Genomic DNA, 57,671 nt, shown 5'->3' with positions numbered 1-57,671 from the left:
GGCGCAGCAGGGTCTTGAGGTGGCCGGCGCCGCTGCGTTCGGCGACGAAGCGGATCAGGTCGTTGGTGACCCGGGTGATGTCGAGGTGCCGGCCGAGGGCCTCGCCGAGCGGCCGGGTGCCGATCCGGTCCAGCTCGACCGGGGCGTCGGCGGAGAGGCCGGTGACGTCGAGCCATTCCTCGACGAGTTCGGGGCAGTTGACCGGCCACACGCCGAGCGCGTCCCCGGCCTGGTAGTCGAGCAGTCCCCCGGTGTCGAAGGTGAACCGTCGCACCTCCTTGGCCGACCCGGGCAGGCTGAGCAGCCGGTTGCCGACGAGCGCGGCGGTGAGCGGCGCGGCCTTGGTAGCCACCGGCCCGGCGACCGGCGAGCCTTCGGTGCCGGGCGCGGAAACAGGGCCGGTGGCGAAAACGGGGCCCGGCGCGGAAACAGGGCCCGGCGCGGAATAGGCAATAGGGGTGGCGGCCGCGGCCGTCGCGGCGATCGTGGCCTGAGCGGTCCGCACGGCCGGCGCCGGCCCCACCGCGGCGGGAGCGGGCGTGGTCAGTGCGGTCAGGACCGAGTCGAGCCAGCCGTCGGCGGTCTCCTCGAAGTCGGGTTCGCAGTCGGCACGCGGCGTCAGCCGCACCGCGCCCAGCTCGGCCAGCCGCTCGTCGAGCCGCCGCCCGTGGCCGCAGAAGTCGTCGTAGTTGGAGTCTCCGAAGGCGAGGACCGCGTACCGTTGCCCGTCCAGCCGGGGCGCGCCGTCGCCGGTGAGCGAGTCCCAGAACGTGGTCCCGTTGTCGGGCGCGTCGCCGTCGCCGAAGGTGCTGGTCACGACGAGCAGGTCGGCTCCGGGATCGAGCAGGTCGGCGGCGGGCCCGTCCATGCCGAGGACGGTCACCTCCCGGCCGGTTCCGGCGAGGCGTTCGGCGACGGTCCGGGCGAAGTCCTCGGCGTTGCCGGTCTGCGAGGCCCACAGCACCTGGAGGCGGTCCGCCGCCGGCTCCGCGGCGGGATACAAACCCGGCGATGGTACGGGTGAGAGCACTCCGGCGAGCAGTCCGTTGACCCACATGGCGGTGGCGTGGTCGAACGGCGCACCGGCGGGCAGCACCGCCGGCCCGGGCCGGCTGGAGGCCCCGGCCAGGAATCCGGCGAGGTAGCGCCGCTGGTCCTCGGTCAGCGCCGGCGGCACCGTGTCGATGCCGAGCGCCTGCCCGAGCCCGCCGGACAGGGCCCCACCGAGGACGGTCGAGCCCGGAGCTGGGAGGACGGAGGCCGCGGTGGGGGCGGAGGCGACCCGGGTGAGGGACACCGCGCACACCTTCAGCTCCGGCTGGAAGGAGATCGGGTCGACGGCGTCGCTGGTCACCGCGTTGACGCTGACGTATTCGCCGAAGAGGTCGTTCCAGTGCATCGGGGCGAAGCAACTGCCGGGCAGCACCCGGTCGGTGACCACGGCGGGCAGGACGGCCCGGCCGCGCCGGGAGGCGATCTCGACGAGGTCGCCGGCCGCGATCTCGAACCATTCGGCGTCCACCGGGTTGATCTCCAGGAACGGCGCCGGGTTGAGCCGGTTCAGTTTGGCGATCTTGCCGGTCTTGGTCATGGTGTGCCACTGGTGCTGGAGGCGGCCGGTGTTGAGCACGAACGGGTAGTCGTCGTCGGGCATCTCGGCCGGATCGACGTGCGGCCGGGCGTGGAAGACCGCTTTCCCACTGGGCGTGGCGAACCGCAGGCCACCGTCGGCGGTGCGGTACCGGATCGGGTTGCGGGCGGGGCCGCCGGGCGCCGCCGGCCACTGGACCGGTCCCTCGCCGAGGCGCGCGTAGGTCACCCCGCTCAGGTCGTACCCGGTCTGGGGGTTCTTGAAGGTCTTGATCTCCTCGAGGATCTCCTCGGCGCTCGCGTAGGTGAAGGCACTCGCGTAACCCATCTCGGCCGCGACGCGGGCGATGATCCGCCAGTCGGGCAGGGCCTCGCCGGGCGCCGGGACGACCGGGTGGACCAGGGTGAGGTTGCGCTCGGAGTTGATCATGATACCGTCCGCCTCGGACCACATGGCGGCGGGCAGGGCGATGTCGGCGTACGCGTTGGTCTCGGTCTCGGCGAAGGCGTCCTGGGTGATCACCAGCTCGGCGGCCTCCAGGCCGGCGATGACCGTCCGCCGGTTGCCGACCGAGGCGACCGGGTTGGTGCAGATCACCCAGCAGGCCTTGATCTTCCCGGCCGCCATCTGCTCGAACATGTCGACGGTGCCCCGGCCGACCTCGGTACGCAGTGTCCCGGCCGGCACGCCCCACACCGTCTCGGTGAACTCGCGGTCGGCGGGCACCAGCACCGACCGCTGACCTGGCAGCCCGGGGCCCATGTAGCCCATCTCGCGGCCGCCCATCGCGTTCGGCTGGCCGGTGAGCGAGAACGGGCCGCTGCCGGTACGGCAGATCGCGCCGGTCGCCAGATGCAGGTTGACCAGCGCGTTGGTGTTCCAGGTGCCGTGGGTGCTCTGGTTGAGGCCCATGGTCCAGAGGCTGACCCAGTTCCCGGCCGCGCCGATCCACTCGGCGGCGGTCCGGATGTCGGCCTCCGGGATGCCGGTCAGCTCAGCGACCCGGTTCGGGGTGTAGTCGGCCAGGAACGAGGGCATCGCCTCCCAGCCCTCGGTGTTCGCCGCGATGAAGTCCGCGTCGACGTGCCCGTTCTCCGACAACAGATGCAGCAGGCCGTTGAGCAGCGCGAGGTCGGCGCCGGGCCGGATCTGGAGGAAGAGGCCGGCCTTCTCGGCGGTGGTGGTGCGCCGCGGGTCGACGACGATCAGCTTCGCGCCGGCCTTGACCCGCTCCATCATCCGCAGGAAGAGGATCGGGTGGCAGTCGGCCATGTTGGAGCCGATCACCAGGAAGACGTCGGCGTGGTCCAGGTCGTCGTAGGACCCGGGCGGCCCGTCCGCGCCCAGCGACAGCTTGTAGCCGGTGCCCGCGCTGGCCATGCACAACCGCGAGTTGGACTCGATGTTGTTGGTCCCGATGTAGCCCTTGACCAGCTTGTTCGCCAGGTACTGCGCCTCCAGGGTCATCTGGCCGGAGACGTACATGGCGAAGGCGTCCGGCCCGTGCTCGTCGATGATCGCGCGCAGCCGGCGCGCGGTCTCGCTGATCGCGTCGTCGGCGCTCATCGGCGCGGGCGCGGCGCCCCGGTCGGCGCGGATCAGCGCGGTGTCCAGCCGGCCGCCCGCGGCGAGCAGGTCGGCGCTGGTCGAACCCTTGGTGCACAGCCGGCCCGCGTTGGCCGGGTGGTCCCGGTCCCCGCTCGCCTTGATCACCCGCAACGGACCGTCATCCTGGCGCGCGACGTCGAGCACCATCCCACAGCCGACGCCGCAATACCCGCACACGGTTCGTACCCTGGTGACATCGGCAGCCACAGGCACCCCTTTCGGTTCGCCCCAAAAGTAGAAACCCCCGGTTTCCGCCTGGTCACTTGAAAGCGCATCCAGCATTACCCGCACGTCACAGTCGTCCGGGAAGCGGTTGTGAGTGGCCGCCGCCACAGAAGCGGACGAGCCGTATCTCGGGCTGAAAGGCCCGGGATACGGCTCGTTCGTCGTACGGGTGGTGTCAGCTCTTCTCAGCGGAAGCGGTCGCCTCCGCCTCGTCGCCGGCCTCGTCGCCCGACTTGGCGGCGTGCCGCGGCGCGCCGGACCACTGGGCCGGGACGCCGTTGGCGGCGGCCGACTTCGGGCCACGGAGCATCAGCAGGGCACCGAGCACGGCCAGGATGAGGCCGAGCACGCCCAGGCCGATCGGGCCCCAGACGCCCACCAGGTTGAGCTTGGACTGGTTCGCCTTGGCGGTGTCGGCGGACTTCGTCACGGTGGCGTCGGAGTAGACGAAGGTCGCGTCCAGCAGCACCTTGGAGCTGCCGTCGTTGCCGAGCAGCGTCTTCTTCTGCTGCTCCTGGACCTTGATGTACGCACCGGTGACCGGGTCGACCCACACGGTACGGACGTTGCCGTACTGCACGGAGCCGGAGGTCGCGGTCGGCAGCAGCTGGCCCAGCAGGAGCTGAACGCGGTCGGCCGGGAGAACCTGGGTCTCGTTCTCCAGCGTCTGGGTGAACTGGTAGGTCTCGACGCCCTGGATGGTCTCGGTCTTGACGAACTTGGCCGGCTTCGCGGTCAGGATGTCCCGGTCGAAGATGTCGTACGTCTTCTGCTCGGTCCCGAACGGGAACTTGTAGATCTGGCCCTTGTAGTCGACGGCCTCACGCTGACCGCCGGTGTCCAGCCACTGGCCGTCCCACTTCACGGCCGCGCCGGTCTCGCGGTCCACCGCGAGCGAGGTGCTGTACGCGCTGACCAGCTCGCCCTCGCTGTTCTCGACCTGCTGGCCGGCGACCCACACCAGGGCGGTGCCGTCCAGGTCGCCGGTGAGCTTGGCGGTCTCGTCCGAGTCGGGCTGCACGGTGACGGTCGAACGCAGATCGCCGGTCTCGATGGTGGCCTTGCCGTCAGCGATCTGCATGTACGTCGCGTTCGGCGCCTCGGCGATCGACTGGGTCATCTCCATGTCGTACGGCAGCTGCTTGACGGTCGGTGCCACGACGAAGGCGAGGCCGCCGGCGAACACCAACGCCAAGACGCCGAAACCGAACAGCACGGTGCCGATGACGCGGGACTTCATATGTCCTCCACGAGGTGGAAACGGAATAGCGGCAGGAATGATGTATGCCGAGCTTGCAGGAGGTTACTAGAGAGTCACATCAGGAAGCGAGACCCCCGCCACATCTTCCTGAACGGTTGTTGAAACGGACTCGCCCTCGCGCCGCAGCACGACGGTGAAATTCCATGTGAGGAACTCCCGCAGCACCGGCACCGAGGCGACCCACTGGGCCCACCAGGGGTGATACCTCGGGATCACATCGACCACCGTGACGGCTCCGGCACGGCGGGCGGCCCGGGTCCAGCGCATCATCCGTGCGGCGCTGACCGGGAAAAGCGTCTCCATGAACCGGTTCTTCGGCTCGTGACCGTGAACCCGCAGGTAGCGGCGCCGGGCCCGGTCGCCGCCGAACCAGTGCCGGAACGGTCCGGTCTCGTGACCGCCGTGCGGAGACCACCACGGCGTGAAGGACACGAAGACGGTGCCGCCCGGCCGGGTCACCCGGACCATCTCGTCGAGCATCGCCTCCGGGTCGTCGACGTGCTCCAGCACGTTCGACGAGTAGCAGACGTCCAGGGAGCCGGTCCGGATCGGCAGGGCGGTGCCGCTGCCACGGACCATCCCGCTCACCTTGGCGCCGGCCGCCGCGAAGTCGCCGACCGCCGGGTCGAGGCCGAAGTACGCCGCCCCGGCCCGCTCGAACTCGGCGTTGAAGTAGCCGGGGCCACCGCCGACGTCCAGCACCGTGGCGCCGTTCAGGTCGGCGTAGGCGCCGAGCTGGCGTACCGAGTCCTCGGCCAGCAGCGAGTAGAACCGGTCCGGGTCGGACTGCTCGACCAGGAACGTCCGGAACAGGCGGACCGACCGGCCGAGCGTCGCCCGGTGTGGGTCGGTTTCCACGTCGTGCACTGAGATCTCCTGTTCCCGGTGTCCGGCCGACGGCGCGGCCGCCGCCGCCACCGCACAGACCGCCGCCAGCATCGCCAACTGCACGCCGAGGTCGTACGCCCACTCCTGGCCGTGCCCGAGCAGACGCCCGGAGACCGCCACCCCGATGGCCGTGGCGACACTCGCGAAAGCGAGCCCGGGCAGTATCCCGGGCCGCAGTTGCCGCACGATGAGCGCCGCCAGCAGCAGCGTCGCTCCGGCCACGCCACCGAGCACGACCACCAGCGCCATCAGCGGCACGAGCATCCACCAGCCCCCACCGGGGACCGCCGTGAACACCCGAGCCTGCGGACGGGCCACCGCAACGGCACGCCGGCGCACCGGTAGCAGCGCGAGCAGCACGACCAGCAGGACGCAGCCGGCTCCGGCCGCGAGACCGGTACGGTACGGCTCGTCCGGGGTGAACCGCAAGATCACCGTGCCGCCGGATCCCTCCGGGAGCACGAACGCCTGCTGCCAGCCGTCGACCCGGAGCGGGCGCAGCTTCTCGCCGTTCAGCACGGCGGTCCAGCCGGCGTTGTGGTTCTCGGTCACCACCAGCAGCGACGCCGCGCCGGCCGCGACCGTGAGGGTGCGCCGGGTGGGCTGCCAGGACTCGATGGTCACGGCCCGCGGAGTGACCGCCGGAACGGCGATCGTGGTCCCGTCCGGCACCAGCGTCGCCGAGTCGATCACGAAGGCCGCCGACGGGGTGGTACGCAGGTGCTGGTCGCCCTTGGCGAGCTGGACCGACTCGGTGGCGAAGTCGTCGCAGACCGCCACGCTCATCGGGCGGCCGGCGCGGACGTCGCCGAGCGTGCCGGACACCGCGGTCGGATAGGCGCGGCCGCCGATCTCCACGGCCGGCCCGGTGCCGCACGGCGCCTTGAGCGGGGTCCGGTCGGTGGCCGCGGTGAGCAGCCCGGCCAGCGCGGGCACCTCGATCTCGGCGATCCCGGCGGGCGCCGCCCAGCCCTGGCCGCGCGGGTCGGCGATCACCTTGCGCGTGCCGGTGACCACGACCTCGACCCGGTTCGTGGTGACCGGCGGGAACGTGACCAGGCCGTCGGCGCCGACCTCGGCGGCCGTCTCCTTGCCGCCCGCCCGGATCAGCACCTGGGTGGGCACGGCGGCGGCCGGCGCCTCGGGGACGGCCAGCCGGATCCGGTCCAGGCGGCGCGCGCCGGTCCAGGACAGGGCCAGCGTGGGGTTCTCGTCGGTCGGCTCGGCCAGCCAGGCGGTGGCCGGGTCGCCGTCGATCGCGGCGTGCGCGCCGGCCGTGACGTCGCCGGTCAGTACCGTCGACGCGGTGGCGGTGACCGGCAGGGCCAGCGGGACGTTCGCTCCCGGCCGCACCACGGCGGTCATCCGCAGGTCGTAGGCGGCGTCCACCGGCGTGGTGAAGTACCGGTCGATGCCGAGCGGCTCCTCGCCCTGCCGGGCCAGGAACTGGTCACAGTGGATCGCGCCACCCGCCTCGGTGGAGGCCGGGAAGCAGGCGCCGCGCTGCTGGATGGCCCGTTCGAAGGAGTAGGCCGGCGGGACGGCCGACACGATGTCGGCGGGCGTCTGCAGGCCCCGCTCCGCGGCCAGGCCGGGGATGCCCAGCTCACGCAGGGCGACGCCGCCCTCGTAGCCCTGGCGCAGAGCGAGCACGGTGACGCGTACGCCGGTGGTGAGGCCGGGCAGCGTGGAGAGGGTGTGCGGGCCCGGGGTGGCCGGCACCGGCCGGTCCACGATGCCCTGGTCGGTGGTGAGCCGGACCAGGGCGACCGGGGCCGAGATCCGCAGGTCGTCGGAGAAGTCGACGGTGACGGCGGTGACCCGTTTCGCGGTGCCCAGTTCGACGTCGATCCACTGTCCGGCGCCCAACTGGTACGGGTCGGACCGCCACACCGTCGCCGGATCCCCGTCGAGGGCCGCGAACGGCAGCCCGGACGGGTCGGTGGCGCCGATCGAGTCGGCGAAGCTCGCGCTGCTGGACGCCTGGACCGAACGGATGCCCTGGTAGGCGGCGACCGTCTGGTGGCCCTTCGCGGCGAACGGCAGCAGGTCGCTGCGGACCCGGCCCTGCCGGGTCTTCTCGTCCTCGGTGAGGGTCTGGCTGACGTTGTCGCGCATCCGGCCGATGTTCAGCTCGCGGCGGCGCAGCCCGTCGGTGACGATCGGCCGGGCCTTCGACTCGCCCTCGGCCAGGCCCAGGTCGCCGTCCGCCTCGCCGGCCAGCACGGTCGGCTGGGCGCCGTCGATCAGGCCCTGTTCCAGGATGCCGAGCAGCGACTCGGGGCCGCCGCTGACCACCGGCACGTCGGTGATCGCGGTGGCGGACACCTGCGAGACCGTCCGGTCCACCTCGTAGATCTCGATGGCCGGCACCGACACCCCGGTGTCGACCGGGCTGGGGCTCGCGCCGCCCGCGCCCACCAGCGGGCCGAACTGGGCGACCGGCTTCAGGCCGGCCGACCCGGCCAGCGCCCGGCGGATCACCGCGATCGGCGGGGCGCCCGCGGCGGACCGGTCCAGGTCGTGCCGGACCAGCAGGTAGCGGTAGCCGGAGCGGGCCAGGAAGGGGGCCAGCGCCGCCGAGCCGCGGCCCTGTTCGAGGACCGACTCGACGACGTCCATCACCCGGATGTTGCCCTCCGAGCCGAGTGGGATCTGGTGCCGGGTCGACCAGGGCGCCCCGGCCAGCGGCTGGATCGGCTCGTCGACGGTCCGGCCCCAGGTGTGCTGGGCGAAGCCGGAACCCGGCAGGAGCAGGGTGCGGGCCTGGTCGTCCTGGTCGCTGAGCCAGGTGGTGGCGTTGCGCCAGTACGACGGGATCTCGGACCAGCCCGGCCCGGGGCGCAGCAGCAGCGTCCAGGCGGGCAGCGCGGCGACTGCCAGGAGCACGGCGACGACCGGGGCGGCCGGCATCCGCAGCCGCCAGGACCGACGCAGTCGCAGGGCCTGGCTCGCGGCGTACGCCAGCCCGAGCGCCAGCGGCAGCCGCAGGTTGGGTTCGAACTTGTGCACGTTGCGCAGCGGGGCGAGCGGGCCGTCCAGCAGCTCACGCATCATCGGCGCGAGCGGGCTGTCCAGGGTGCCGACGTAGCCCATGGTGAGCAGGGTGAGGCCGGTCAGCGCGCCGAGCACCAGGAACCGCCGCTCGGGCAGCCCGCGCAGCGCCAGGCCGGTCAGCGCGACCGCCGCGACCAGCGCCGTGACGGCCATCAGCACCGGGTTGTCGACGAGCGTCCAGCCGGCCGGCCACCACGGCTCGCCCTGGACGATGTAGCCGCTCCACTGGTTGGTGCCGCGGGTCGCCTGGAACAGCGAGGTGATCGCGGTGGTGGTGGCGGACGACTCGATGTAGTCCAGGAACGGCAGGCTGTACTGGCCGAACAGCAGCAGCGGGATGATCCACCACAGGGTGGCGCCCAGCACCGCCACGCTCCACCAGGCGATCAGCTTGAGCAGGCGCCGGTCCCAGCGCCGGGTGATCAGGTAGAGGCCGGGCAGCACCAGGGCCATCACCACGGCGGCCGCGTTGATGCCGCCCATGCAGAGCACGGCCAGGCCGGAGAGCGCGGCGGCCCGGCGGGGCGACCCGATCCGGCCCACCCGCACCAGCGGCAGCAGCACCCAGGGCACCATGACCACGGGCAGCATCTCGGAGGAGAGCGGGCCGATCTCGGTGAGCATCCGGGGCGCCAGCGCGTAGGCCAGGGCGCCCAGCACCCGGCCGGTGTCGGAGCCGATGCGCATGGCCCGGGCCAGCAGCAGGGTCCCGAGGTAGGCGGCGCAGAGCAGCAGAGCGCACCAGAGCCGCTGGGTGAGCCACGGCGGCAGGCCCAGCAGGTCGCCGGCCGCGAAGAACGGGCCCATCGGGAACAGGTAGCCGTACGCCTGCTGCTGGAGCTCGCCGGAGGTGGCCCACGGGTTCCACAGATGCAGGGCACGGGACATGAAGCCGATCGGGTTCTCGGCCAGGTCCAGCTTGGTGTCGAAGGTGGTCCGGCCCGGCCGCTGCAGGAACGCCAGCGCGATGAGCAGCAGGGTGCCGCCGATCGCCAGCAGGTGACGGCGCGGACCGATCGTCGGTGGGGTGGACACGGGGGTGCTCCGCTCCCGGAGAACGGCGGTCATCGGCGGCACTCCGGGGGCAGGCAGCTGAATTCGGCGAGCGCAGTGTAGAAGATCTGCCGGATTCCGGAAGGCTTGTCGGTGAGGGCGACCTGCCCGCCGGTGGCCTTCGCGATCTGGTTCAGCTCACTCTTGTCGATCTCCGGGCCGACGCCGATGAACAGGATCGGCAGCGGTCGCTTCCGGTCCACCAGTTCGCCCAGCTCACGGAGCAGTTCGGCGCGCTTGACGCCGCTGGCGTTGTCGTCGCGGCCGTCGGTCAGGATCAGCACCATGTTGATCCGGCCGGCCGTCCAGTTACGGGTGGCGTCGCGGTAGGCGGCCAAGGCGGTGTCGTACAGGCCGGTGTGACCGCCCTCCTCGACCTCCATCTTGCCGACCTTGCGGATGATCTCGTCGCGGCGCGGCCCGATCGGCCCGACCGGCACCAGCTCGCGGTAGTCGCGCTTGCCGTCCAGGTCGGTGGAGAACTCCCAGACGCCCAGCTCGGTGGTGGGCAGCAGTAGCTGCACGCCGTCCTGGGCGGCCTTCACGGTGGCCTGCATCCGGGTCTCGGTGGAGCCGGGCACCACCTCGGCCATCGAGCCGGAGATGTCGAAGACGGCCAGCATGCGGGCGCTGATGTGCACCCCGCCCCAGGTGTTGAGCAGGGTCTCGGCGTCACCCTCGGCGGGCAGCGCGGCCGGCGGGTAGCCGGTGGAGCGGACCTTGGTGGCGGCCGGGATGCCCTCCGGGGCGGCGCCGTCCGGGGTGCGCAGGCCGTGCCCGGTGACGGCGGCGGCGCCGTCCGCGGCGAGCAGGGCGCGCAGCAGGGCGGTGGCCGACTCGCGGGCCTGTTCGGCGGCGGTGAGCACGGCGTACGGGTAGTCCGGGCCGGGCACCGCGGCGGCCGGGTAGACGGCCACCTGCCGTCTGCCGCCCGCGTCCGCGAACAGCACCTGCTGCTCGGTGCTGACCACCGCGGTCTCCTTCGCTCCGGGCCCGACCGGGTCGGGGGCGGCCTCACCGGCGGTCGGCACGGTGTAACGCGCCAGCCGCCGCATGATCGCGACCGTGGTGGGTGCGTGGTTCTTGGCGACGGCCTTGACACCGACCAGGGCGCCGAAGCCGAGCGGGCTGGTCGCCGGGTCGGGCAGCGCCACCGGGACCGGCAGCCGCGCGGCGCCGACCAGGCGCTGCCAGGCCAGGCCGCCCTTGCGGTTCTGGAGCCGGGTCGCGGTCTTCTCGTCGAGGGACAGCACCACCGGGGTGGTGGCCACCGACACCCCCTCGGCGGGGACCTGGAAGGCGCCGATCGCACGGGCCCGGCGCAGCCAGAGGGTCGACTCGGGCACCCAGACGTCGGGCGCCTCGGCCACGGCCGCGGCGGCGGCGCTCGCGGAGGCCGACGGCGAGGCGGCGAGCGGGTCCACGATGTCCGGAGCGGTCCGGGCGACGGCCCGCAGCACCTCGGCCGACTCACGTTCCTCGACCACCAGGTCCAGGCAGCGGTCACGGGCGGAGAGCCGCGCCGCGATCTGGCGAACCGGCGGCGCGATGCTCGGCGCCGCCGCGACCCGTAGCGAGGTCCGCTCGGCGCAGTCCGGATCGCTTCTGGTTCGATCGAGATATGTAAATCCGGACCACCCGGCCAGAACCGCGATCAACGTGATGCTCAGCATCATGACCGGCCAGAACTCCGGTCGCGCGCGGAGGCTTCCCTCGCTCACGCGCCTCCTCCCGTTGTGGTGCGACCGTTGCGGTGGCTCCCTGAGCTGCCCTACTGTGACGCGACCGCGAATCGTACTCGCTAGTAGGGGTGGCAGAGTAGACCATGACGGAGCTCAGCGGCGGTCACGTCCTGTTCCTCAACTGGCGTGACACCAAGCACCCCGAGGGGGGCGGCTCGGAGCTGTTCCTCGACCGGGTGGCCGCGGAATTCGTCCGCGGGGGTTACCTGGTGACCCTGCTCTGCCAGGCGCACGGCAACGCTCCGGCGGAGGAGACTACTCCAGACGGAGTGCGGATAATCCGCCGAGGTGGACGACACACGGTCTACCTGCTCGCCGCGATCACCTACCTGATCGGCCTGCTCGGCATCGGCCCACTGGCCCGCCGCCGGCTCGGCCGACCGGACCTGATCATCGACGTGGGCAACGGCATCCCGTTCCTCAGCCGCCTGTACGCGCGGGTCCCGGTGATCGCCCTGGTCCACCACGTGCACCGGGAACAGTGGCCGGTCGTCTTCGGCCCGCGGCTGGCCCGGGTCGGCTGGTGGATCGAGTCCCGGCTGGCCGTCCGGGTCTACCGCGACTGTCAGTACGTGACGGTCTCCGAGTCGACCCGCGAAGAGCTCGTCGGCCTGGGCGTCGACCGGCACCGGATCGCGGTCGTGCACAACGGCACCCCCGAGGTCACCGAGCCGCCGGCTCCGCGTACCCCGCATCCGAGCCTCATGGTGCTGGGCCGCCTGGTGCCGCACAAGCGGGTCGAGTTCGCCCTGCGGGCGACCGCCCTGCTGGCTCTGGAGCTGCCGGGGGTCGAGCTGGTGGTGGCCGGGCAGGGCTGGTGGGACGAGCCGCTGCGGCAGCTCACCGAGGACCTGGGCATCGAGGAGCGGGTGCGGTTCACCGGCTTCGTCTCCGAACAGGAGAAGCACGAGCTGCTCTGCGGCTCCTGGCTGCTGCTGGCGCCCTCGCTCAAGGAGGGCTGGGGCCTGACGATCGTCGAGGCCGGGGTCCGGGGCACGCCGTCGGTGGCGTTCCGGTCGGCCGGCGGGGTCGCCGACGCCATGGTGGACGGGGAGACCGGCGTGCTCGTCGAGAACGAGTACGACTTCTTCCTCCAGGTCCGGGCGCTGCTGCTGGACGCCGTCCGGCGCGGCGGGATGGGCGCCGCCGCGGCCGTGCACGCCAAGCAGTTCACCTGGGAGAACGCGGGCGAGACCTTCGGCAAGGTGGTGGCCCGGCAGCTGTCCGGTGAGGAGCCCGCCCCGGTGGACCAGCGGGTGGCCTGAGAAACCCCCGGCACACGAGAAAGCCGGCCGGTTCCCGAGGGAACCGGCCGGCTTTCCGTTTGCCGTTCAGCGAACGCCGTAGACCGCGTCACCCTGCTTCGGGTCTTTGTTGCTGCTGACGCTGGCGACGGTGTCGGCCGACGGGTTCGCGGCACCGACCGCCGCGACGACGCCGACGATGCCGAGGATGCCCCCGGCAAACGTCGCGATGACGAACGTGGCCAGTTTGGCCATGATCTTTCCTCCCCGGAGTCGTGGGTGCGCGGACCGTATCACGATCTACTGCCCAGTAGCACTAGGGAGAGCGGTTGATCGGCTTCTTCTCCGCAGTAGAACAATCGCGCCGACCAGCACCATCGCGGCCAGCAGGTGGGCGGCCAGGGCCGCGGCCCGCCGGCCCGGATCGGCCGACCGGACAACGGCCGGAGTCGATGGGTTCTCCCAGAGTTGGAGATACCGGCCGTCGTACACCAGCCGGAGCCCGGCGAGCACGCTCGCGTCCGGCTCGCCGCTTCCCCGCCGGACCAGGACCCAGTGGGTGCCGATCTCGGCGGCCGGGCGGCCGGCGGCCAGGACCGCGGCTGCCGCGGCGGCCCGGGGGCTCTCCCCGTCGACCAGGACCGGGCCGACCCGCAGCGCGTCGTTGATCAGCACCGGCACGTCCAGGTAGCGGGGCGCCGGGTCGCGCACCACGACACCGTCGGTCCAGGCGTACCGCTGGTAGCCCTCGAACGGCAGCGACAGCACCTCGCCGGGGGCGGCCTCCACCCGGGCCCGCACGGCCGCCCAGTCGGCCGGGTAGCGCACCGGGCGCAGTGCCCCGCCGACGCCCCAGGCCAGGTCGGGCAGTGCCACCAGGGGCAGCAGCAGGGCGGCGGCCAGCAGGATCCGGCCGGCGGTGGGCTCGAAGCGGGCCGCCAGGCGGTCGGCGAGCCGTTCCACGCCGAGGGCGAAGCACAGGGCCAGCGCCAGGGCGTACGGGATCAGGAACTTCTGGCCGTCGCGCAGCAGCCCGGCGCCGGGCACGTGCACGACCAGCCACTCCAGCAGGGTGACGCCCGGGCCCACCACCCCGGCCACGGCCAGCAGGAACCCGCCGGCGGCCAGGATCAGCAGCCGCCCGGCGACGTCCGGCAGCCGGCGCCGCAGCTCGCCCACACCGGCGGCGGCGGCGATCAGGATCAGCAGGGTGACCAGCGGGGCCAGCACGGTCGCCCGGCTGGCCGGGACGGTCTGGCCGTTCCAGATGCCGCCGGTCCCGAGCAGTGCCACCACCGGGCCGGCCCAGTTCTCCGCGCGGGCCGCGAACTGCGCCACGCCCTCCGGGTCACTGGCCCCGCCGGCCGCGCTGACCACGGAGGAGACCAGCCAGGGCGCGTTCAGGGCGGCCACCGCCGCGAGGGCGGCCATCGTGCGCCGGCTCCGCAGCGGGAGCAGCACCGCCACGGTGACCAGCGCGATCAGGCCGCCGGTCGGGGTCACCGCGGCGGGCGCGGCCGCGAGCACCAGCCGGGGCAGCGCGTTCGGGCGCCCGGCGCGCACGTCGCGCGCCGTCTTCACCAGCCAGGGCATCATCGCGTACGCGAGAAGCAGCGCCCACTGGCCCAGGAGCAGACGTTCGGCCAGGAACGGCGTCCAGGCGTACCCGACAGCGGCCACCACCCGGGGCAGTGTCCGTTCGGAGGGCAGCAGCCGGGCGGCGCCGAGCGCGGCCAGGTAGATCACCGCGACCAGCGCGACCCGCTGCAACAGCCAGCCGGGCACGGCCAGGTTGGCCAGCGCCACCACGGCGTCCAGCGGGACGGCCCGGGGCAGGGCGTCGGCCGGGGCGATCATCTCCCAGCTCAGCGCCTGCCGTGGGACGAACACCATGTCGTAGCGCAGCGCGTACCCGGGCATGGCCAGCGGCGCGAGGACCACCGCGGTGACCGCCGCCGCGACCGCGTGCGGGACGAGGCGGGGCCGCACGCTCATCCCACCGGCTGCGGCACCAGCGCGCCGATGTCGATCTCGTCGGTGCACAGGTTGGCCGCCGGATCGTCGACCTTCAGCTCGGCCTCGTCGCCCTCGACCAGCATCAGCAGGAACATCGCGTTGAGGCCGCGGTGGATGTCGAAGGTGCGCGGCACGTGCCGGCCGACCTGGATGCTGGCGCTGGTGTCCCGGTCGCTGAGGTAGCTGATCCGCACCACCTGCCAGTAGTCCTGCACCGGGCCGTCCAGCTCGATCGTGACCGGCTTGCCACCGGTGGCCCGGTAGCCGCAGCCGGCGACCGGGCCCGGCTTCGCGGAGACCCCGTCCACCCAGGCCGGGCGGACGTGCCCGGCCTCGTCGAAGATCGACAGCCGGCGGGCCTCGGTGACGAAGATCGGCGGCTTCTCCAGCGGGCCGAAGAACTTCGACTGCATGTTCCACGGGTACGACATGCTCGGCACCACCGCCTCCGGAACCGGCTGGTCCATGAAGACCGTGCCGGCCTCGGCGGCGGCCAGGTCGGCCTCCGCGGTGCTCAGGTAGTCGCGGCCGATCTTGTGCCGCCACTCGGCGTCGAAGCCCACGCCGCTGTAGACGCTGCTGGCGATCAGCACGACCAGGGCCACGAACCACAGCTGGCCGGATTTCCGGTCCGGTGGCTCCGGGGTGTCGTCGACGGCCCGCAGGCCGCACACCGCGACGCCGACGCAGAGGGCGGCCAGCGGCAGGACGTCACCGAGGTAGCGGGGCACCAGACCGGCCACGCCGCTGAGCGCCGAGCCGAGCCGAGTGGCCGCGATCAGGCCGCCGGCCAGGGCGGTGAAGACGACGAGCAGGCTCCACGCCCGGACCGCGACCCACCGGCGCCACCAGACGGTGCCGACCACCAGGATCGCGGTCAGCGCCCAGGACACCCAGACGGCGGCCGGTTGCGGGGCGACCACCGGCGTGCCGTCGCCGGCGCCCAGCCAGGTCCACGGGCCGCCGAACAGGGCAGGGGCCAGGGACTCGCCGAAGAACTGGGCGAAGAAGGCGCCCACCTCGGCCGCCGACGACGGGCGGCGCAGCGTCGAGCCGGAGGTCGACATGCCCAGGTAAGCGGCGAGGTAGACCAGGGCGACCGCGGTCAGCACGGCCCACGACTTCCACCAGCGGCGGATCGTGGTGAACACGGCGCGCAGCGGGCCGCCCGGCGCGTACAGGAACAGGGTCACCAGGAAGACCATCGGGATGGCGAACAGCGCCTTCTCGAAGAAGAACATCCCGAACAGCACGGCGGCTCCGAGCGCCACGAGGTGCCGGTTCTCGCCGGTGCGCACGTAGCGGACCTGGGCGCCGATCGCCAGGATCATGGCCAGCTGCATGGGCAGCAGGTTGACCCCGACCGCCCACCAGGCGGTGACCTCGAGGGTCAGCGGGTTGAAGAGGAAGAGCGTCAGCGGTACGAGCAGCGCCCACCCGGCCGGCAGCATGAGCCGCAGCAGACGGTAGAAGGTGATGCCGACGGCCAGTTGGCCGATCATCATCAGGGCGGCGTACGGCCAGTACTCGTACCCGGTCATCCGCTCGGCGATCCACACGATGAGCCGGCCGCCCGGCATCAGGTGGTTGTTGTAGAGCGAGAGCAGGTGGCCCGGGGTGAGCCCGGACGCGTCGGCCTGCGACAGGATCGGGAAGTCGTCGATCGTCAGGTAGCCACGCCGGGTGATCAGCGCCCGCCACGCCACGCTCGCGGCGATCAGCACCGCGGCGACGGCGTGGACCGGGTCGATCCGCCAGGCCCGGGTCGCGGGCACGGCGGCCGTGGTCACTCCGGCTCCGGGCGGAAGAGCAGCATGTTGACGTAGCGCGGCTCGGGCCGGATGACCCGCCGCACGAAGCTCTGGTCGATCCGGGCGAGCGCGCCCTTCTGGTGGGTGAGCAGGTCGAAGCTCTCCAGCGGCAGCCACTCGCGGCCCGGCATCACGAAGGCCCGGTAACCCCAGCCGGCGAGCAGGTCGAGCACCGGCTGGATCGGCTGGATCCGCTCCTCCAGCTCGACGATCAGCAACGGCCGGTCCCGCTTGATCGTCTGCTCGGCGCCGAGCAGGGCCGGCATCTCGTGGCCCTCGACGTCCAGCTTCATGAATCCGACACCGGTCAGCTCGAGCGAGTCGATGGTGATCCGCTGGACCGTCGCGGTCGGGCCGTCACCGTGCTCGACCGACGAGGTTCCCGCCCCGGGGCCGCCGGTCGGCAGGAACAATTGGGCCGTGCCGGGATGGTCCGAGGCCACCGCCTCGATCACCCGAACGTCCGGGAAGGCGCCGGCCACATGGCGGGCCAGCTCCGGCACCGGTTCGACGGAAACCACCCGGTCGGCGATCCTGCGCAGCCCGCGGGTCCACGGGCCGTACCAGGCCCCGACGTCGACCGCGGTGGCGCAGTGCGGCGCGTAGGACGCTAGCCGGGCGAGCTCCGGCTCGACCCTCGGATAAGCGGTGCGCACCGCGGCCGCGACGGCGCGGGCGGGGAGCAGCGCGGCGATCCGCGAGCTCAGTGTGGTGGTCGGCGTGCCTGCCATGGTGACGAACGATAGCCCCTTCGCTACGCATGGGTAGACCCGAGGTTGACTCACGAGTAACCTGCCTCTACGCCAGAGCCTGGCGGGGATTGTGAGGCGAAATGACCGAGGTAGATGAGGCCCTCGGCGTGGACGTCTGCGTGGTCGGCGGGTGTGGCCGGGTGGGCCTCCCGCTGGGTATCGCACTCGCCGCGCGGGGTCTCTCCGTGGTGCTGTACGACATCGACGAGACCGCTGTCGCGCGGGTGAACTCCGGTGACATGCCGTTCGCCGAGGAGGGCGCCGCCGGGCCGCTGGCCGAGGCGCTCGCCGCCGGCCGGTTGCGGGCCAGCACCTCACCCGCGAGCGTCGGGCTGGCCGACGCCCTGGTCGTGGTCGTGGGCACCCCGGTCGACGAGCACCTCAACCCGGACCTCGGCGCGGTTCCGCGGGCCATCGAGCGCTGCGTGGAGCACCTGCACGACGGTCAGCTCATCGTCCTGCGCAGCACGGTCTACCCGGGCGTGACGGCGCTGACCGAGAAGCTGCTGAACAGCCGCGGGCTCCAGGTGGACGTGGCCTTCTGCCCCGAGCGGATCGCCGAGGGCCGGGCCATGACCGAGCTCTTCACGCTGCCGCAGATCGTCGCCGCGCGTACCCCTGAGGCTCTGGACCGTGCGGAGCGGTTGTTCCGCAACCTGACCGACTCGATCGTCCGGCTGGAGCCGGAGGAGGCCGAGCTCGCCAAGCTGTTCACCAACACCTGGCGCTACCTCAAGTTCGCGGCGGCCAACCAGTTCTGGATGATGGCCAACGACTTCGGCCTCGACTTCGCCCGGATCCGGCACGCCGTGTCGTTCGACTACCCGCGCGCGGCCGACCTGCCGATGCCGGGCTTCGCGGCCGGGCCGTGCCTGCTCAAGGACACCATGCAGCTGGCCGCGTTCAACCGGAACAACTTCGTGCTCGGCCACTCGGCGATGCTGATCAACGAGGGTCTGCCGCTGTACCTGGTGTCCCGGCTGGAGGACCGCTTCGACCTCGGTGAGCTGAGCGTCGGCATCCTGGGCATGGCGTTCAAGGGCGGCAGCGACGACTCGCGGGACAGCCTGGCGTACAAGCTGCGGAAGATCCTGACGCTGAAGGCGCGGGAGACCCTCTGCACCGACCCGTACGTCCAGGACGACCGGTTCCTTCCGCTCGACGACGTCCTCAAACGGGCCGATCTCCTGGTCATCGCCTCACCCCACCCCGACTATGCCGATCTCGACACCGACAAACCGGTGATCGACATGTGGGGCCTGACCGGAACGGGGGTGCGGGTGTGACGCCACGGATCTCGGTGGTCATCCCGGTCTACAACGAGGGGCCGGAGGTGGTCCGCCACCTGGAGCGGATCCTGCGCGAGGTGCTGCTGCCCGCGGAGGTGCTGGTCGTGCACGACATGCCCGAGGACACCACGGTGCCGTTCGTGCACGAGCTGGCCCGGACCGATCCGCGGGTGCGGGCCGTGCTGAACACGTACGGCCGGGGCCCGGCCAACGCCATCCGGTTCGGCATCGACGCGGCGCGCGCCCCGGTGGCGGTCGTGACGATGGCCGACGGCTGCGACGACCCGCGGCAGATCGACGACCTGGCCCGGCTGGTGGACCGCGGCGTGGTGGTCGCGGCGGCGTCCCGCTACATGCCCGGCGGGCAGCAGGTGGGCGGGCCGCGGTTCAAGCGGATGGCGTCGCGGTGGGCCGGGAAGACGCTGAGCATGTTCGCCCGGGTCGGCACCCGGGACGCCACGAACAGCTTCAAGGCGTACGACACCGACTTCGTCCGCGAGGTCGGCATCGAGTCGAACACCGGTTTCGAGATCGGCATCGAGCTGACCGCGAAGGCGACCCGCCTGCGCCGCCCGGTGGCCGAGCTCCCCACGATCTGGCTCGACCGGCAGCTCGGGGAGTCGCACTTCGACGTGGGCCGGTTCATGCCGAGTTACCTGCGCTGGTACTTTTTCGCGTTCGGCCGGCGCATGTCGGACGAGCAGATGGCCGCCCGCTGGGCGGACAAGAGGCCCGTTCCCGCTCCGGCGGACTTTGACAGGGAGGACACGCCCGCATGAAGGTGCTGGTCACCGGCTCGGCCGGGTTCATCGGCGGATATCTGGTCGAGGAGCTGCTGGGCCGCGGGCACGAGGTCGTCGGGCTCGACAACTTCTCGAAGTACGGGCCGGTGTCGCACAGCTACGACGACCACCCCAACTACCGGTTCACCGAGGGCGACGCCCGGGACACCGAGCTGGTCACGAAGCTGCTGGAGGGCTGCGACCACTTCGTCGCCGGCGCCGCCATGATCGGCGGGATCTCCTACTTCCACGCGTACGCGTACGACCTGCTCGCCACCAACGAGCGGATCATGGCGGCCTCCTGCGACGCGGCGATCAAGGCGCACCAGGCCGGGACGCTGAAGAAGATGACGTACGTGTCGTCGTCGATGGTCTTCGAGTCCACCGACCGCTGGCCCAGCCGCGAGGGCGACCAGCACGAGGTGCCGCCGCCCAGGTCGTCCTACGGTTTCCAGAAGCTGGCCGTGGAGTACTACGCCCGCGCCGCCTGGGACCAGTACCGGCTGCCGTACACGATCGTCCGGCCGTTCAACTGCGTCGGCATCGGCGAGGGCCGGGCGCTCGGCTCCACCGAGGTGATGTCCGGCAACGTCAAGCTGGCCATGTCGCACGTCGTCCCGGACCTGGTGCAGAAGGTGCTGAAGGGTCAGGACCCGCTGCACATCCTGGGCGCCGGCGACCAGGTGCGGCACTACACCTACGGCGGGGACCTGGCCCGCGGCATCGCCACCGCGATCGAGCACGAGGCCGCCCTCAACGAGGACTTCAACCTCTCGACCGCCGAGTCGACCACCGTGCTCCAGCTGGCCGAGGTGATCTGGCGCAAGATCAAAGGCCCGGACACCCCTTTCCGGTACGTCAGTGACGAGCCGTTCGCACACGACGTCGCGATGCGCGTGCCGGACGTCGCGAAGTCCCGCGAGGTGCTCGGCTTCAGCGCCGACACCGGCCTCGACACGATGCTGGACGAGGTGATCCCATGGATCAGGCAGGCGGTCGAGGACGGACGGCTGTAGCGGCTCCGGCCGGCGGCACGGCCCGGCGGATCGGCGCCGGGGCGGCCGCGGTCGCGATCGCCAGCGCGGTCGCCAGCGCTCTGGGCTACCTCGTCCCGGTGCTCGGCGCCCGTACCCTCGAAGCCTCTGACCTCGGCGCGCTCGCGACCGTGCTGGCCATCGCCGGCATCGCGGCCGTGCCCAGCATGGGCCTGCAGATCGCGGTGGCCGTGCACCGGGCCCGGCAGCCCGGCGCCGGAGCGCAGCGGGCCGGATGGCTCACCGCGGCCGCGTGCACCGCCCTGGTCGCCCTGCTCGCCCCGGTGGCCGGCCCGCTGCTCGACGTGCCGGCCACGGTGATCCTGCTGCTGGCCGTCTACACCGGCGCGATCGTGGCGGCCGGCCGCTGGCTCGGTGAGCTCCAGGGCGACGAGCGGTTCCTGCTCCTCGCCGTGGGCATGGCCGTGCAGGCCGTCGGCCGGTACGGCGGTCTGAGCGCCGGGCTGCTGCTGGGCGCCGGGCTGACCGGGTCGATGCTGATCGGCACCGCCACCGCCCTGCTGATCCCGGTCGCGCTGATCCTGCTGACCCGCTCCTCCGCGGGCACGTCCACCGGGCTCGGCATCACCGCGAGGCAGGTGTTCACCGCCTGTTCGGCCACCCTCGCGATGCTCGTGGTCTCCTACGCCGACCTGCTGCTGGCCCGCGCGCTGCTGCCGGCCGCCGCCTCGGGCGCGTACGCGGTCGGCACGGTTCTCACCAAGGGCGCGATCTGGGCGCCCCAGGTGGTCACCGTGCTCGCGCTCCCCCGGCTCGCGCACGGCAGCAGGCGCGCCCTGCTCGTCGCGGTCGGGCTGGTCACCGCGTCCGGCGCGGTCCTGGTGACCGCGTCCGCGCTGGCCGGTGGGCTGGCGTTCGGGGCGGCCGGCGGCCCGGACTACGCCGGACTGGGCCGGTACGCGCCGGTCTTCGCCGCCACCGGCGCCCTCTACGCGCTGGTGTTCGTGCTGGTCAACGCACAGGTGGCGGCCGGAACACGATGGCCGGCGGCGCCCATGTGGGCGGGCTGCGTGGTGCTGGTCGCGGCCACTGCCGTGGTGCCGCACACATTCACCGCGATCATGTGGTGTGCCACCGGAACCGCCCTCCTGGTGCTCGTGGCGACCGCGTTGATGCCCAACGTCGCGGGGCGGCACGGGTTGCGGCCGTCTCCCCCGTCCGGCGCAAAGGCTCCCGAGTCGGATTAAGCCGTCCAGTCGGTATTAGTCGTGCGGTGTCCTTTCACGTCGCAATCGACCCGTGTGCGTGGCTACCTTCCTGGCACCTCGGCAGAAGGAGCACACATGGCTGACAGCAACATCGACCGGCGCACCCTGCTCGCCGGCACCGCAGCGGGCGCGGTCGCGGCGACCGTGGGCACCACCGGCGTCGCGGCGACGGCCGCGGCCGCCGCGCCGGGCGCTCCCGGCGCGCCGAACGACTGGAAACACGCGAGCGCCGGCACCCGGGGCAGCGAGATCGCGGTCAAGGCCGGCCGCGACAAAGAGGGCCGCTTCGGCATCATGTTCAAGAACACCGAGGCGTACGCTCCGCCGGAGGACCTGCTGCGGAGCCTCGCCGCGCAGATGGGCGAGCCCACCACACCGAACCCGACCGACCTGGACAACCCGCGCATCCCCGCCGGGTTCACGTTCCTCGGCCAGTTCATCGACCACGACATGACGCTGGACCGGACCCCGCTGGCGGAGGCGCAGGCGGACCCGCTGGCGCTGACCAACTTCGACACCCCGGTGTTCGACCTCGGCTCGCTCTACGGTCGGGGCCCGGCCCAGGACCCCGATCTGTACGAGGCCGACGGTCTCCGGATGAAGATCGTCCGCAACGCCAACGGCGTCGACGACCTGCCCCGCCGGGCCGACGGCAGCGCCATCCTCGGCGACGCCCGCAACGACGAGAACCTGATCGTCGCGCAGCTCCACCTGGCCTTCGCCAAGTTCCACAACCGAGTGCTGTCCGAGGGACTGGCGACCAGCCTGGCCGAGGCGCAGCGGATCACCCGCTGGCACTTCCAGTGGGTCATCATCCACGACTTCCTCGACAAGGTCGCCGGCTCCGAGGTGGTCGGCCGCTACCTCAACAACAAGGGCCAGGTAAAGCGGGAGTTCTACAAGCCGAAGAACCCCAACCGGCCGATGATGCCGATCGAGTACTCGGTCGCGGCCTACCGCTTCGGGCACAGCATGATCCGGGCCGGGTACCTGCTCAACACGCGTACCACCCCGCCCGGCGCGGCCGCCATCTTCGGCCAGGAGGGCGCCGACCTGCGCGGCAACCGGCCGCTGCCGGCCCGACTCGAGATCGACTGGTGGCACTTCTTCGACGTGCCCGGCCGGCCCGCCGCGCCCCGCAACGCCGCCCGCCGGATCGACGGCAAGCTCTCCCTGCCGCTGTTCAACATGCCCGCCACGGTGGTCAACGACGGCACCCCGTCGCTGGCCGAGCGCAACCTGATCCGCGGTGTCCGGCTGGGCCTGCCCGCCGGCCAGGACGTCGCGAGCCGGATGGGCGTCACCCCGCTCACCAACGCCCAGCTCGGCCTGCCCGACCCGGACAACGCCGGCTGGCAGGGCAAGGCCCCGCTCTGGTTCTACATCCTCAAGGAGGCCGAGCTCACCCACGCGGGCGAGCGGCTCGGCCCGGTAGGCGGCCGGATCGTCACCGAGGTCATCCTCGGCATCCTGGAGGCCGACAAGGAGGGCTTCCTCAAGCGGAAGCCGGACTTCCGGCCGACCACGCCGATCGCCCCGGCCACCGGCCAGTTCAAGGCCGGCGACTTCCTCAAGTTCGCACTGAACCTCTGACCCTCCCCCACGGGACCGCACGCCTCGGCGCGCGGTCCCGTGCGCCGGGTCCCTAGGGTGATCACATGGGACCCGGTTTGAATTCCAGGAAGGCGCGAGGCGCGCTGCGCACATCGGCGAGCATCTCACTCCAGATGCTGCTGGTCCTGCTCGCCACCTGGGTGACGCTCTGGCTGCTCGGCAAGGCCTGGCCGGTGATCTGGCCGGTGGTCATCGCCCTGCTGCTCACCACGCTGACCTGGCCCCCGGTCCGCTTCCTGCGCCGGCACAGGTGGCCGCCCGCGCTCGCCGCCACCCTGGTCATGCTGCTCTTCCTGGTCGTCGCGATCGGCACGCTGGTCGGCATCGCGGTGCCGGTCGGCGCCAAGTCCGGCGAGCTGGCCGACCAGGTGGTCGCCGGCATCGCCGAACTGCGCGACTGGGCCGCCGGGCCACCGCTGAACATCAGCGACGACCAGGCCAACGAGTACCTGAACACCGCGGTCGACAAGCTCCAGGCGAGCGTCGGCAGCATCGCCACGGCCACCCTGAACGGCGTCGGCTCGTTCTTCAACGGCCTGGTCAACACGATCATCGCGCTGTTCCTGATGTTCTTCTTCCTCAAGGACGGGCCGCGCTTCCTGCCCTGGCTCAGCCGCCAACTGCCGGGCCGGCTCGCCACCGACGTACCCGCGGTCGCCGGCCGCAGCTGGGACGCCCTCGGCTCGTTCGTCCGCTCGCAGGCCCTGGTCGGCATGATCGACGCGGTGCTGATCGGCATCGGACTGTTCGTGCTCGGGGTGGACCTGTGGCTGCCCCTGGCCGTGCTCACCTTCGTGACCGCGTTCGTGCCGATCGTCGGCGCGCTCTTCGCCGGCTTCGTCGCGGTGGTCATCACCTTCGTCACCAACGGCGGGACCGACGCGCTCATCGTGCTGGCCATCATCGTCGCGGTGCAGCAACTGGAGGGCAACGTCCTCCAGCCGATGGTGCAGAGCCGCGGGCTCGGCCTGCACGCCGGGGTGGTGCTGCTCGCGGTCACCCTGGGCAGCAGCCTTTACGGGATCGTCGGGGCGCTGCTCGCCGTACCGGTCGCCGCCATGCTCGCGGTGTTCTGGAACTACCTACGGGAACAACTCGCCGACCGGCCCGCCGTCGTCCCCGAACCACGAACCGCGGAATCGGCGACCGTCGATTAACTAGGCGCCGCGGGCTAGAGTGTGGCCCGTGAGGGCCGGGTGAGCGCCGTGGCGCGACAGGAGACCGTCCTCGCCGACGACACCCGGCTCCGCGACCGGCTCGTCTTCGGCGACGAGGACGCCTTCGGTGAGCTGTACGAACGGTTCAGCGCGCTCGTCTACACCGTCGCCGTCCGGGTCACCCGGGACGAGCGCGCCGCCGAGGACGTCACCCAGGAGGTCTTCCTCTCCGTCTGGCAGCGCCCGCTCGCCTTCGACCCGGCCAAGGGCAGCCTGCGCGGATGGCTCGCCATGCTCGCCCACCGGCGGGCCGTCGACCTGGTCCGGCGCGAGGAGACCCACCGGCGCTCCACCCAGGACGGCAAACTCAGCGCGGAGGCCCTCAGCCGCGGCGACCCGGTCGGCGACCAGGTCGAGGACGCCGACGCCACCCGGCGGCTCCGGCTCGCGCTCGGCGCCCTGCCCGAACACCTGCACACCGTCATCTCCCTGGCCTACCTCCAGGGACGCACCTACCGTGAGGTCGCGGCCGAACTCGGCCTGCCCGAAGGCACCGCGAAATCCCGGCTCCGCGAAGGGTTACGGCGATTGACCGTGGCGTTGAGTGGAAATCACGCTCACGACCCGGAGGCACCATGAGCGACTCTTACGAGCGGATCCACGCGACGCCGGAGCGAAGCGGAGGTGACGCCATGAGCGGGCTCGTAGGCGGATCCACGCGGCGCCCGAGCCCGGCGGAGGTGACACGATGACCGGCACCGACAGTCACGAGATCGTGGCCCCCCTCCTCGGGGCGTGGGCCCTCGACGCCTGCCCGCCCGGCGACGACGGCCTCGTCCGCGAACACCTCGACCGCTGCGACATCTGCGCCGGCGAGGCACGCACCCTGCGCGAGACCGCGGCCGAGCTGGGTGGCACGCACCGGCGGCCCCCGGCCGGGCTCGCCGCCCGGTTGCGGTCCGCGGCGCCCGCCCGGCGGCGTCCGGCTCCCCCCGCTCCGGGGTACGCGCAGCCGTACGCGGCCCAGGTGGCGGCCCTCGACCTGCTGCTCACCGGGCTCGACGACGACCACTGGGGGCGGATCGCGGCGTACGGGGAGTGGAGCGTCCACGACCTGCTCGCCCACCTCACCGCCACCGACAGCCTGATCGCGGCCGCCCTCGGGGTCACCGTCGAACCGCCGCTGGCGCCCGGATCCGACCCGGAGTCCCGTACCCGCGAGGTGTTGAACTTCGCCCGGTCCCGCACCGCCGAGCAGGCGCGGCGCACCTGGCGCGCCCAGGCCGAAGCCCTGTGCGGCGCCCTGCTCGCCGGCCCCGCGCCGACCGGGACGATCGCCGCCGGCTGGGACATGCCGGTGCCGGACGCCCTGGTGGCGCGGGCCTTCGAGACGTGGATCCACAGTGAGGACATCGGCGGCGTCCTGGCCCGGCCCACCGTCGCGCCCCTGCCCGAACACCTCAACCCGATGGCCGACCTGGCCGTCCGGACCCTGCCGCTGGCCACCGCCACTCGGGTCACCGCGCCGGAGGGCCGCCACGTCCGGCTCAACCTCACCGGGCCCGGCGGCGGCACGTGGACCGTCCCGGTGACCCCGCCGGCGCCCGGTTCCACCCCGCCCGCGTCGCTCGTGCCGGACGCCGAGGTCACCGCCGACATCGTCGAGTTCTGCCGCCTGGTCGGCGATCGCCGCCGGCCGGACCAGCTCTCCGTCAGCATCGCCGGCGACACCCGTCTCGGCCTGGAGTGGCTCGCCGCCGCCCCCGCCCTGGCCGTCCCCTGACCCACCGTCACCGTCCTGACACCCCCAGCCGGCTCTCAGCCCTGTCTCGGCGGCCGTAATACCCGTCCGAACACCTCCAACCGGCTCTGAACGCCGTCTCGGCGGCCGTGAGACGTCTTCAGCTGGCTGCCGGGGCTGTTTCACCGGCCCTGAGAAGCCCCCACAGCCAGCCGCAAAGATCGTCACGGCTCGCGGTTCCCTGACGGTGAGCGCACACACTCGCGGGTGCGCGTTCGCCCACCCCTCCCTGTCACGCTGATGTGAGACAGCCCGTCTACCAGGGGATACTCTTCCTGGACGGCCTTGAGGAGATCACATCAGCATGACGTCGAAGCCCCACGAGAGTCTGGATCCGGACGCCCGGCCCCAGCGGCGGACATTCACCGCGGAGTTCAAGGCGCGGATCCTGGACGAGTACGAGTCGGCGCCGGATGCGGCGACTCGCGGGGCGATTCTGCGCCGGGAACGGCTGTACGGGTCACACATTCTCGACTGGCGCAAGGCCCGCGATGCCGGAGCCGCGGCCGGCCTGACGGACCGTCGGCAATCGGCTGCGCGGGCGGCGAAGAAAGCCGAGAACGCCGAACTCGCCCGCCTTCAGCGTGAGAACGCCCGCCTGCAGGCCGAGTTGTCGAAGACCCAGACCGCGCTGCAGATCATGGGAAAAGCGCACGCGCTCTTGGAACTGCTCTCCGAGAGCGCGGATACCGCGCCGACGCCGAACCGGTCCTCGCCGAGGCCCAGACGGCGCTGACCCCGTTGTGGGGCACCGCGCCCGCCTGCCGGCTCACCGGGGTGTCGAGGGCGACGCTCTACCGGCATCGCACCCCGCCGCTGGTCTCCCGGCCGCGGACCCCGCGTAAGCCACCGCCGTCGGCGCTGACCGAGGCCGAACGCCAGCAGGTCCTGGACCTGCTCAACAGCCCGCCGTATCAGGACCTGGCCCCGGCACAGGTGTGGGCGCGGGAGCTCGACGAGGGCCGCTGGTGGTGCTCGGAGTCCACGATGTACCGGATCCTGCGGGCCGCCGGGCAGACCGGCGAACGCCGGTCCCAGGCCACGCATCCGGCCCGAATCAAGCCCGAACTCGTCGCGGACGCACCCAATCAGGTGTGGTCCTGGGACATCACGAAGCTGCGCGGCCCGGACCGAGGCGTCTGGTTCCACCTCTACACGGTCATCGACATCTGGTCGCGCTACGTCGTCGGCCATCTGGTCGCCGGCTACGAGGACGGGCAGCTCGCCGAAGCCTTGATCGCCGACGCGGCCGCCCGGGAACGGGTGAACCCGGACCAGCTGATCGTGCACGCCGACCGGGGTGCGGCGATGACCAGCAAGACCGTCACCCAGCTACTGACCGACCTGAGGATCGGCCGTAGTCACAGCCGGCCGAAGACCTCCAACGACAACCCATACATCGAGGCCAGCTTCAAAACCCTGAAATACGATCCGACGTTCCCGGAGCGGTTCGGGTCGATCCAGCACGCCCGGCAGCACTGCGAGGCGTTCTACAGCTACTACAACCACGAGCACCGGCACTCCGGGATCGGCCTGCACACCCCGGCATCGGTCCATCACGGCACTGCCGGACAGATCCGCCAACAGCGGCAACGCACCCTCGACGCCGCCTGGGCCGCCCACCCGCAGCGATTCGGGCGCCGCCGCCCGCAGCCGCCTCACCTCCCGGACCGGGCATGGATCAACAAACCCGACGACAACGACCCCGCACACACCGCCGCTGCACCGGAGACAGGCCTTGCACCAGCACAAAGCTAAATAAAATCCACAAACTGTCTCATTTGACTTGACAGGTTCCGCACCCGCCCTATGACGTCGACCTCCGCGCACGCTGGACCCTGCGTGTGCGTCCGGCTCTGCCAGGCCCACTCGACCGTGTGCGTGTACCAGTCCTCGACCCCGACCGTGGACGGCCCGCGATCGGCAACCGGCCATGCACTGTGGTCGATCTTGCCCGGCTGGTCGTGAGAGCCTTCTCAAGGGCCCTGACGACAGCGCTGGGAACCAGCCGAAACCCCCCAGCTGGCTGCCAGGGCTGTTTCACGGGACTTGAGACAACGCTGGGGACCGTCCGGGCGTGCGGGCAGGTGTGCACTGTGGGCCGACAGGGCTGCACGGTGGGCCAGCGGGTCGGGAGTGGAGTGCCGATAGCTTTCGGTTCGTCATGGCTCTGCAGGGACGAGCCGGGGAGTGCGGGAGGCTGCGGGAGTTCGTCCGCGCCCTGCATGGGGGCCTCGGCGACGCGCTGGTGCTGGTGGGCGATCCGGGGTCGGGTAAGACCGCACTGCTGGAGGAGGCCGTCACCGGAGTCTCCGGCCTGCGGGTGATCCGGGTGGCCGGGGTGGAGGCGGAGAGCGGCTTTCCCTATGCGGCGCTGCACCGGTTGCTGATCCCCGTGCTGCCTCTCGCCTCGACGATTCTGCCGCCGGATGATCTGCGGGCGCTGCATGCGGCGTTCGGGCCGGCCGATGATCCGCCCGCCGGGCCGGAACCGGTCGTCCGGGCGGTCGCCGCACTGCTCGACGGGCTCGCTGTCGAACACCCGGTGCTCTGCTGCGCCGACGACGCCCACTGGTTCGACCGGGAGTCACTCGCGGTGCTCGCCGCGGTCGCTCGCCGCCTGCCGGGCGTCGCTCTGGAGCCCGCCCGCACCCGTCCGGGCGCCGCCCGGGAGCCCCGGCGAACCGTTCCAGATATCACCCTCGAACCCGCCCACGCCCTTCCCACCGTCACCCTCAAATCCGCCCATAAGCCTCCCGGCGTCACCGCCGAACCCACCCATAACCCTCCCAGCGTCACCGCCGAACCCACCCACACCCCTGCCGGCATCGCCGCCGAACCCACCCACACCGTTTCGAGTGTCGGTCTGGAAGGCGTTCGTGCCCTTCCGGACGTCGCTGTGGTCCCAGGTGGACGGAAGCCGCCACGCTGGGCCGAGGGCGGCAGGCCGGGTGTGGGGTTGATTCTGGCGGCCCGGGAGATTCCCGCCGGGTGGGGCCGGTTCCCGGTGCTGGAGGTGGCGGGGCTGGGCGCCGCGGACGGGGCCGCCTTCCTGCGGTCGGTGGTGGCCGGGCCGCTGGACGCCCTGGTCGCGGCTCGTCTGGTGGCGGGGACCGGCGGGAATCCGCTGGCACTGATCGACCTGGGGCGGGAGCTTTCCGCCGATCAGCTGGCCGGGGCGCGGTCGTTGCCCGATCCGCTGCCGGCCGGCAGCCGGATCGAGGAGTTCCACCTGCGACGGGCCCGGGAACTGCCGGAGGACACCCGGACCTGGCTGTTGATCGCCGCGGCCGAGCCCGGTGGGGATATCGCACGGATCGTGGCGGCCGCCGACCGGCTCGGCATCGTTCCGGGGGCGGCCGGATCGGCGGTGGCCGCCGGGATACTGACGCTCGGGGTGACCGCGGTGTTCCGGAGTCCGCTCGCCCGGTCGGCGATCTACAGCGGAGCGACCGGTGACCGGCGACGGGCCGTTCATGCCGCCCTCGCCGCTGTGACCGGGCCGTCCGGTGATGCCGGCCGATGGGCCTGGCACCTGGCCGGAGCCTGCGCGGGACTCGACGAGACGGTGGCGCGGGCTCTGGCCGGGGCCGCGGACCGGGCCTGCGAGCGGGGCGGATATGCGGCACGGGCGGCCTTCCTGACGAGGGCGGCGGAACTCACCCCGGGCGCCGGCCGCGCGGAACGCCTCCTCGACGCGGCCGAAGCCGCCCTGGTCGCGGGCGCGCCGCTACAGGCACGACGACTCGCCGACGCCGCCCTGCAAGCAAACACACCCTTATCGGTACGGCGACCCGCCGACACCACCGTCGCGACAGACACACCCCAACCGGCACAGCGAACCGCCCACACCACCCTCGAAACAGACACACCCCAACCGGTACGCCGACCCACCCACACCACCGTCGCCACAGACACACCCCGACCGGCACAGCGACCCACCCACACCGCCCTGGAAGAGGGCTCGCCCCAGCCCGTGTGGCGTCCCGAAGGAGGGGCCGGGGGCCCGCGCGAGCGGCCGGTTGCCGGTGAACCGGGCGCGGGGGTGGTCCGCGGGCGGGCGATGCTCGTCGAGGCGGGGGCCGTGGGGCTGTCCGGGCGCGCGGCGGCGTACACGGAAGGGTCTTTGATCTGTCTGGAAGCCGCACGCGCGATCGGGGAGAGTGAGCCGCGACTGGCTCGCGGAGCCCTGCTCGAAGCGGTGGAGCATCTGATCCGCGCCGGGAATGCGGGACCCGGCGCCGGCCTCGCCGAGATCGCGGAGGCGGCGGCCCGACCGCCCGGCGGCGGAGGGGCGGCGCGGGTGAGCGGGGCCGACCCGACGGCGCGCGTCGACGGGCCCTTCCAGGACGGTGCGACCAGCGGGTCGGCCGTGGTGGAGCAGCAGCTGCGGGCGTTCGGGACGCTGGTGGCGGAGGGATGCGCGGCGGCCGTGCCCGAGGTGCGGCGGGCCGTGGGGATGCTGCTGGCGCCGGACATCCCGGACGACGTGGTGTTGCGGCGGCATCTGACCGCGGCGACGCTGTCGGCCCTGCTGTGGGATTCCGGTGTGGAGCACGCGGTCTGGCGCCGGGTGGTGCGGACCGCGCGGCGATCGGGGGCCCGGTTTCCACTGTTGACGGGGTTGTATGGCGCGGCGGACGCGGCGGCGCGGCTCGGTGATGTGGCGGCGGTTCGGGAGTCGCTGGCGGAGGCGGAGCGGGTGTGTGCCGAGATCGGCGTCCACCCGCGCCCGGACCGGCTCGCCGAGGGGGCGGTGGCGGAGGCGCTCGGCCGGGGTGACTACCAGCGGGCGCGGGTGCTGGCCGGTCAGGTGGCCGCCGCGGACGTGCTCGGGACGCATGCGCGGGTGCTGCCCGATCTGGTGGAGGCGGCCGTCCGCAGCGGTGATCCGGAGACGGCCGGTACGGCGCTGGCGAGGTTCACCGGCCTGGCGGAGGCGGCGGGCACCGGCTGGGCGCTGGGTGTGCTGGCCTGGACGCGGGCGCTGGTCGCCGGGGCCGGGGAGGCCGAGCCGCTGTACCGGCGGGCGGTCGCGCTGCTGGCCGAGGCCGGGGCCCGGGCGGATCTGGCGCGGGCGCATCTGCTCTACGGGGAGTGGCTGCGGCGGCGCAGGCGGCGCCGCGACGCCCGGGACGAGTTGCGCCGGGCGGCTTCGATGTTCGAGGCGATGGGCGCACGAGGGTACGCCGAACGCGCGGCCCGGGAACTGGACGCGGCCGAGGGTGCGGGCGGCAGCCTCACCCCGCAGGAGCTGACGATCGCGCGCCTGGCCGCGGCCGGCGCCACGAACGGGGAGATCGCCGCCCGGCTCTTCCTCAGTGCGAACACCGTCGACCACCATCTGCGCAAGGTGTTCCGCAAACTGGACGTGACCTCCCGCCGCCGGCTGCCGCCCGTCTAGGGTCCGTCCTGTCGATCGCACGCCGTAGCCCCGCGTGATCGACAGGACGGACCCTAGGTCAGGTGCCGGTCGAGGAAGGTCAGGCCCTCGTGGACGAGCGGGGCCAGGTCGGCGCCGACGAAGCAGTGGTCGGCGCCGGGCACGATGCGCAGTTCGGCGGGGGCGCCCACCGCGGTGAGGCGTTCGTGCAGTTCCCGGCTCTGGCCGACGGGCACCACCCGGTCCTGGTCGCCGTGCACGAGCAGCAGCGGCGGCGCGTTCGGGGAGACGTAGCTGACCGGGCTGGCGGCGGCCGACTCCTTCGGCATCTCCTGGACCGGGCCGCCGACGAGCCGGCTCTCCGGGGAGTCCGGGGCGTCGTGGTCCTGGAGGCCCTGCGGGTGGTTCTGGGCGGCCATGGTGAGCAGGTTGCTGGGCGCGTACCAGAGGACGCCGGCCCGGACCTCGTCGGAGACACCGGGATCGTGGTCGCCGACGGTGGGATCGTCGCCGGTGAGCGCGACGAGCGCCGCCAGGTGGCCGCCCGCCGATTCGCCCCAGATCGCGAAGCGGCTCCGATCGAGCCCCAGGTCGGCGGCGTTGCGGCGGAGCCAGCGGACGGCGGCTTTGACGTCGTGCAGCGGGGCCGGGAAGGTGGCTTCGGCGCTGAGCCGGTAGGTGAGGCGGGCCAGCGCGTACCCGGCGGCGAGGATCCGGTCGCCGATCCGGGCCGGGGCGAGCTGGGGCCCGTCGTGCTTGTTGGTGCCGTAGCGCCACGCCCCGCCGTGCACCCAGATCACCAGCGGCAGCGGGCCGTCGACGGGCGGCCGGAACAGGTCGAGGGTGACCGGCCGGTAGCCGGGGTGTTCGGCGACGATCGCGTCGATCACCGGAGTCGGTTGCCGTAACACGAGATCCCCCTGCTCAGAATCGGGTGGTCCCGGGGCAGCACCGGGCGGTTCAGATCGAGGTGCCCGCCTGCGGCCCGGAAAAACCAGCATGCCTGGCGAAACCGGCTCCGTGCGTCCTGCTGTCCGGTGTGCGACGGGGCCCGCGATGCGCTAAAGATGTTCTATGCGCCTCAACCGCAGACTGCTTCTGACCGGGAGCTCCGGTGTCCTCGGGGTGACCGTGCTGAACACCGTGACGGGCTGTTCCGGCTCCGATCCGGCGGGGACACCGTCGGCGGCCGCTCCACCGCCGGGCCTGGTGGGCGACTGGCGCCGGGTCGACCTCTCGTTCGTCTCGGTCTACCTGCTGGTCCGGGGCAGGGAGGTAGCCGTCGTGGACACCGGCACCCCGGGTTCGGAGGCGTCGGTGGAGGCCGGGCTGAAGGCGGCCGGCCTGGGGTGGGATTCGGTACGCCACGTGATCCTCACCCACCAGCATCAGGACCACGCGGGCGGGCTCGCCGCGATCGCCCCGCTGGTCGGCGCCACCCTGTATGCCGGCGAGGCGGACGTGGCGGCGATCGACGCGGCGGGCGACACGCTGACCCCGCTCAAGGACGGCGACGAGGTGTTCGGCCTCCAGATCATCGGCACCCCGGGGCACACCCTGGGTCACGTGTCGATTTTCGAACCGGGGACCGGGGTGCTGGTGACCGGTGACGCGCTGCGTAACCAGAACGGGCTGGAGGGTTCCGCCCCGCAGTACACGGCGGACGCCACCCAGGCCGCCGCGTCGGTGAAGAAGCTGGCCGGCCTGGAGGTGAAGGCGATCCTTCCCGGTCACGGGGAGCCGTTGACCACCGGGGCCAAGGAGGCGCTGCAGAAGCTGGCAGCGTCGCTCTGAGACTCGTTCAGCAATGACCGTTTCCGGCCGAAGAGGTTTTCGTGACGCCGGACGCGAAGTGAAGGTTCCCGTGACGGATACAGGGTTGACCGGCCTCGAGGTGGTCGACGAGCTCGGTCGTGGCGCGTTCACGATGGTCCACCGCGCGCGGCGTGGCGACCGCTGGTACGCGCTGAAGCGCCCCCTCGCCGACGCCGCCGAGTATCCGAGGATCCGGACCGAGTTCGCCCGTGAGGCGTCGTTGCTGGCCTGCATCGACGATCCGGCGGTGGTGCGCGTCTTCGCGGTCGGCGACCTGGACGGCGTACCGGCTCTGGTGCTGGAGCATCTGCCCGGCGGCACGCTCGCCGACCAGTTGTCCGGTGGCGTGCTGGCCGAGGACTGGGTGGTCGCCCTGGCCGCCCGGCTGGCCCGGGGCCTGGCCGCCGCGCACCGGCTCGGGCTGGTGCACCGGGACCTCAAGCCGGGCAACATCATGGTCAGCACGGATCAGCCGGCCAAACTGATCGACTTCGGTCTGGCGCAGCTCGGCGAGGAGACGGGGCCGTCGAACCAGGCGGTCGGCACCTTCCTGTACTCGTCGCCCGAGCAGGCCGGCATGCTCAAGCGCCCGGTCGACGGCCGCTCCGACCTGTACTCGCTGGGCGTGGTGCTCTACGAGTGCCTGGCCGGGCGGCTGCCGTTCGAGACCGATGACGTCGGCGAGCTGCTGCGCCTGCACCTGGCCGCCCCGGTTCCGGACCTGGCGGTGCTGCGCCCGGGCATCAGTCCGGCGCTGGCCGAGGTGGTGTACCGGCTGCTCGCCAAGGACCCGGACGACCGCTATCAGGACGCCCGGTCGCTGCTCGACGCCCTGCGCGGCTGTCCGGGCGGGGAGGCCGCCGAGCAGCCCGCGGTGGCCGCGTGGCCGCTGCGCGGCCGGGCCGCCGAGACGGAGCGGCTGGCCCGCCGCTGGGAACGGGCACGGGCCGGGCACGGCGGGGTGGCGGTGATCCGCGGCGGGCCGGGTTCCGGCCGGACCCGGCTCGCCGAGCAACTGGCCGCCGAGGTGGAGGCAGCCGGTCTCCCCCTGTTCTGGGCCACCTGCCGGGCCGGGGAGGCGACCCCGCTGTCGGCGGTCCGGGAGGCCGTACGGACCTGGCTGGCCGGGGTCCGCCGGCTGCCCACGGCCCGGCGCACGGCGGTCGAGCCGCTGGTGGCGGAGGCGGCCGCGGCGGCCGGTCCCCGTCTGCTGGCCCGGATCTCCGGCGCGCTGGGCCTGCCCGGCACCGACGTCGCGCCGGCCGGCGGTGACGAGCACGTGCTCGGCGCCGGGGCCACCTTCCTGAGCGAGCTGGCCACCCGTTGCGGTGGACTGATGCTGGTCATCGACGACGCGCAGCATCTGGACTCGGGCTCCCGGCAGTTGCTCGAGAAGCTGGCCGCCGACCTGGCCGGGCTGCCGGTGCTGGTGCTGCTCACCGCCCCGGACGGGGCGGGTGACCCGGCCGCCGGGCTGGACAGCGCCAAGACCCTGGAGGTCGACTGCGGCCCGCTGGCCGGGCCGGCGGTCGCCGATCTGATCGCGTCCCGGCTGCCCGGCGCGGAGGTGACCGGGGAGCTGGTCCGGCACGTCGCGGCGCGGACCGACGGTACGCCGCTGGCCGTGGTCAGCTACCTGTTGCGGCTGCTCGACGCGGGTCTGCTGCGCCCGGTGTGGGGCGCCTGGCACCTGGACGTCGCCGGGGCGGACGCGCTTCCGCCGGTCGCCGACGTCCTCGACCTGGTCGCCACCCGCCTGACCACGCTGCCGGGCGGCACGCTCGACTGCCTGGCCGTCGCCGCGGTGGCCGGCGTCCGGTTCCGGGCCGCGACGCTGCTCGCGGTCGGCGATCCGGACCGGATGCTGGCCGCACTGACGGCCGCGGCCGACCGGCACGTGCTGGAGCCGCGGCCCGGCGGCTGGTACGCCTTCGTCCACCCCCAGCTGCGCGACGTGCTGCTGGAGCGGCTCGACGAGGACCGGCTGCGGCGGGTGCACGCCGATCTGGCCCGGGCTCTCGAGGGTATGCCGGAGGAACTGCGGGACGAGGGGTACGCGTACGCGGTGGCCCGTCACTACAGCCGGGCCGGTGACCAGGTCCCGGACGAGGACCGCCGGCGCAGCGCCGCTCTGGCCGGCCGCCGTGCCCTGGCCGACCAGGCCCCGGACGAGGCGATCCGCTACCTGACCGAGGCGGTGGCCGGGGACCCGGCGGCGGACACCGGACTGCTGCACTCGCTGGCCCAGGCCTACCTGCGGGCGGGCCGGCTGGAGGTGGCCGGTGAGGTGCTGGACCGGGCGCTGGCCGTGGAGACGGACCGGCTGTGGCGGGCCCGGCTGCTCACCACCCGCATCGAGCTGCACCACACGGTCTGGGACGACGACCGTGCTCTGGAGGCGACCCGGGCCGCGTTGTCCGAGCTGCGTAACACGCTGCCGGGCCGAGGCCTGCCGCTGCTGCTCATATCGCTGCTGACGGCGTTCATGGGTCGGCTGGTCCGGCGTACCCGGGTGGGTTTCGGAACCGCACGTGGCCGGCGCCGGGAGAACCTGGCCGCGCTCGCCGCCGTGCTGGACGCCGGCGGCTATGCCGCCGCGCTCGGGTTGCGCCTGGCCGAGGCCGGCGCCCTGTCGTTGCGGGCCGTGTACGCGGTCAACCGGCTGGGCCCGTGTCCCGAGTACGTCCGGATCTACGCCCTGATCGGCTACGTGACCGCGGTGATCAAGCTGCGCGGCGCGAGCGAACGCTGCCTGCGCCGGGCGGCCGAGGTGGCCGCCGGGCTCGGCGACCCGGGTCTGGGCGCCTACGTGGAGTGGATGCGCGGCTGCGCCCTGATGATCAGCGGCGTCGATGACGGCAGCATCTGGGAGAAGACCACCACCCGCAACGCCCGCTGGTACGTTCCGGCCCAGCTGATCCCCGGTTACGCCACCCTGGCGATGCGGTACCTACTGCGCGGCTACGTGGAGGAGAGCGCCCGCGAGTACGAGCGCGGCATGCGGAACCTGCCCGACCAGGAACAGGTGCTGGGCACCTCGCTCGGCATGCTGAGTGTGATGATCCCGGCCGGGCAGAGCCGGTTCGGTGAGGCCGCGGCGGCGCTGAAGCGGCTGCACACGGCGTTCCCGAAGGGCACCGGCACCCGGGTGCAGCGGGCCAACATGCTGACCGCCGCCGCCTGCCTGCTGATCGAGCAGGGCGACGTGGGGCCGCAACTGGAGGAGGTGCTCGCCGAGTTCCACGCGCTCAAGCTGCGCCACGCCGAACTGCTGCCGCAGCACAAGTGGATCTACATGTACCAGGCGCACGGCCGGCTCCTCCAGTTCCGCTTCGCCGCGGACGCCGACCGGCCGGCCCGGCTCGCGGTGGCCAAGAAGGCGATCCGGGACCTGGGCCGGGTCGGGGGCACCCCGCTGCTGCGCTGTGTGCACCTGACCACGAAGGCGTCCTGGTACCTGGCCTCCGGCGACCCGCAGCGCTGCCTGCGGATCGCCGACGAGGCGGAGCGGCGGCTGCGGAAGGTGGACGCGCCGTTCATCCAGTACGAGGTGTTCCGGATCCGGGCCCGGGCGATGCGCGCCATGGGCATGTCCAACGAGTCCGACCGGCAGGCCCGGTTCGCGCTCAGCATGGCGCTGTTCCACGGCTGGGAGCAGCGGCGGCGGCAGACGCGTGCCGAGTTCGGCGTGGACGAGGGCGCCGGCACCCATCGGCGGACCGTGGCGGACCGCCGCCCGGCGTCCGGCCGCAACCGGCATCTGGAGGCGTTGCAGCAGGTCGGCACGGCCGCCGCGACCATCCTGGACCCGCAGCAACTGGCCAGCGTGGCGCTCGACGAGATGCTGCGCATCCTCGGCGCCGAGCGGGCGGTCTTCTTCCTGCTGGACGAGTCCGGCGAGCCGGTCCGGTACGCCGGCCGGGACGCCTCCGGCGATCTTCCGGAGACCGACGAGTACGCGTCCACGCTGGTCCGCCGGGTCGCCGGCGCCGGGGAGCCGCTCGTGGTCGCCGGCACCGAGCAGGGCGCCGCGCTCGGCTCACGCAGCGCCGTGATGCACGGGCTGCGCAGCATCCTGATCGCCCCGGTCCAGTTCAAGGGCCGGATGGTGGCGGTCGTCTACCTGGACAGCCGGCTCGCCCGGGGAGTCTTCACCGACGACGACGTCGCCGTGCTGACCGCGGTGAGCAGCCACGTCGCCGTGTCGCTGGAGACGGCGCGGGCGGCGCAGCTGCACTCGCAGGTGCAGGCCGCCCGGCAGCAGCAGGCGCTGGCCGAGATGCTGCGGGCCAGCCTGGCCGAGATGAGCGCCATCCTGGAGCCGGACCGGCTGCTGTGGCACCTGTGCGGCACGCTGCGGACCCAGCTCGGCGCGACGGCCGGATGCCTGATCAGCACCGGCGGCGAGGTGCTCGAGGTGGTCGGTGCCGCACCCGTCGAGGCGGTCGGGACCACGGTGCGGCTCATCCCGGGCGACACGCCCGAGCTGCTCGGCCTGGAAGAGACCGCGGGGGTACGCGAACGCGTGCTCGGCGGCGCGCCCAGGGCGCTGACCGTCCCCCTGGTGGGACGGGACGGCCCGGTCGGGCTGGTGCTGCTCGGCGGCCCCGGGCTCGACGGCACCAGCCGTCAGGTGGCGGCCGCGCTGGCCACCCAGGGCATGACCGCGTACGAGAACGCCCGCCTGTTCAGCCGGGTGCAGGAGCTGGCCACCACCGACGAGCTGACCGGGCAGCACAACCGGCGGCACTTCTACGCGATCGCCGGGGCCCTGGTGCAGGCGGCCGCCCGCAACAGCCGTCAGCTGGCGGCGGTCATGCTGGACATCGACAACTTCAAGACGATCAACGACTCGTACGGGCACGGCGTCGGCGACGAGGTGATCCGTACCGTGGCGGCCCGGATCCGCGGCCGGCTGCGCCACTCCGACGTGCTCGGCCGCTACGGCGGTGAGGAGTTCGCCGCGGTCCTGCCCGATCACGGCGGCCACGCCGAGGAGCTGGCCGACCGGATCCGCCTGGCGGTCTCCGCCGATCCGGTGCCCACGCAGGCGGGCCCCCTGCCGGTGACGATCAGCGTGGGCCTGACCAGCCTGGGCCCGGGCGACACCTCGCTGGACGAGCTGCTGGCCCGCGCCGACCACGCCCTCTACCGGGCGAAGGAGGCCGGCCGCAACCGCGTCATGTCCGACTGAGGGCGCCCGGCCGGGAAGACTGGACAGCTGTGATCCGACTGCTCGCCGCCCTGCTCCTGCTCCCGCCCGGCCCGCCGCCGCACGCCGCCCCGCACCTGCTCCCAGCCGGCCCGCCGGTGCATGTCGTCCGGCCCGGCGACACCCTCTCCGGCGTCGCCGCCCGGTACGGTCACCGCGTCGCCGACCTGCGGAAATGGAACGGCCGCACGGCGCTCTCGGTGGACGGCATGCTCCGGCTCACCCCACCCGCCGCACCGCTGCCCGGCTGGCGCACCCGGATCGAGCGGCTCACCACCCCGGAACCGGAACACTGCCCGCTGCGCGCCACCGATCTGCGCCGCATCTGGGTCCGCCATCTCGGCTTCGACGGCCGCGCCCACGACGGCCACCTCACCATGCACCGCACCCTGGTGCGGCCCACCCAGCGGGCGTTCGCCACCCTCTACCGCCGCCGCTTCCCGATCATGGCGATGCCGCCGGCCGTCGTCCCGGACGAGACGGTGCTCACGAAGGGCTACGAGTGCCGCTACGTGGCCGGGACGAAAACCTGGTCACAGCACGCGTTCGGCCGGGCCTTCGACATCAATCCGCGACAGAACCCGATGATCCGCGGCAACTACCTCGACCCGCCGAACAGCGCCGCCTGGCTGGCCCGCGACGCCCACCACCCGGGCATGCTGCACGCGAACGGCGCGGTCACCGCCGTGACCCGCGAGGGCTTCACGTGGGGCGGCCACTGGACCAGGTTGAAGGACTATATGCATTTCAGCACCACCGGCCGCTGAAGATCTTTCGTGGTCGAGGTCCGCGTTCCACTTCCGGTTGCACGCTTTGCCCGGCAGCTTTTCGCGATCTTGGTGAGTTGACCACCTCGGGAGGTGGTCAACTCACCAAGATCGGCATCTTCCACACGAGCCGGTGAACGGGCTCCCGGAGGTGAGCGCACACGGAAGCCGCCACGTGGGCGGCCGTCGCGGCTATATGCCACGTAGGTGACCACGACACTGCCGCCGTGTGCACCCACCCCCTGGTGTAAGCGCGACAACCCGCACCGGGCGACCCACCCGGCGTGACCGGCAGCAGGGTCGGCGGGGAGCGGCGGCAGAGGGGGTGGTGGCGACTGGGCCGGCCTGCCCGGGCACCGATCTGAGCCCGGCGGGCGCGGCACGGGCCGGAGCGGGCAGCAAGGTCGCGCGGACCGGACGGGACGGTCCTATGCGGCGGGACGCGGACACCCGTACAAGAAAGAAGAGCTGGAAGCGACACGCGGACCTCGACCACGAAGGTTTCTACACGCCGGGGCGGCGGGCGTCGGCCGAGGCGCGGCGCAACTGGGTGGGGGTGAGGCCGTAGCGGGCCTTGAAGCGGCGGGTGAAGTGGGTGACGTCGCGGAATCCCCAGGAGTGGGCGATCGCGGTGACCGGCCGGTGCTGGTGGCCCGGGTGGAGCAGGTCGTGGCGGGCGCCGCGGAGGCGTTCGTTGATGATCCACTGTTCCAGGCTGAGGCCGGCGCCGGCGCAGAGTTTGTAGAGCTGGCGCAGGGAGATGTTGTGGGCCGCGGCGATCCGGGCCGGGGTGAGGCCGGGGTCGGTCAGATGGTGGCGGACGTGCGCGCGGATCCGGGTGAGCAGGGTCTCGGCGAGGGTGCGGCGGGTGTGCCGTTCACTGTGGGTGGCCGACGCGAGCAGGGCCCGGACCAGGTCGACGGTGGCGGCGGCCACGGTGGGGGCGGCCGGATCGGCGGTGATCCGGGCCCGGTCCCGGGACAGGGTGGCGACGTGGGCGGAGACCAGGCGGTAGAGCGGGCTGGCCCGCAGGTTGCCGAGCGCCTCACGGATCGCATCGAGGGGCAGGTCGAGCTGGTCGAGCGGGATCTGTACGCACCCGGCCGCCCCGTCACCGGACCAGGAGTAGTCGTAGGCGCCGGAGAGGTCGACGCCGAGCAGTTCGCCGGGCGGCGTGACCCGCTGGTGGCCGTGCTGGTCGAGGCGGCCGTGACCCTCCCGCTGGACGGCCAGCGAGATCACCGGCATGGCGTCCTGCCGGGCCAGTTTGGCGGTGCGCAGCAGCCGCAGACCGGAGGAGCGGCAGGTGAAGATGTTGGTGTCGCCGAGGTCCCACACCTCCATCCGGGCGTGCACCGGGCCGGCCGGGTTCTCGTGGATGACATGGCAGGGGGCGGAGGCGAACATCATCGCGGTGTGCACGGCCTCCACGCGTTCGGGGGCGGGCAGGGCCGCGGTGTCGAGAACGAACGCCATGCCTGCTCACGTTAGGCGTCGGAACCCGAAACGGTACGTACCGGGGACTCGAAAAGATCAATTTCGAGGAATGTTTGGTGTACCCCGGGATGACACTGCATGTTTGGGTTCCCCCCGATTCAGGAAGACCCACGCCGTGCATCCTCAACCCCCGCGCCGCACCACCCACGCCTACGGAACTCCGAAGAATCTGCTGGTCTACGACCGTTGGGGCAGCTTCGGCCGCCCGGTGGTCCTGTTGCACGGCCTGTTCTACGACCGCACCATCTGGTGGCCGGTCGCGGCCGAGCTGACCGGCCCGTGCAGTGTCATCGCCGTGGATCTCCCCGGTCACGGCCAGTCCGCCGCCCGCGGCGACAACGACCTGGACGCGCTGGCCCGGGATCTGGCCGTGCTGGTCCGTGACCTGGAGCTGCACCGCGCCCCGGTGCTGGTCGGCCAGGGCGAGGGCGCGCTGCTGGCGGAGGCGTTCGCGGCCGCCTACGCGACCCGGGCCGTGCTGACCTTCGACGAGCCGGCCGCGGCGCCACCGGAGAGCCCGGAGCAGCACCGGGCCGGCGCCGACCTGGCCGGGGTGCCTGCGGCGTACCGCCAGTTCGCGGTGCCGCGCGGGGATCGGCGGCTGCGGGACTCGTACCGGTGCTGGTTTTCGAGGGAGGTCCCGGCGCGGGCCGCGAAACGGCCCGGTTTTCCGCATCTCCGCGCGCCCGCGCGTTTCGCCGCGACCCTGCGCGACTTGATCTGAGGGAAGCGTCAGCCGTGCCGGTGCCGGTGGCGGTGACGCCGCCGGTGATGTGGTGACGACAGCGCGGCCATGCTGATCAGCATGCAGAGGATCAGCAGGCCGGCGAGCACGATCTCGATGAACATCGCGGACCTCCTCGGGGCCGCCGGCGACTGCGATGAGCAGCCGGAATCCCACCGTCCCTCCGGTGGCGGCGGCCGTCAACCGATTCGGCGGAATCCACGGTTGGCCTGGTGTGCCGGGCCGGGTCTGCCTATGCTGCCCCCGAGGGGAGTACCTCCACGAGAGCGTGGCGGTCACCACGGGCACGCGGAAGTGCCCTCGTGCGTTCGCCCGGCGTGCAGGTGCGGCGGGTGAGGGAGACCTCGGACGATGACACGTGTCCGAGGGGGCCCCATGCTCGATCTTCCGTCCATCGCGTCTCCGCAGCTCTGGGCGATCAGCGTCGCCGTTCTGATCGGCCTGCTCATCGCCGATTTCGCGATCACCCATCGCCCCCACGACGTGGGGATGCGCGAGGCGGTCGGCTGGTCACTCTTCTATCTCGCGCTTCCGGCCGTGTTCGGGGTCCTTCTCTGGCAGGTGTACGGACAGCGCCCGGCCGTGGAGTTCTTCACCGGTTACGTGGTGGAGAAGTCGCTGTCGGTCGACAACCTGTTCGTCTTCATGCTGCTGCTGGCGGCGTTCGCGGTGCCTCCACGCCTGGCGCAGCGGGTGCTGCTGTACGGGATCGCCGGCGCCCTGGTGCTGCGGGCCGTCTTCATCGCGGCCGGCGCCGTCGTGCTGCGCAGCGGGGCGTGGGCGTTCCTGCTGTTCGGGGCGGTGCTGCTGGCGACCGCGGTGAAGGTGTTCCGGGAGGCGATGCGCCACGAGGAGTACCGGGTCGACATCGACAACATGCGCAGCGTACGGCTGATGCGTCGGCTCATGCCGGTGACCGGTGGCTACCACGGCGGCCGGCTGACCGTGGTGGAGCGGGGCCGGCGCGCGCTCACCCCGCTGGCGCTCGTGGTGGTGGCCGTCTTCATGACCGATCTGGTCTTCGCGGTCGATTCGGTGCCGGCCGTCTACGGCGTGACCGAGGACCCGTACCTGGTGTTCGCGACGAACGCGTTCGCCCTGCTCGGCCTGCGGGCGCTGTATTTCGTGCTGCACAACGTCCTGGACCGGCTTCGGCACCTCAACTACGGGCTCGCGGTCATCCTCGCCTTCATCGGCGTGAAGCTGGTGCTGCACTGGGCGCACGGTGTCTGGCCGGGCGTGCCGGACATCCCGACCGACGCGTCGCTCGCCGTCATCGGCCTGACCCTGGCCGCCGTGACCGTGACCAGCCTCTACGCCGACCGCCGGGAGCGCGTCGGCGCCTGATCATCGAGGTCCGCCGCCGGCCCGCACCGGGCGCCGCCGGATCTGGTCGGCGGCCTCCCGGACCGTCCGGATCAGCGGGCGGGCCGCGGTGAAGGCGGCCACGGCGGCGTCCAGGTCACCGGCGCGGGCCGCCGACTCGATCCGGCCGCAGGCGGTCGTCGCCGGGCCCGCGCCGAGGTTCGCCAGCACCCCCATGAGCTGGTGCGCTTCGGTACGGATGGCGCCCGCGTCGTCGAAGGCGAGGGCCTGCTCGATCCGGTCCAGGTGTTCCGGGATCTTCGCCGAGAGGGTGGCGAGCAGTCCGGTCAGCGCGCCGGCGGTGGCCGCCGGGTCAGGTCCGCGCAGGTGGTCCAGCCGCCGTTCGATCTCCGCCGTCACCTCGGCGAGGTCCGGCGGCGCCGCCGGTGACCAGTGTTCCAGCACGCGGGCCACGTCCGCCGGGATGAGCGGCTTGGGCAGATGCTCGTCCATGCCGGCGGCCAGGCAGCGGGCCCGGTCCTCGGCCAGGGCGCTGGCGGTGAGCGCGATGATCGGCACGTGCCGGCCGGGCGGCTCACGACGGCGGATCTCCGCGGTCGCCTGGTAGCCGTCCATCTCCGGCATCAGGCAGTCCATGAAGACGGCCTGGTAGTCACGGCTCAGGGCGCGCTCCACCGCCTCCCGGCCGTTGACCGCCACGTCGGCCGTGTAGCCGAGGTTCGCCAGGATGCCCAGCGCGACCGTACGGTTGATCTCGTTGTCCTCGACCAACAGCAGGTGACCGCGACCCGGCGGATTCGCCGCGACCGTGCCCACCACGCCGTCGCCGTCGGCCTCGCTCAGCACCCCGGCGAGCGCGTCGAACAGTTGGGCCTGCCGCAGCGGTTTGGCGAAGGCCCCGGACACCCGCTGGTCCGGCTCGCCGGGCAGGTGACCGGGGTCGGCGGCGAGCAGGACGGTCTTCGGCACCGGGCAGCCGGCCGGCACCAGCCGCTCCACCGGGGTGCTCTCGACGTCGGTGATGACCAGGTCGAAAGGGCGTCCCGCGGTGGCCGCCTCGGTCAGCGCCCGGGTGGCGGCGTCCTCGTCTCGGGCCCCGGTGGCGTCCATCGACCAGGCGCCGAGCTGTTGCATGAGGACGGTCCGGTCGTCATCGTCGGGGTCCACGATGAGCACCCGCAGCCCGTCCAGCCTGTGCCGCCCGAACAGGTCCAGGCCCTCCCGGGCGGTCCGCAGGGTGACCGAGAACCAGAAGGTGCTGCCCTCCCCCGGCACGCTCTCCACGCCGATCCGGCCGCCCATCAGCTCCACCAGGTCGCGGCTGATGGCCAGGCCCAGGCCGGTGCCGCCGAACCGCCGGGTGGTGCTCGCGTCGGCCTGGGTGAACGCCTCGAACAGCCGCTCCCGCTCCAGCGCCTCGATGCCGATGCCGGTGTCGCGCACCTCGAACCGGATCGGTACGGCGTCCGGGCCGGCGGTGACCGTACGGTCCAGCGCCGCGGCGACCACCACCCGGCCGCTCGGGGTGAACTTGACCGCGTTCCCGGCCAGGTTGAGCAGCACCTGGCGCAGCTTGCCGGGGTCGCCGCAGACGGTGGCGGGCAGCTCCGGGTCGCAGTCGCCGCGAACGGTGACGGCCTTCTGGGTGTCCGGCGGGGCGACCAGGGCCACCACCTCGGCGATCAGCCGGGCCACCGGGAAGTTGGCGTCCTCCAGCAGCACCTTGCCGGCTTCCAGCTTGGAGAAGTCGAGGATGTCGTTGATCACCGCGAGCAGGGCCGATCCGGCGGCGCCGATGCCCTCGGCGTACCGGCGCTGCCGGTCGTCCAGCGGGGAGCCGAGCAGCAGGCTGGTCAGGCCGATCACGCCGTTCATCGGCGTACGGATCTCGTGGCTCATCGAGGCGAGGAACTGCGACTTGAGCCGGGCCGCCTCGATGGCCTGGTCGCGGGCCTCGGCGAGGGCCTGTTCGGTCTGCCGGCGGGCCGTGATGTCCCGGACGAAGCCGTGGTAGTGCGGGCTGTGGTCGTGCCGGATGCACCACATGGTCAGCTCGACCGGGATCTCGTGGCCGTCCCGGTGCCGCGCGGCCATCTCGGTCGGCCGGTCCAGCAGCCATTCGAGGCGGCCGTCCAGCAGCCGCAGCAGCGCCGCGTGGTACCGCTCCGGCAGTATCGTGCCGGTCAGGTCCCGGCCCAGGATCTCCTCACGCCGCCAGCCGAAGACGTGCTCGGCCTGCCGGTTCCACTCGGTGATCTCACCGGCCGCGTCCATCGTGAAGAACGGGTCACTGGCCGCCTGCATGATCATTTCGAGCTGTTCGCGTTCCACCCGGCGGCGGTGCTCGGCCAGAACCCGCGCGGTGATGTCGTGCGCCACGGTCGAGGCGCCGATCACCGCGCCGTCGGCATCGCGCATCGGCGCCATGCTCAGCGACACCTCGATGACGGCGCCGTCCTTGCGCCGGCGGCGGGTCTCGAACCGGGTCAGGGCCTGGCCGCCGAGCACCCGGGCGAGCAGGTCCCGCTCCTCGCCGAGCCGGTCCGGCGGGAGCAGGCGGGTCATGTCGCTGCCGATCATCTCCTCGGCGGTGTAGCCGTAGAGCCGCTCGGCGCCCGGGTTCCAGGTCTTGATCGTGCCGTCCGGGAACTTGCTGACGATCGCGTCCTGGGAGGCCTCGACGATCGCGGCGAGCTGGGCGTTCTCGTGCGCCTGTGTGAGGCGGCCGGCCTCGCTCACCGTCAGGTCGGTCACTTCGGCGCTGACCCCGAAGATCGCGTACGGCCGGTCGTGGTGATCGCGGAGCGCGTACAGGGTGGTGACGAACCGGCGCATCCGGCCGGCGTCGGGAATCATGTCCTCGAAGGCGACCGGGCCGTCCGCGGCGAGGGCCGCCCGGTCCCGGCGGCGGAACTCCCCGAGCCGGATGGGCGGGTGCACCTCGCGGTCGTAGCGGCCGGTGGCGCCGCCGTTCGGGATGTCCTGGAGCCGGTCGTAGGCGACGCTGGTCAGCCGGTAGCGCCCGGTGAGGCCTTTCACGAACGCCGGTGTGCCGGTCTGGTTCAGGATCTCGGCGAGGTAGTGGTAGCGGTCCAGGCGGTGCCGGAGCCGGCGGGCGGCCAGCGTCAGGACCCCGGCCGTGACGGCTCCCGCGGCCACCAGAGAGGCGGCACCCCCCAGCACGGCAGCACCCCCGAAGATTCGAATCTGTTTCAGTATCAACGTACATGCTTTAACCTTTATTACGGACATATCCTGATCAAACGCTTCTCTTCTCGAGGGAGCCGCCGTGGCGACAGTGATGGTCGTCGACGACGTGGCCGCCAACCGGGACATCGTGCGCCTACTGCTCGGCTTCCGGGGTCATGAGGTCATCGAGGCGAAGGACGGCGCCGACGCGCTCCGGCTCGCCCACGCCCACCACCCCGACGTGGTCGTCTCCGACGTGCTGATGCCCGGCATCGACGGCCTGGAACTGGTCCACCGCCTCCGCGCCGACCCGGACCGCGAGGCCGCCTCCGCACCGGTCATCTTCTACACCGCCAACTACCTGGAGCCGGAGACCCGGCCGCTGGCCGAGGCGTGCGGCGTGAGCCAGGTGGTGCTGCGCTCCCAGGACCCGGGCACCCTGCTCGACGCGATCGAGTCCGCGCTGGCCGCCGGGCCGGTCACCGTCGACCTCGACACGAACGAGGATTTCACCCAGGCCCACCTGCACGCGGTCAACGCCAAACTGATCGAGAAGGTACGGGCGCTGCACGACACCGAGCGCCGGTTCGAGGCGATGGCGGTGGCCTCCCCGGTCGGCATCGGCATCCTCGACCGGCACGGTCACGCCGACTACGTGAACCCGCGTTTCGCCGAGATCCTCCAGACCCCGATGGACCGTCTCCTCGGGCATGGCTGGCTGGCCTGCCTGGACCGGCCCGCGCAGGACGCCGCCCTGCGGTTGCTGCACGGCGCGGGCCCCGACACCGAACTGCGGTTCACCCACCGGATCACCCGGCCGGACGGCGAGGTCCTCTCGTTGCGGGTGCACCTGCGGCAGATCCACGACGGGGAGGACGGCCTGACCGGCGGCGTGCTGATGGTCGACGACGTCACCGACGTGGCCCTGGCCGAGGAGCGGCTACGGGAGGAGACCGAGCGGCGGCAGGACGAGGCCCGGACCCGCGACGCCGAACGCCTGCACGCCCTGCGCCGGATGGCCGGCGGCACGGCGCACGACTTCAACAACATCCTTGGCGCGATCCTCGGCTACGTGAACCTCGCCATCGAGTCGATCAACGACGGCCGCGACGACGGCAGCATCCCGGCGGACACCGCGGAAAGCCTGATCGACGACCTGGCCCAGGTGGTCAAGGGCGGCGAACGCGCCCAGGGCCTCACCCAGCAACTGCTCGCCTTCGGCCGGCGCGAGGTCAACCAGCCCACCGTGCTGGACATGAACGCGCTGCTGCGCGAATGCGAGACGTCGCTGCGGGCCGCCGCCCGACCGGGCACCGTCCTGCGGCTGGACCTCGGCACCGGGCTGCCCACCGTCAAGGCCGACGCGGCGCAGCTCACCCAGGTCCTGCACAACCTGGTCCGCAACAGCGCCGAGGCGATGCCGGAGGGCGGCGCCGTCACGATCACCACGTCCGCTCAGGACGCCCGGGTGGCGGTCGAGGTCCGCGACACCGGCACCGGCATGGGCTCCGAGGTCCTCGAACGCTGCTGCGAGCCGTTCTTCAGCACCAAGTCGACCACCGGCACGGTCGGGCTGGGCCTGTCCACCGCGCACGGCATCGTCAGCCAGGCCGGCGGTCAGCTCACCATCGAGTCCCGGGTCGGGCAGGGCACCACCGTCACCTTCACCCTGCCCGCCATGGCCGGCGCCACCCCGGCGGTCCCGCCGCCGAAGACCGCACAGCAGGACCCGGCCGGCGGCGAGACGCTGCTGCTGGTCGACGACGAGGAGGCGGTGCTCCAGGTGACCGCCCGGATCCTCAGCGGCGCCGGGTACCGGGTGCTCACGGCACCCGACGCGGGTGAGGCGCTGCGCCTGCTGGAACGGCACGGCGGCGAGGTCGCGGCCCTGGTCACCGACGTGGTGATGCCCGGCATGAACGGCCGCCAGCTGGCCCGCATCGCCGCCGGGCGACGGCCCGGCCTCTGCGTCGTCTTCGTCTCCGGGTACGCCGAATCGCTCTTCGACGACCAGGGCAACAACCTGGAGCCGGGGTCGACGATCCTGGCCAAGCCGTTCGACCGGGAGAAGCTGGTCAGCACCGTACGCACCGCCCTGGGCGCCGGCGTCAGCTCTTCGTAGCGGCCACCACCAGGTTGAACCCGGTGTCGGCGGCCAGGACCGGGTCGCTGAACCCGGCGCCGGCGAGCAGTTCCAGCCGCTTGGCCGGGCCGCCCAGCGTGCCCAGACCGTGGGCGCCCGGCTGGCTCAGCGAACCGGGCGTGCACAGGGCGGCCGACGACGCGTAGCCGATCCTGGTGATCGGCATCCCGATCGTGGACGTCCAGTCGTCGGCCGACCACGGCTCCACGGCCACCACGACGCCACCCGGCGCGAGCGCCTCGTATGCCGCCTTCAGCGCCGACACCGGGTCGCCCAGGTCGTGCAGCGCGTCGAAGAAGACCACCACGTCGAACGGGCCGTAACCGCTGATCGCGGCCGAGTCGGCGACGTGAAAGGCGACGTTCGCCGGGCTGCCCGCCTCGATGGCCCGGGCCCGAGCGGTGGCGATCGACGGGGCGTGCAGGTCGAATCCGGTCACCCGGGAGTTCGGCCAGGTGCGCCCGATCAGCAGGTCGGCGTACCCGTGGCCGCAACCGACGTCGGCCACCCGGGCGCCCGCCTCCAGCTTCTCGACCAGCCCCGGCACGGCCGGGAACCAGTCCTGCGCGAGCTGGTTGACGTACGCGGTCCGGAAGTACCGCTCGATCCCGTGGTAGATGCACCCCGGCACCTCGTCGCCGGACAGCCCGCCGTCGCCCCGGAACGCCGTCTCCAGGCGCTCCAGCGACAGGAAGTACCCGGTGATGATCTCGCCGGCCGCCACCACGTGCACCGGGGAGTCGACCACCGACAGCGCCGGCGCGTGCTCGAGCGGCAACTCGAACCGGTCCCCGTCGACAACCGTCAGGTAGCCGGAGACGGCCATCTGGTGCAGCCACTCGGTGACCAGGCGCGGGTTGAGCCCGGTGCGCGCGGCCAGGTCGGCCGCGGTCACCGGTCCGGCGCCGGTCAGCGCCCGGAACAGCCCCAGCCGGTCCCCCAGCACGGTCATCGCGGTGCTGGCGGCCCCGGCGAAATCGGTGATCAACTGTCCGACGAAGGCTTCCACGCGCGCCTCGTCGATGGTCGGAGTCTGCTGTGTCTCAGTCATGCCTCCACCGTGCGCGCCGCCCCTTGCCACCCACTTGCGGCAACCTTGCCGCCCGCTGTCTCACCCCCTTCGCGGGGAGCCGCGCGCCCGGTTCACTCAGCCTTCGCGGAGCGCCGCGCGCTTCGTGCGTCTTTCTTCGGCGTACGCGGTGAGCCGCGCCGAGGCCAGTTCGGCCGCTCCCGCCACACCGCCGCCGCACGGTGGCGCCGTGGCGGCGGCAGTGCGGATTCCGGCCATCCGGTCCCGGTCCGGGCCCATCACGACCGGGGCCATCGGGTCGTCGTCGGCGGCCGCCACCAACGCCGCGGCGGTCTCCGTGTCGCCCAGCCCGGCGAGCAGCTCGGCACTGAGGCGGATCATGGTCCACACCTGGGCGGTCATGTTCGCGGCCCGGACCGCCGCGAGCACCTCACGGCACGCGCCGATCGCCTCCGGGGTCCGGCCGAGCCGGATCAGCACGGCGGCCCGCGCCACCCGGGCGACATGCCCCGTGTAGATCAGGTTGGCCCGGTCGCTGGCCGCGATCGACCGGTCATACCAGGCCAGCGCCCGCTCCGGGTCGGCGCCCGCCGACAGCTCGCCCCGGGTGAACGGGACGAACCCGTCCAGATGCTCGGTGTCCAGCGCACCGGCGTACCTCTCCAGCCATCGGGTGCCGGCGGCCGGATCGCCGCCGTACGCGTCCATCAGCGCCGAACAGCAGACGCCGGTCGCCCGCGCCCAGTCCGGGGCGTGCGTGTCGGTGGCCATCCGCTCGGCGTCCTGCCGGACCGGCTCCGGCCGCCCGGCGAACATCCCGTTCGAGATCCGGATCAGCAGCGCGCCCCAGCGCAGCCGGTGATCGCGCGGCAACCGGTCCAGCGCCGCGGTGAGCAGCCGGTCCGCCTCGGGCAGGTGCCCGCGCAGCCACTCGCCGGTGCCGGCGGCGACCGCCCGCAGCGCGTCGCTCTCGGTCTCCACCCGCTCCGGCGCGCACCGGGCCAACTGCTCGGTCAGACCGGGATCCGGGGAGTCGGAGCCGATCACCGCGAGCATGGCGGCCATCCGGGCGCCGTCGTCACCGGCGCCCAGCCAGGCGAGGGCCTCCTGAAGGTTGGGCAGCTCGCGGCGCATCGCCGGATAGGTGCGCGGGTCCCGCCGCCGGGCGCCGTCCACGAGCTCCGCGGCGGTCGCCAGCATCCACCGGGCGTGGGCGTCCCGCGCCTGCCGCTCGCCGTCCGGACCGAGGTGGCCCAGCCCGACGTGCCGTACCGTCTCCAGCAGCCGGTAGCGCGGCGGATCGGCGACCACCAGCGAGGCGTCGACCAGTTCGGCCAGCAGCGGCTCGGCATCCTCCTGGAAGTACGGCAGAGCGTCCAGCCCGAAGCCGCCCCGGCACACCGCGAGCCGGTCGAGCAGCCGCTGCGAGGCCGGGTCGAGCAGCCGGTAGGACCACTCGACGGTCGCCGACACCGCGGTGGCCCGGTCGCCGCCGCGGGCCGGTTCCAGCACGTTCAGCCCGGCGCCGAGCCGGTCCCGCAGATGCGCCAGCCCGAAGACCGACTCCCGCCGGGCGGCCAGTTCCACCGCCAGCGGCAACCCGTCGACCAGGCCGCAGATCTCGGCGGCGAGCTCACGCGTACGGGAATCGTCGGGGAAATCGGCGCGCAGAAGCGCGGCCCGATCGCAGAAGAGCGCCACCTGATCGTCCGCCGGAAGCGGCCCGATCCGCAGCACCCGCTCCCCCGCCACCTCCAGACGGTGCCGCGAGGTGGCCAGCACGCGCAGCCCCGGGCAGCGCGCCACCAGCTCCCCGGCAAGCGCCCGCACGGCATCCAGCAGGTGCTCACAGTTGTCCAGCACGAGCACGGCGGGCATCGACCCGAGCCGCTCGGCCAGCGCCGCCACCCCGCCCCGGGGCGCGGCACGCATGCCGAGCGCCCCCGCGACCGCTGCCGCCACATCCTCCGGAACGGACCGCTCGGCCAGCTCGACGACCAGCTCCCCGCCGCCGAGCATCTCCCGCACGATCCGCGTCTTCCCCACCCCACCGGGCCCGACGAGCGTCGTCACCGCCCCGCTGGCAAGCGCGGCCCGCACCGCGGCGATCTCCTCCCGCCGCCCGAAGAACCGATCCACCCGCCGCCGACCACCCCCGCCCAACGCGGCGTCGCCAGCGGTGCCCACCACCCCGCGCCCAGCCTCGCCAACGACACCCCCGCCTTCGGCACCACGCCACCACACGCCCTCGCCCGCAACACCCACCCCTTCAGCACCACACCGCCATACGTCCTCGGCAGCGACAAACGCGCCCCCGGCAGCGACAGACGCATCCCCGGCAGCGACAGACGGCGTCGAGGAACCCGCGGCTTTGGTGTCGCGGCTGAAGGCGTCCGCGGCGGCGGGACTGTGGCGGGTGGGTGCACCGATCAGGTCGGCCGCCAGCGGCCCGGAGCGGACGGGCACGCGCAGCCCGGGATCATCGGCGAGGATCCGCCGCTGCAACTCGGCCATGACGGGTGACGGATCGATGCCGTGCTCATCGGCGATCCGCTCGCGATAGGTACGTGCCACAGCCAGCGCCTCCGGTGTCCGGCCGGTGGCGTGCAGCCCTCGCATCAGCAACGACTGCGCCCGTTCCCGCAGCGGCTCGGCGACGGCCAGCGCCTCGATCTCGGGCAGTGCCTCCGCGGCCGCCCCGGATGCGAGCAGCCGGTCGAGCCATTCCTCCCGCAGATGCCGCCGCAGCTCGCCGAGCCGGGCCACCTCCGGTGCGAACGCCATCCGGTCCGCCACATCCGACAGCGGATCCCCCCGCCACAGGGCCAGAGCCTCACCGAGCGTCACCGCCGCGGCCGCCGACTCCTGCCCACGCGCGGTCGCGGCCAGCCGCTCCGCCCGCTCGGCATCCACCGCGCCGTCGGGAAGGTCCAGCCGGTACCCACCAGGTTCCCGCCGAAGAGCCTCCCCACCCGTGCACCGCCGCAGCCGCGACACGTAGCTGTGCAGGTTCCCCATCGCGTTGTCCGGCGGCTCGCCCTCCCACAGCGCCTCGATCAGCTCAGCCACCGGAACGGACCGCCCACCGGTTAGCGCAAGCCGCGCCAGCAGCACCCGCTGAGGCGTCCCCGCAAGCGGAACCACCACCTCGTCCCGCCGCAGCTCCACCGGCCCCAGCACGCCGACACTGATCCCCACGGCGTCATTCTCGCCAGCGCCCCGCCCCGGGACCAGCGCATATCCACCTCTCTGTCGCCCATATGACGCCATCCACCGCAGGACTGCCCGGTTCCCGGGACTACCCGGATAGCGGCTGGGTCCTGTCCAGCTGGTCGTCAGCGCTGTCTGGGCGCCGTTCAGACAGCCCTCAGCACCAGCCGGTCGGTTCCGGCTGGTCGTGGGTGCTGTCTCAGGACCGCTGAGACAGCGCCGCGAACGCGACCTCATCCGCCAACTCGAACACCTCACCGGACAGAGAGTCACCCTCCAACCCAGCCCCGCCCTACCCGCCGCCGCCTGAACACCACAAGCCCCCACCCGGCTCCGCTGCGCTACGCCGGGCGCTGCCACCTGCCCACTCACTCACCCATTTTCGAGTCAGCACCCACGACCAGCCGGACAAGGTCGACCACGATGCACAGCCAACTGAAGACGGACCGGCCCGGATCCCGCCTGATCTTGTCCGGCTGGTCGTGGGTGCGGTCTCGAGGGCCCTGGGTTGCAGGGTTCGCTGCCACACTTGATCGATCAGGAGTTGTGGCATGTCGATCACCCGTCCGCGGCAGGAACACCGGGAGTTACGGAAGGCGATCAGGTCCGGTTGCGGCCGGACAAGATCGATAATCGTGCATGACAGCTGGTCACGCGTGCGGAACTCGCTGCGTCTCGGCTCACCCGAGCCCAGGCCCCGCGACGCTCCAGCACTGAAGTGCTGGACTGTGGCCGCAACTTAGCCACGAGTCGATGGTCCGCGAATCAGCTGGCGGCCTTTCCGGGCGATACGAACCGCGGCGCCCGGTGATGGGGCACCGGCACCAGATCGGGACCGAATCGACTCGGAGGCGGCCGCGCGTATTTGTTACGGTGGCGAAGGATCCCCCATGCGGCAGCAGAAATGCTGCAATGAATACCGCATTGCAGTTGTCGCCGGTCGTTGATGGCCGAGAAAGATGCGGACCGGGCTCGAGCGTTACGGCGATCGGTTACGTCTCGGCACGACGGCGACGGGCGGCCCCGACTGACCATTATTGGGCGACTCCTCGACCAGTTCAGGAAGGCGATCAGCTGCGGGCTCCCCGATCCCGTTGACCGATGGCCGGAATGGCCCGACCAGCCGAATCGGTGACTGACGCGGGGACCCGGCGTCGCTTGATGGCCGGCAATGGTCGGCGACTCTTCCCGGCGTGCGGTCGTAGTTGGCGACCTCCACCGGCGCGCCATTGTGGTGAGCGACCCCCACCCGCGCGCCATCGCGGTGAGCGACCCCCACCCGCGCGCCATCGCGGTGAGCAACCCCCACCGGCGGCGCTGTGTTGTGGTGGGCGATTTCCGGCAGCGCAAGGTTGCGATTGGCGACCTCGACCGGCGGTCGGTTGTGGTGGGCGGGCTTGACCGGCTTGGAGTCGTCGCAGGTGGGCACGATCGGCTTGGCTTCGTGGTTGGTGGGCTTGAGCGGTGGCCATCTGCGGTCGGAGAGGTTGAGCGGCGGGCGGCTCCGTTCAAGTGGCGGGCCGTTCCGTTCAGCGGGGCTGGTGAGTTGATCAGCGACTTCATTCGAGGAGGGGCCGTCGGCGGTAACGGTGCCGACCTGCTGGGCCGGTGCACGGATCTGCTGGGCAAAGCATTCAGGAGTGCCCGCACCCTCGGTGCATTCGTGCAGTTCAGGCACTTGATCTGCCGGTCTTCCACCCCTGCTTTGCCGGGGCGAGGTGCTCTTTGGCCGGCCGAGTCGCGGCCCTGATCGATAGTCATGGGGCTGGTTCATGCCGTCACTGATCGGCCGACCTTGTGCTGCTGACCGTTCAACCGGGCGCGTGCCGCTCCACTCCGGAGTGGGCTGTGCATGGACGGGGCACGGTGGGGTGGTCGTGGCCGGGCGTGGCGGTGCGGTCACGTCCAGACGCGGCGAGGCTGTCGTGCCCGGCCGCGATGAAGCGGTCACGTCCGGGCGCGGGGAGGCAGTCGTGGCCGGGCGCGACGGGGTAGGCGTCGGCCGCGATGAAGCGGTCACGTCCGGGCGCGGGAAGGCAGTCGTGGCCGGGCGCGACGGGGTAGACGTCGGCCGCGATGAAGCGGTCACGTCCGGGCGCGGGAAGGCAGTCGTGGCCGGGCGGGTACACGTGTTGTGCTCCGGCGGGCGGGCGGCCGAACGGACCGCGCCGCTGGCGATCGCGACCTCGGTGGTGTTGCCCCGCAGGGCGGGCGAGTAGGCGGGCGCCGCGGCGACCGACTCGGCCTCGTCGTGGGTGCGGGTTCGGCGGAGGCGCTCGGCGTGACGCCTGTGCAGACCCCAGGCGCGGTGACGCTCGTGTTCGCGACGGAATTGTTCAGCGGCTGGAGAATGGTTTCGGCGCGCGCTCCGGTCACGCATCTCGGAAATCTTTTTCCTGGAGAACAGTTGGAGCTGCGGCATACCTCAATTCTCCTGCGCCGGCGCGAGGAAGTGTAAGCCCGGCCGCGAAGATGATCATGCCGAATTCGCCCGCGCAGATTCTGTGCGCCTGGTTCGTTGATGTCAACATCGGCCGTCGCCGCAATCCCGCGATCAAGGCACTTGATGATGGTGATCGCCTCCGCTTAGGGGAGGTGCGGGATTCCCTCATAACGCGCCGGCCACCGCACGCGCTGCCGGGTCGAAGTGCCGCAGCGATCGGATCCACGGCGGGGGAACGAGACTGCGGCCGGTCGGTGGCACGCGGTCACCGACACGACGGCCAGGCCATGTTCGACCAGAACGTCGGGCACGTTCGGCTCGGGATTGTTCGAAGGGTGAGTGGGCAGCACCGCCCGGCGCGGGCGGCACGGGCTGGAGTTGCAGCGAGGCCGCCTGGAGCGGGCGGGACGGTCGCCGTTTTCGGGGGCGGGCACGTGCGTACCGGAAAAGGTCTGGAAGGAAGGGTGAGAGAAAGTGGATAGCGTGGCCGGATGCAGGTCGACTTCGAGGATCCGGCGTTCGTGGGTGACCCGTATCCGGTGCTGGCGCGGCTCCGGGAGGCGGCGCCGATCGGGCCGCAGCGGAGTGGGCGGTGGCTGGCGGCCGGGCATGCGGCCGTGGATGCGGTGTTGCGGGACCGGCGGCTGGGGCGGTTCTGGGTGGATCTGGAGCCGGCGGGGGTGTTCGAGCCGTTCAACACGCTGCACCGCAACCAGATGATGGAGAACGAGCCGCCCGTGCACACGCGGCTGCGGTCGCTGGTGGCGAAGGCGTTCGCGCGGGGGCATGTGGAGCGGCTCGGGCCGGCGGTCGCCGGGGAGGCGGAGCGGCTGCTCGGGGCGGTGGGGCGGGAGTTCGACCTGCTGGCGGACTTCGCGGAGCCGCTCGCCGTGAGTGTGATCGCCGCGCTGCTCGGGATTCCGGCCGCTGATCGGCATCGGTTGCGGCCGTGGTCGGCGGCGATGGTCCGGATGTACGAGGTCAGCCGCACCCCGCAGGTGGAGGCCGACGCGCTGGAGGCCTGCCGGGAGTTCGCCGGGTATCTGGAGCATCTCGCCGGGGTCCGCGCCGCCGAACCCGAAGACGACCTGGTCAGTCACCTGGTGGCGATCCGGGACGGGTCGGACCGGCTGATCGGGGAGGAACTGGTGGCTTCGGCGATCCTGCTGCTCAACGCCGGGCACGAGGCGTCCGTCAACGGGTTGGGCAACGGTGTGGTGGCGCTGCTCGGGAATCCGGGCGAGCTGGCGCGGGTCCGGGCCGACCGGGCGCTGATCCCGCGCGCCGTGGAGGAGATGCTGCGGTACGACTCCCCGTCGCAGCTGTTCGTCCGGACCGCGGCGGCCGACGTGGAGATCTGCGGGGTGACCGTGCCGGCGGGGGCGGAGGTGGCGGCGCTGCTCGGGGCTGCCAACCGGGATCCGGCGGTGTTCGCGGAGCCGGACCGGTTCGACGCCGACCGCGACCCCAACCCGCACATGACGTTCGGCGCCGGGCTGCACTTCTGTCTCGGCGCGCCGCTCGCCCGGATCGAGTTGCGGGCCGCGCTCGCCGCCCTGCTCGACCACGCGCCGGGGCTGTGTCTGGCCGCGCCGCCGGAGCCGCCGCGGACGTTCGTGCTGCGCGGATATGCGGCCGTCCATGTGAGCCGCTCGTGATCTCGTAACGGTAGGGTCGGCCGGTGCGGACGAAGCAGGAGCTGACCGAGGACATCCGGCGCGAGCGGCGGGCGGCCCTCGTGGTCAACGCCCGGTCGCGGCGTGGCCGGCAACTGTACGCCGACGCGCACGCCCGTCTGCTGGCCGCCGGGTTCACGTTGCTCGGGGCGTACGCCGTGGACCGTCCCGGCGAGCTGGAGAACTCGCTGGCCGCCGCGCTCGCCCACAAGCCGGATCTGCTGGTCGCGGGCGGTGGGGACGGCACCATCAGCACGGCCGGGCGGATGCTGGCACACCGGGACGTGGCGCTCGGCCTGCTGCCGTTGGGGACGACGAACAACTTCGCGCGTACGGTCCGGATCGAGCCGGGCCTGGACCAGGCGATCGCCACGCTCGTCGACGGCAAGGTCATCGACGTGGACCTGGGCATCGCCGGCGACATGCCGTTCACCAACCACGTCGGCGTCGGCCTCTCCGCCGAGATCATGATCAACGTGCCCAGCCGGTTGAAGCGGGTGATCGGGCGGATCGCCTACCCGATCACGGCACTCGGCCTGCTCACCAGGCATCGCCCGTTGCGGGCCACGGTCCGCGCCGACGGCCGGGAGATCATTTTCAAAACCCATCAGGTGTACGTTGCGAACGGCGGCTTCCACGCCGGGCGCCCCATCACCGCCGACGCCCACGCCGACGACCGCCTGCTGGTCGCCTATCCGGTCGGCGGGTCGGGCAAGCTCCACCTGCTGCGGGAGACGGCGCGCAACGCGCTGACCGGGCACCGGCGCACACTGCGGGAGCAGCCGTTCCTGGCCGTCGGCGAGTTGTGGCTGGAGACCGACCGGCCGGCGCAGGTGGAGGTGGACGGGGAGCCGTGCGGGGAGACGCCGCTGCGGGTGGCGGTCGACCCGAACGCCCTGCGAATCATGGCGCCGGCGGATTCCCCCGACCTCTGACCGCCCGGAATTGATCAGCCAAGATTGGCGACGGCCTGATCAGTAACGGACTGCAAGGGATCACGCAAAGCGGATTTCGCGGCGGCGTCGAGCGGCTGATCTTCGGGATATCCGTACTTGACCTCGATCACGGCATTGTCGACCAC

At 72.5% G+C, this 57,671-nt stretch carries 37 protein-coding genes (2 of these 37 only partly in view); 21 read left to right on the top strand and 16 right to left on the bottom strand.

The features are described 5' to 3' along the window. From IEZ13_RS06845 to IEZ13_RS06830, 4 genes are all read right to left on the bottom strand, one after another. Window positions 1-3,406, bottom strand: the 5' portion of a protein-coding gene (locus IEZ13_RS06845) for a bifunctional nitrate reductase/sulfite reductase flavoprotein subunit alpha (RefSeq protein WP_229794501.1). It extends 767 nt beyond the left edge of the window; only the first 3,406 of its 4,173 coding nucleotides appear in the window; it begins with the start codon at window positions 3,404-3,406; its stop codon lies beyond the left edge, outside the window. A gap of 193 nt (window positions 3,407-3,599) precedes the next feature. Then, a complete protein-coding gene (gene pgfA, locus IEZ13_RS06840) occupies window positions 3,600-4,664 on the bottom strand; it encodes a cell envelope lipid trafficking protein PgfA (protein WP_183217909.1) in 1,065 nt (354 codons plus the stop codon). A 66-nt stretch (window positions 4,665-4,730) separates the two neighbouring features. After that, window positions 4,731-9,698 carry an alpha-(1->3)-arabinofuranosyltransferase domain-containing protein gene (locus IEZ13_RS06835; RefSeq protein ID WP_183217907.1) on the bottom strand — a complete coding sequence of 1,656 codons (4,968 nt, stop codon included), beginning with the start codon at window positions 9,696-9,698 and terminating at the stop codon, window positions 4,731-4,733. Then, complete coding sequence (locus tag IEZ13_RS06830) at window positions 9,695-11,404, bottom strand: substrate-binding domain-containing protein (protein ID WP_183217905.1); 1,710 nt, start codon at window positions 11,402-11,404, stop codon at window positions 9,695-9,697. Before IEZ13_RS06830 ends, IEZ13_RS06835 begins: the two co-directional genes overlap by 4 nt. A 104-nt stretch (window positions 11,405-11,508) precedes the next feature. On the opposite strand from IEZ13_RS06830, the gene IEZ13_RS06825 reads away from it, so the two are divergent. Continuing rightward, window positions 11,509-12,690, top strand: a complete 1,182-nt coding sequence (locus tag IEZ13_RS06825) for a glycosyltransferase family 4 protein (protein WP_183217903.1) — start codon at window positions 11,509-11,511, stop codon at window positions 12,688-12,690. 66 nt (window positions 12,691-12,756) lie between these two features. Here the strand turns inward: IEZ13_RS06825 and IEZ13_RS06820 are convergent, their stop codons facing one another. From IEZ13_RS06820 to IEZ13_RS06805, 4 genes are read right to left on the bottom strand one after another with little or no spacing between them, the layout of a single operon-like run. Further along, window positions 12,757-12,924 (bottom strand): hypothetical protein, encoded by a 168-nt coding sequence (locus tag IEZ13_RS06820; RefSeq protein ID WP_183217900.1) that lies wholly within the window; start codon window positions 12,922-12,924, stop codon window positions 12,757-12,759. A 45-nt stretch (window positions 12,925-12,969) separates the two neighbouring features. After that, the gene (locus IEZ13_RS06815) at window positions 12,970-14,664 is read right to left on the bottom strand and encodes an MmpA family trehalose lipid delivery protein (RefSeq protein WP_183217898.1); all 1,695 of its coding nucleotides are present in this window, start codon (window positions 14,662-14,664) and stop codon (window positions 12,970-12,972) included. After that, window positions 14,661-16,475, bottom strand: a complete 1,815-nt coding sequence (locus tag IEZ13_RS06810; protein ID WP_183217896.1) for a hypothetical protein — start codon at window positions 16,473-16,475, stop codon at window positions 14,661-14,663. Before IEZ13_RS06810 ends, IEZ13_RS06815 begins: the two co-directional genes overlap by 4 nt. Continuing rightward, window positions 16,472-17,227, bottom strand: coding sequence for an FkbM family methyltransferase (locus IEZ13_RS06805; protein ID WP_183217894.1), 756 nt, complete (start codon window positions 17,225-17,227; stop codon window positions 16,472-16,474). The genes IEZ13_RS06810 and IEZ13_RS06805 overlap by 4 nt, the downstream gene beginning before the upstream one ends. A gap of 101 nt (window positions 17,228-17,328) precedes the next feature. On the opposite strand from IEZ13_RS06805, the gene IEZ13_RS06800 reads away from it, so the two are divergent. The 11 genes from IEZ13_RS06800 (at window position 17,329) to IEZ13_RS06750 (ending at window position 31,558) form a co-directional block, all read left to right on the top strand. After that, window positions 17,329-18,534, top strand: coding sequence for a nucleotide sugar dehydrogenase (locus tag IEZ13_RS06800; RefSeq protein ID WP_183217892.1), 1,206 nt, complete (start codon window positions 17,329-17,331; stop codon window positions 18,532-18,534). Continuing rightward, window positions 18,531-19,316, top strand: a complete 786-nt coding sequence (locus IEZ13_RS06795; protein ID WP_183217890.1) for a glycosyltransferase family 2 protein — start codon at window positions 18,531-18,533, stop codon at window positions 19,314-19,316. Before IEZ13_RS06800 ends, IEZ13_RS06795 begins: the two co-directional genes overlap by 4 nt. Further along, a complete protein-coding gene (locus IEZ13_RS06790; RefSeq protein ID WP_183217888.1) occupies window positions 19,313-20,335 on the top strand; it encodes an NAD-dependent epimerase/dehydratase family protein in 1,023 nt (340 codons plus the stop codon). Before IEZ13_RS06795 ends, IEZ13_RS06790 begins: the two co-directional genes overlap by 4 nt. Further along, window positions 20,299-21,561, top strand: coding sequence for a polysaccharide biosynthesis protein (locus IEZ13_RS06785; protein WP_183217886.1), 1,263 nt, complete (start codon window positions 20,299-20,301; stop codon window positions 21,559-21,561). Before IEZ13_RS06790 ends, IEZ13_RS06785 begins: the two co-directional genes overlap by 37 nt. A gap of 96 nt (window positions 21,562-21,657) precedes the next feature. Continuing rightward, complete coding sequence (locus IEZ13_RS06780) at window positions 21,658-23,175, top strand: peroxidase family protein (RefSeq protein WP_183217884.1); 1,518 nt, start codon at window positions 21,658-21,660, stop codon at window positions 23,173-23,175. A 65-nt stretch (window positions 23,176-23,240) separates the two neighbouring features. After that, complete coding sequence (locus IEZ13_RS06775; RefSeq protein ID WP_183217882.1) at window positions 23,241-24,353, top strand: AI-2E family transporter; 1,113 nt, start codon at window positions 23,241-23,243, stop codon at window positions 24,351-24,353. Between the two features lie 48 nt (window positions 24,354-24,401). Continuing rightward, window positions 24,402-24,992: a sigma-70 family RNA polymerase sigma factor gene (locus tag IEZ13_RS06770; RefSeq protein WP_203833667.1), complete on the top strand. Its 591-nt coding sequence runs from the start codon at window positions 24,402-24,404 to the stop codon at window positions 24,990-24,992. A 109-nt stretch (window positions 24,993-25,101) separates the two neighbouring features. Next, a complete protein-coding gene (locus tag IEZ13_RS06765; RefSeq protein ID WP_183217878.1) occupies window positions 25,102-26,136 on the top strand; it encodes a maleylpyruvate isomerase family mycothiol-dependent enzyme in 1,035 nt (344 codons plus the stop codon). A 322-nt stretch (window positions 26,137-26,458) separates the two neighbouring features. Then, a complete protein-coding gene (locus IEZ13_RS06760) occupies window positions 26,459-26,890 on the top strand; it encodes a transposase (RefSeq protein WP_183217876.1) in 432 nt (143 codons plus the stop codon). A 41-nt stretch (window positions 26,891-26,931) separates the two neighbouring features. Continuing rightward, window positions 26,932-27,912: an IS3 family transposase gene (locus tag IEZ13_RS06755; RefSeq protein ID WP_229794500.1), complete on the top strand. Its 981-nt coding sequence runs from the start codon at window positions 26,932-26,934 to the stop codon at window positions 27,910-27,912. Between the two features lie 406 nt (window positions 27,913-28,318). After that, the gene (locus IEZ13_RS06750) at window positions 28,319-31,558 is read left to right on the top strand and encodes a helix-turn-helix transcriptional regulator (protein WP_183217872.1); all 3,240 of its coding nucleotides are present in this window, start codon (window positions 28,319-28,321) and stop codon (window positions 31,556-31,558) included. A 53-nt stretch (window positions 31,559-31,611) separates the two neighbouring features. Here the strand turns inward: IEZ13_RS06750 and IEZ13_RS06745 are convergent, their stop codons facing one another. Beyond that, on the bottom strand, window positions 31,612-32,427 hold the full coding sequence (locus IEZ13_RS06745; RefSeq protein WP_203833668.1) for an alpha/beta hydrolase: 816 nt from the start codon (window positions 32,425-32,427) through the stop codon (window positions 31,612-31,614). Between the two features lie 184 nt (window positions 32,428-32,611). Between IEZ13_RS06745 and IEZ13_RS06740 the strand changes: the two genes are divergently transcribed. The 3 genes from IEZ13_RS06740 to IEZ13_RS06730 all read left to right on the top strand — a co-directional run bounded on the left by IEZ13_RS06740 (window position 32,612) and on the right by IEZ13_RS06730 (window position 39,331). After that, the gene (locus IEZ13_RS06740; RefSeq protein WP_183217868.1) at window positions 32,612-33,331 is read left to right on the top strand and encodes an MBL fold metallo-hydrolase; all 720 of its coding nucleotides are present in this window, start codon (window positions 32,612-32,614) and stop codon (window positions 33,329-33,331) included. A gap of 85 nt (window positions 33,332-33,416) precedes the next feature. Further along, the gene (locus tag IEZ13_RS06735) at window positions 33,417-38,546 is read left to right on the top strand and encodes a diguanylate cyclase (RefSeq protein ID WP_229794499.1); all 5,130 of its coding nucleotides are present in this window, start codon (window positions 33,417-33,419) and stop codon (window positions 38,544-38,546) included. A 29-nt stretch (window positions 38,547-38,575) separates the two neighbouring features. Further along, the gene (locus tag IEZ13_RS06730) at window positions 38,576-39,331 is read left to right on the top strand and encodes a M15 family metallopeptidase (protein ID WP_183217864.1); all 756 of its coding nucleotides are present in this window, start codon (window positions 38,576-38,578) and stop codon (window positions 39,329-39,331) included. A gap of 504 nt (window positions 39,332-39,835) precedes the next feature. On the opposite strand, the gene IEZ13_RS06725 is transcribed toward IEZ13_RS06730, so the two are convergent. Further along, the gene (locus IEZ13_RS06725) at window positions 39,836-40,807 is read right to left on the bottom strand and encodes an AraC-like ligand-binding domain-containing protein (protein WP_183217862.1); all 972 of its coding nucleotides are present in this window, start codon (window positions 40,805-40,807) and stop codon (window positions 39,836-39,838) included. A 136-nt stretch (window positions 40,808-40,943) separates the two neighbouring features. Here IEZ13_RS06725 and IEZ13_RS06720 point away from each other — a divergent pair, with 136 nt between their 5' ends. Beyond that, entirely contained in the window at window positions 40,944-41,552 is a 609-nt protein-coding gene (locus tag IEZ13_RS06720; protein WP_183217860.1) for an alpha/beta hydrolase, read from the top strand. Between the two features lie 396 nt (window positions 41,553-41,948). Continuing rightward, on the top strand, window positions 41,949-42,920 hold the full coding sequence (locus tag IEZ13_RS06715; protein WP_183217858.1) for a TerC/Alx family metal homeostasis membrane protein: 972 nt from the start codon (window positions 41,949-41,951) through the stop codon (window positions 42,918-42,920). On the opposite strand, the gene IEZ13_RS06710 is transcribed toward IEZ13_RS06715, so the two are convergent. Beyond that, entirely contained in the window at window positions 42,921-46,082 is a 3,162-nt protein-coding gene (locus tag IEZ13_RS06710) for a PAS domain-containing hybrid sensor histidine kinase/response regulator (protein WP_183217856.1), read from the bottom strand. A 106-nt stretch (window positions 46,083-46,188) separates the two neighbouring features. On the opposite strand from IEZ13_RS06710, the gene IEZ13_RS06705 reads away from it, so the two are divergent. After that, on the top strand, window positions 46,189-48,210 hold the full coding sequence (locus IEZ13_RS06705) for an ATP-binding response regulator (RefSeq protein ID WP_229794498.1): 2,022 nt from the start codon (window positions 46,189-46,191) through the stop codon (window positions 48,208-48,210). Here IEZ13_RS06705 and IEZ13_RS06700 read toward each other — a convergent pair. The 4 genes from IEZ13_RS06700 to IEZ13_RS06685 all read right to left on the bottom strand — a co-directional run bounded on the left by IEZ13_RS06700 (window position 48,197) and on the right by IEZ13_RS06685 (window position 54,600). After that, on the bottom strand, window positions 48,197-49,282 hold the full coding sequence (locus IEZ13_RS06700; RefSeq protein WP_183217854.1) for a class I SAM-dependent methyltransferase: 1,086 nt from the start codon (window positions 49,280-49,282) through the stop codon (window positions 48,197-48,199). The genes IEZ13_RS06705 and IEZ13_RS06700 overlap by 14 nt on opposite strands. A gap of 96 nt (window positions 49,283-49,378) precedes the next feature. Continuing rightward, on the bottom strand, window positions 49,379-52,459 hold the full coding sequence (locus tag IEZ13_RS06695; protein ID WP_183217852.1) for an AfsR/SARP family transcriptional regulator: 3,081 nt from the start codon (window positions 52,457-52,459) through the stop codon (window positions 49,379-49,381). Between the two features lie 991 nt (window positions 52,460-53,450). Beyond that, window positions 53,451-54,149, bottom strand: coding sequence for a hypothetical protein (locus IEZ13_RS06690; protein ID WP_183217850.1), 699 nt, complete (start codon window positions 54,147-54,149; stop codon window positions 53,451-53,453). Window positions 54,150-54,282: 133 nt separating this feature from the next. Next, window positions 54,283-54,600, bottom strand: a complete 318-nt coding sequence (locus tag IEZ13_RS06685) for a hypothetical protein (protein WP_183217848.1) — start codon at window positions 54,598-54,600, stop codon at window positions 54,283-54,285. Between the two features lie 152 nt (window positions 54,601-54,752). Here IEZ13_RS06685 and IEZ13_RS06680 point away from each other — a divergent pair, with 152 nt between their 5' ends. The 3 genes from IEZ13_RS06680 (at window position 54,753) to IEZ13_RS06670 (ending at window position 57,525) form a co-directional block, all read left to right on the top strand. Beyond that, window positions 54,753-54,929: a hypothetical protein gene (locus tag IEZ13_RS06680; protein WP_189285729.1), complete on the top strand. Its 177-nt coding sequence runs from the start codon at window positions 54,753-54,755 to the stop codon at window positions 54,927-54,929. A 476-nt stretch (window positions 54,930-55,405) separates the two neighbouring features. Then, complete coding sequence (locus IEZ13_RS06675) at window positions 55,406-56,572, top strand: cytochrome P450 (protein ID WP_183217846.1); 1,167 nt, start codon at window positions 55,406-55,408, stop codon at window positions 56,570-56,572. A gap of 23 nt (window positions 56,573-56,595) precedes the next feature. Continuing rightward, a complete protein-coding gene (locus IEZ13_RS06670) occupies window positions 56,596-57,525 on the top strand; it encodes a diacylglycerol/lipid kinase family protein (protein WP_183217845.1) in 930 nt (309 codons plus the stop codon). A gap of 14 nt (window positions 57,526-57,539) precedes the next feature. On the opposite strand, the gene IEZ13_RS06665 is transcribed toward IEZ13_RS06670, so the two are convergent. Beyond that, window positions 57,540-57,671, bottom strand: partial view of a hypothetical protein gene (locus IEZ13_RS06665; protein WP_183217843.1) — the end only. Its footprint extends 465 nt past the window's final position; only the last 132 of its 597 coding nucleotides appear in the window; its start codon lies off the right edge, out of view; its stop codon occupies window positions 57,540-57,542.

Origin of the sequence: Actinoplanes campanulatus (genome assembly GCF_014647795.1) — a bacterium.
GTDB lineage: Bacteria > Actinomycetota > Actinomycetes > Mycobacteriales > Micromonosporaceae > Actinoplanes > Actinoplanes campanulatus.
This window is presented reverse-complemented; position numbering and strand designations above follow the sequence as displayed.

What these genes read in the sequence shown, in the direction of transcription:
- IEZ13_RS06805 (WP_183217894.1), bottom strand. Translation starts at nt 17,227, where the DNA reads ATGGCAGGCACGCCGACCACCACACTGAGCTCGCGGATCGCCGCGCTG.
- IEZ13_RS06715 (WP_183217858.1), top strand. Translation starts at nt 41,949, where the DNA reads ATGCTCGATCTTCCGTCCATCGCGTCTCCGCAGCTCTGGGCGATCAGC.
- IEZ13_RS06835 (WP_183217907.1), bottom strand. Translation starts at nt 9,698, where the DNA reads ATGACCGCCGTTCTCCGGGAGCGGAGCACCCCCGTGTCCACCCCACCG.
- IEZ13_RS06725 (WP_183217862.1), bottom strand. Translation starts at nt 40,807, where the DNA reads ATGGCGTTCGTTCTCGACACCGCGGCCCTGCCCGCCCCCGAACGCGTG.
- IEZ13_RS06675 (WP_183217846.1), top strand. Translation starts at nt 55,406, where the DNA reads ATGCAGGTCGACTTCGAGGATCCGGCGTTCGTGGGTGACCCGTATCCG.
- pgfA (WP_183217909.1), bottom strand. Translation starts at nt 4,664, where the DNA reads ATGAAGTCCCGCGTCATCGGCACCGTGCTGTTCGGTTTCGGCGTCTTG.
- IEZ13_RS06780 (WP_183217884.1), top strand. Translation starts at nt 21,658, where the DNA reads ATGGCTGACAGCAACATCGACCGGCGCACCCTGCTCGCCGGCACCGCA.
- IEZ13_RS06800 (WP_183217892.1), top strand. Translation starts at nt 17,329, where the DNA reads ATGACCGAGGTAGATGAGGCCCTCGGCGTGGACGTCTGCGTGGTCGGC.
- IEZ13_RS06750 (WP_183217872.1), top strand. Translation starts at nt 28,319, where the DNA reads ATGGCTCTGCAGGGACGAGCCGGGGAGTGCGGGAGGCTGCGGGAGTTC.
- IEZ13_RS06760 (WP_183217876.1), top strand. Translation starts at nt 26,459, where the DNA reads ATGACGTCGAAGCCCCACGAGAGTCTGGATCCGGACGCCCGGCCCCAG.
- IEZ13_RS06820 (WP_183217900.1), bottom strand. Translation starts at nt 12,924, where the DNA reads ATGGCCAAACTGGCCACGTTCGTCATCGCGACGTTTGCCGGGGGCATC.
- IEZ13_RS06700 (WP_183217854.1), bottom strand. Translation starts at nt 49,282, where the DNA reads ATGACTGAGACACAGCAGACTCCGACCATCGACGAGGCGCGCGTGGAA.
- IEZ13_RS06740 (WP_183217868.1), top strand. Translation starts at nt 32,612, where the DNA reads ATGCGCCTCAACCGCAGACTGCTTCTGACCGGGAGCTCCGGTGTCCTC.
- IEZ13_RS06825 (WP_183217903.1), top strand. Translation starts at nt 11,509, where the DNA reads ATGACGGAGCTCAGCGGCGGTCACGTCCTGTTCCTCAACTGGCGTGAC.
- IEZ13_RS06790 (WP_183217888.1), top strand. Translation starts at nt 19,313, where the DNA reads ATGAAGGTGCTGGTCACCGGCTCGGCCGGGTTCATCGGCGGATATCTG.
- IEZ13_RS06815 (WP_183217898.1), bottom strand. Translation starts at nt 14,664, where the DNA reads ATGAGCGTGCGGCCCCGCCTCGTCCCGCACGCGGTCGCGGCGGCGGTC.
- IEZ13_RS06765 (WP_183217878.1), top strand. Translation starts at nt 25,102, where the DNA reads ATGACCGGCACCGACAGTCACGAGATCGTGGCCCCCCTCCTCGGGGCG.
- IEZ13_RS06775 (WP_183217882.1), top strand. Translation starts at nt 23,241, where the DNA reads ATGGGACCCGGTTTGAATTCCAGGAAGGCGCGAGGCGCGCTGCGCACA.
- IEZ13_RS06785 (WP_183217886.1), top strand. Translation starts at nt 20,299, where the DNA reads ATGGATCAGGCAGGCGGTCGAGGACGGACGGCTGTAGCGGCTCCGGCC.